Origin of the sequence: Chitinilyticum aquatile DSM 21506, from assembly GCF_000430805.1 — a bacterium.
In the GTDB taxonomy this organism is placed as follows: domain Bacteria; phylum Pseudomonadota; class Gammaproteobacteria; order Burkholderiales; family Chitinibacteraceae; genus Chitinilyticum; species Chitinilyticum aquatile.
Window position 1 is genome coordinate 171,349 of sequence record NZ_AUMS01000008.1, and the last position, 56,111, is coordinate 227,459.

The window sequence follows — 56,111 nt, forward strand, 5'->3', positions numbered from 1 at the left end:
CCGGCCTTGCCCAGGCCTTCACTCCGCCGCCACCCGATATTGCCGGCCGCGCCTGGCTGCTGATCGATGTGCAGAGCGGCCAGACCCTGACCGCCAAGGATGAAAACACCCGCATCGAACCGGCCTCGCTGACCAAGCTGATGACCGCCTACGTGACCTTCAAGGCGATCAAGGAAGGCAAGCTCAAGCTTGATACGCAACTCACCGTGTCGGAAAAGGGCTGGAAAACCGAAGGCTCGCGGATGTTCCTCGACCCCAAGGTGCCGGCCACGGTCGATGACCTGATCAAGGGCATGATCGTGCAGAGCGGCAACGACGCCTGCGTGACGCTGGCCGAAGCCATTGCCGGCAGCGAGGAAGTCTTCGCGCAGGTCATGAACAAGGAAGCCAAGCGTCTGGGCATGACCGGCTCGAACTTCGAAAACAGCACCGGCCTGCCGGGCGCGAACCACTACATGACCGTGCGTGATCTGGAAATCATCGCGCAGGCCATCATCAAGGACTTCCCCGAGTTCTACCCGATCTACGCGATCAAGGAATTCAAGTACAACAACATCAGCCAGCCCAACCGCAATCTGCTGCTGTACCGCGATCCGAATGTCGACGGCATGAAGACCGGGCACACGGAAGCCGCCGGCTACAATCTGGTCGCCTCGACGCACCGCGATGGCCGCCGCCTGGTTTCTGTCGTGGTTGGCACCGCCGGCCCGGAAATCCGCGCCACCGAGTCGGGCAAGCTGCTCAACTGGGGCACGCAATTCTTCGACACCCCCAAGCTGTATTCTGCCAAGCAGGCCATCAGCAAGGCGCAGGTCTGGAAGGGGGCGGAAAACGAAGTGGCGGTCGGCTTCCTTGAAGACCGCTACATCACCGTACCCAAGGGTGACGCCAGCAAGATCAAGCTGGAACTGGTCACGCAGGAGCCGCTGATCGCCCCGCTGAAAGCCGGCCAGCAGGTCGGTACCGTGACGGTTTCGCTGGATGGCAAGCCACTGACCGAGCTGAAAGCCGTGGCGCTGAACGATGTCCCGGAAGCCGGCTTCTTCGGCCGCGCCTGGGATGCGATCAAGCTGTGGTTCAAATCGCTGTTCAGCTAAAGCAAAAGGTATACGGCTACAGCCATTTCATACGAACAGCCGCAGATCCATACCCGATACAGTAAGCACCAGGCCAGGCTTGGATATCCTGCATCGCCCCGACACCGGCTCCGCGCCGGTGTTGTCGCATGCGGCCGTGCCGGCGACAGGCGGCGTGCGGGAGGACTACACTGGAAACATGTCTTTCGGGAGGATTGCCATGACGCTGCCTGCTTTCAACGCCTATCTGAACGGCCGCTATGCGCCGCTGGACACGCTGACGATTTCGCCGATGGATCGCGGCTTCCTGTTCGGCGACGGCGTGTATGAAATGATTCCGGTCTACAACCGCCGCGCTTTCCGGCTCGACGAACACCTTGACCGCCTCGATGCCAACCTTGCCGCCATCGGGCTTGCCAACCCGCACTCCCGCAAGGAGTGGCACAAGATCATTGCCGAACTGGTTGACGAAGAAGTGTTCGAAGACCAGCAGATCTATCTGCAGGTCACGCGCGGCCCGGCCTGGCCGCGCAACCACGCTTTCCCGGCGCAAGCAACGCCCAGCGTATTCCTGTTTGCCGACGAGTTGCCGGCACCCGCGCGCGAGCAGGTTGAAAATGGCGTTTCCGCCATCACCATTCCCGACCTGCGCTGGCAGCGCTGCAATATCAAGGCGATTTCGCTGCTGGCCAATGTGCTCGCCAAGCAGGCCGCCGTCGAAGCCGGCGTGGCGGAAGCGATTTTAATTCGTGACGGGGGCTTGTCGGAAGGCGCTGCCAGCAACATATTCATCGTGAAAGACGGTATCCTGCGCGCGCCGCCGCCGTCGACCCAGATGCTGACCGGCATCACGTACGATGTGGTGATCGAGCTGGCGCAGGCCAACGGCATTGCCGTGCAACTGGAGGCTGTCAGCGAAACCGAGCTGCGCGCCGCCGACGAAGTGTGGCTGACGTCTTCCTCCAAGGAAGTGCTCGCCATCGTCGAACTGGACGGGCAGGCCATAGGCACTGGTCGACCCGGCCCGCTCTTTGCGCGCATGTTCCAGTATTATCAGGACTTCAAAACCGGCGTAATGCGTGCCGGAAAGGATTTTGCATGACCCAGACTACTCCGCCCGCTTCTGCGCGGCTCGAAGATCTGCTCGAATTTCCGGCGCTGATTCCGGCCAAGGCCGTCAGCCACAAGGGCGTGGCGAAGGAAGAATTCCACGCCGCGCTGCTGGAGCTCACCGTGGTACACGTGCCCGGTTTCCATGCCGAGCTGATTTCGATCCGCGAATCCAGCTCGGGCAACTATTTTTCTGCCACGCTGTCGGTCACCGTCGAGACAGCCGACCAGTTCCGTACGCTGGACGCCGCGCTGCGCGCGCATCCGCTGGTGAAGCTGGTGCTGTAAATTTCAAACCAATCAACCACAGAGGCACAGAGACACAGAGAAACCCCATGATCGCGTTTCTGCCGTTCTCTGTGCCTCTGTGCCTCTGTGCCTCTGTGGTTCCTTTTGATGAATCCATTAATCAAACACCTCGGCCTCGTCGAATACCCTGCCACCCTTGCCGCCATGACCGAATTCACCATGAGCCGGCAAGCAGATACCCCCGATGAAATCTGGACCCTGGAACATCCGCCGGTATTCACGCAGGGCCAGGCGGGCCGGCCTGAGCACATCCTGATACCCAGCGACATTCCAGTGGTGCAGATCGACCGCGGCGGGCAGGTGACCTATCACGGCCCGGGCCAGCTGGTGGTCTATACCTTGCTCGACCTCAAGCGCCTGGGCCTGGGCGTGCGCGAATACGTGCGCATGCTGGAAAATGCGGTGATCGCCCTGCTGGCCGACTACGGCATCACCGCCTATGGCAAGGTCGATGCGCCCGGCGTGTACGTGCAGATGGCCCGCGATGAAGGACTGACGGAAGAAGCCAAGATCGCCTCGCTGGGCCTGCGCATCCGCAATGGCCGCTGCTATCACGGGCTGGCGCTCAATGTCGACCTCGACCTCACGCCGTTCCACTACATCAACCCCTGCGGCTACCAGGGACTGGCCGTCACCCAGATGGCGGATTTCGGAATCCAAGAGACACCGGCGTCGTTAGCCGCTAAAATGGCCGACAAAATTACTCAACAAATCAGCAGGCAAGGCTGACCCGGCCTTCGTTCTACCGGATTCCCATCATGAGCAACGACAGCAAAACCCCCTCGAATGCCGCCGGCGTCAAGCACAAGGGCGAAGCCAAGACCGCGCGTATCCCGATCAAGATCGTGCCGCTGGAAGAAAAGCTGAAAAAGCCGGACTGGATCCGCGTGCAGGCGCCGACTTCCGGCAGCCGCTTCTACGAGATCAAGGACATTTTGCGCTCCCAGAAGCTGCACACCGTGTGCGAGGAAGCCACCTGCCCGAACATCGGCGAATGCTTCGGCAAGGGCACGGCAACCTTCATGATCATGGGCGACATCTGCACGCGCCGCTGCCCCTTCTGCGACGTCGGTCACGGCCGCCCCAATCCGCTCGACCCGCAGGAGCCGCAGAATCTGGGCGAAACGGTCGCTGCGCTCAAGCTCAATTACGTCGTGGTTACCTCCGTTGATCGCGACGACCTGCGTGACGGCGGCGCCCAGCACTTTGTCGAGTGCATCTCGAAAATCCGCGAGCTGTCACCGAAAACCCAGATCGAAGTGCTGGTGCCGGACTTCCGTGGCCGTCTGGAAATCGCACTGGAGCTGTTCGGCAATGCACTGCCCGACGTGATGAACCACAATCTGGAAACCGCGCCGCGCCTGTACCTGCAGGCCCGCCCGGGTTCCGATTACCTTCATTCGCTGAAGCTCTTGAAAGACTTCAAGGCCATGTACCCGCACGTGAAGACCAAGTCCGGCATCATGGTGGGCCTGGGCGAAACCGACGAGGAAGTGCTTCAGGTCATGCGCGATATGCGCGAGCATGATATCGACATGCTCACCATCGGCCAGTACCTGCAGCCGTCCAACGGCCACCTGCCAGTGCTGCGCTACGTGCACCCGGACAAATTCAAGGAATGGGAAACCCAGGCCTATGAAATGGGATTCCTGCACGCGGCCGTGGGCGCGATGGTGCGCTCGTCGTATTTCGCCGACCAGCAGGCGCACGGCGCCGGCGTTACGGCCGAATAAGGGGTACAAGGGGCGGCAACGCCCCTTTCTTTTTGGCCATGCCCCGCAGACCGGCACCACCCCAGCACTTCTGGCGCGACCCCGCCCTGCCCTTTGCCGAAAGCCGCCGGGCCCAACAGAGCCGCGCATGCTACCGGCCGCATTCGCATCCAGCGCTTTCCATCGGCACAGTGGATGCCGGCAGCAGCCGCCTGCAGCTACCCGGGCAGCCCGCGCAACCCCTGGCAGCCGGTGATGTGGTCGTCATCCCCGCGCACTGGGTGCACTCCTGCAATCCCGCTCCAGGCTGTGCATGGAGCTACCAGATGCTGTACCTGGACGAAGCCTGGTTAATCCAGCTTTTTGCCGAAGCAGATCAGCCGGCAGGTCCGCAACAGCTCGTGCCAGCCAGATCGCTCTGGCAAAATGATCCGCTGCTCTATCGTGCCTTCTGCGAACTCAATGCCCTGCTGTTCAGCCCGGCCCCCACAGAGCTGAAAGAAGCACAGCTGATCGACTTCGCCGGACTGGTCATCCGGGGACTGCTGCCCGCCACGCAGCAGCAGCCAGACTGGGTTTCACGGCTACAGCAACAGCTGCGGGCCCATCCAGCCGAGCCCTGGCCGCTAGCCGAACTGGCCGGCCTTGCCGGGGTCAGCCGCTATCATCTGGTGCGCACCTTCAAGAGCTGGACAGGGCTGACACCCCACGCCTACCTGCTCGATTGCCGCATCAATGCCGCACGACAGCGCCTGCCGGACTGCAGCTCGCTGGCACAACTTGCCAGTGAGCTGGGCTTTGCCGACCAGAGCCATTTCGTCCACGCCTTCAAGCAGCGGGTTTCGGTGACCCCGGGTGAGTACCAGCGACTGCAGAGCTGCGCAATTTCCTGCAATACCCTCTGACTACACCTCGCGATACTGCGGCTTTCACATCCGAGGAAGCCAACATGAGCTGGCAACACTTTCTGGCCATTGCCAGTGCGCATTTCCTGGCACTCCTGAGCCCCGGACCCGATTTTTTCCTGCTGGTACAACAATCGCTCAGCAAGGGACGGACCGCCGGAATACGCCTGGCCGCCGGCATCGCCATGGCAAATCTGGTCTTCATCATCCTGGCTGTCGCGGGCATCGCGCTGATCCGTGAGGATGGCATCCTGTATGCCTTGCTGTACTGGGGGGGCTGCACCTATCTGGCCTGGCTGGGCTGGCAATTCTGGCGGGCAAGACATGCCTGCCTGACGCTGGGCGAGGCCGGAAACGCACCGGAGCAGACGAGCCCGAGCTTTCGCACCGGTTTGCTGAGCGGCCTGCTCAATCCGAAAAATGCCCTCTTCTACCTCGCGCTCTTTACCCTGCTGGTACCTGCAGGCACCTCGCTACTGGCACGCGGCGCCACCGGACTGTGGATGTTTGCACTGGTGTTCGGCTGGGATTGCCTGATCGTCAGGCTGCTCACCAGCGGCGGTCTGCCCCAGCGCTTCAGCCAGCGACTGGGCTGGCTTCACCTGAGCAGTGCATTGCTGTTATGGGGCGTCGTTGGCACGATGTGCTGGCACGCGCTTTATCCATGAGCCAGTTGCTCACGGATCAGCCGATGCAACGCTGCCCGCCACTCGCGGCCACGCGGGTCATCTTTCAGACTGGCCATCACCCGCCCGGCATCAGCCGGCTTGCTGGCACCACAAGCCGCAATGGCGGCCTTGGCGACGGCCGGCAGATCAGTCTCCCGCCAAGGCAGGATCAGCCGGGTTTCCAGCACGAAATCCGTCTCGGCGTAGTCAAGGGAACAGGGCTCGGGAGCAATGCAGCCAGTCACCTTGAGTGGCAATTCACCGGCCTCCTCGGCACCAAAGGCCAGTTGCAACACATCCACCGTATGATGCCGGGTGCGCAGGTAAACCGAGCCGTCGATAAACCCCTCCTCCGGATTGAGCGGGAACTCGAATGTCCGCCCGGCCAATTCGAACAACTCGTCAACCGGCAAGTCGATCTGGTCCAGCCGCAACGGACTATCGACCTCTTCGCCGTCGAGCTCGTAGGGAGCCAGCTCAATCGTCAGCGATGCCCGCCCGCAGGGCCCGCAGAATAACTCGCCGAGTGCACGCAAGGGCTGCCAGCGTTCCACCGGAAACGGTTTCGCGCTCATGCGGCAACTCCGGCACGCCCGAAAAAGGCGTAACGCACCTGCTCCAGCTCGTAGTCTTCCAGTTCACGGCGCGCAAGCTCGGCTTCAAGCCGCTCACGATCGCCCGGCTGCAGATACTGCGCTAGCTGCTCCGGCAGATCGCTGATGTAGCAGGCTGTCAGCGCCACATCCACCAGCATCGGCAGCGTCGCCTCGGCCAGTCCGTAGCGGCGCACCAGCGCCAGCAGGAACGGTGTCGTCGCCGGCTGATGGCCGCCATCAACCAGCGCGCAATAGCGGGCCAGCAGTCTGGCGGCAGCCGGCGATGCCAGCGCCAGCCCGAATACCGCGTAGCTCGACGGCATCAATTCCTGCCCGCCGGGCTCGCCATCGGTGTACCAGGCATATTCGAACATGGCCGTGCGGGCGTAGCGGTCAAGCAAGGGGTGCAGCTCGGCAAAGCGCAGCGCATCGGCAAAGAAATGGTGCGTGCCGCTCTCGGCCAGCCCGGCAACCGGCAGCAAGCTGCGGGCACGACTGGTGTAGACCAGTTGATAATTGCGCGGGAAGCCGCCCTCAATGATTGCAAGCAGTTGCTGCAACGCGCCAGCGAAGCCCTCGGGGTTGTCGTCATACAGCTCGATGGCAATCTCTGCGCGGATGTCATTGGCGCAGACGGTACCCCAGCCAGCCTCCAGCCGCTGCAGGTGCGGCGGCAAACCGCCAGAGCCCTGCTGCAGCAACTGCGCGGCCGCCGCGATGCCGAGCTGGGCGAGCAGTTGCAAATAGAGCTGCAGCTGCTCGCGGTCGTAGGCATCCGCTTTCTTGAGCAGGCGCTCGAACAGCAGCATCGCGCACGCGGCCTCCTGCCCCGGCACCGTCACGCTGTCCTCCCGGCGCTGATAATTGCGCAGCTCGCGCCCCATGCCCGTCACCGCAAACCAGTGCCCCAGCCAGCGCCGCAACCAGGTTTTGGCGGCGGAATTGAAGCTGCTCTGCCAGCGTTCCTCCCAGACTGGATCATCCCCCACCAGCAGATCCACAAAATACAGGCGTGAATGCAAAGCGGCGTAATCGATGGGCGCCAGCAGATCGTCGAACAGATTGCCGGCAAAGCAGCTCAGCGTGCGCAAGGGCTCGGGATCGTCCGCCAGATCGGTGCCAGCGAAGGCCTGCTGTTTTGCCAGCAGCGCCAATCGGGCAGCCTCGTCGATCAGCATGCGTCGGCCGCTAAACTGTAACTGGCCACCCAGCTGGATATCCAGCCAGACGTAGAGCGAGAAATCAAAATGGTTAATCGCACTACGATCGGCATGCAAACGGCCAATCCGGCGCATCAACTCGGCAAAAAGCTCGCGCAGCCACGCCGCTTCGCCCTCCGGTGTACCGCTGCGCAGATTGGGGCCATCCGCCAGACGCTGCAGCAGGGCATCAGCCGGCTGCGGCGGATGCGGGTTGTCAAAACGCTTGAATTCGACTTCACAGCGTGCCCCCATCCCTCCGGCCGCCGCGCGATAGCGCAACTTCAGCATGCCCTCCCTGCCCACCTGCAACCGGCCCGGCGTCCATGGCGTGCTCCACTGCCGGTCTAGATAATTGAGCAGGCTGCTTTCGATGGCATCGGCGGTACGCTGCAGATCCGGCAGCGTGGCGGATGAGGTCTCACCCGATATACGCATTAATGTATTAATCCATAACCCTTGATTTTAAATGGATTCAACCATATACCCACATCAAAATGCAGCAACGCGGAGTTGCGAATCCAGCCCTGCAATCAGGTCACGCTCGTTGAAGCGGATCGTCAGCGGCTCGCCACTGCGCAGCGTGATGGTGTAATCGTCCCGATCCGGTACAGCCGGGTAGCCCAGCTGGCGGAAGAAATGCTGCAGCATTGCGCGATGATTGATCTCGTATTCACTGATCACGCGGTTGATCGCGCCGATGAGCTGCATGGCGCCCTCATCCTGCGCGTCCAGCGGCGGCGCATCCTGCACCAGCAGATACGCCGCGCCATTGTCGTAGCCGCCGCGATAAAAACCGCCACGCTCAAGCACGCCGCACGCGATCAGTGCCAGCCGGTAACCGTCAACATGCTCATCCACATCGACCTGACCCTGTGCCAGCTCGGCAATGTTCTGATCTTCACCCAGCTGGCGCAGCGCCAGCGCATCGCTCATCGATTCGTCAGGCAAGCCCAGCTGCGTATTCGCCCAGCTCCACAGCCAGGTCTGGCTCAGCAGTGATTCGGTTCCCAGCAGCTGCACCGGCACCGTATAGCCGTTGTCGAATGACAGCGTGCCGGCATCAAGATCGGCATTCCAGCGATCCCCCTCGCCAATGTGCCGCGCAAAGGCCTGCTGCTTGAGCATCCCCATCGCGGCATGCTCCTCGAACAAACTGGCAAAGCTTGGCGTCGCCGGGATGGATTCGCCGCCAAACAGCGAAGAAAACAGGCCCATCGTTTACTCCTGAAATGAAACATGCGGATTGATTATTGCGGTGCGGCGACAGGAACACTCTGGCCATCCAGACTGATGGCACTGATGCGCTCCTTGCGGTCAAAGCTCAGCCGGAGCGTCCCGCCTTCCGGCAAGCTCGCCACCAGCGCCTCCGGCTCAGGCTGAGCAGCCAGTTCGAGCTGACTGAAAAAATGCTCGACCATGCGGCGCTGGTTCACCGGACAACACGCTGCAGCCCGGCGGATCGCCGCGACCAGATTGCCGGCATGACATTCCGCCGCAGTCAGCGGCAGCACATCGCTCAGGGTGAACCAGCTGTGGACCGTGCCATACACCAGCGTCGATGAGGTGCGCACCAGCCCATGGCGCCCGCAGATGCCGGCCGCGATGAGCGCCAGATGCTCCGCCTGCAACCTGCTTCCGAATTGCAGCTCCTTGCTGGTGAACTCGGGGATACCCTGCTCCTCGCCCAGCGCCTTGAGCTGCAACACATCCTGCTGATATTTCAACGGCGGCCCGAGCAAGCGGTTGGCCCAGGGCCATAACCAGCTGTTTTTCTCTGCGCTACCCGATCCGATCATCTGTGGTCGGGCCTTGAAACCATCTCCCAATATCAGCAGGCCGCGATCCATGTCGCAATCGCACTGCGTGATATCACCGGGAACGCGTTGCGCCAGCACGATCTGCTTGAGCATGCCAAGCCCGGCGTGCTCGACCAGCAGACGGTTGAAGCCATCAGAACCCGGGCCGCTGTTTTTGCCCAGCCAGCCGGAAAGGGATGCAAGCAGGTTCACGCCATGACCTTACGAAAAGCGAAATGGAGTGCAGCGTACCGGATTTGCCACCGCACAGCCACGCCGGCCTGCCGTACAGGTGAACAAGCTCACCCGTGCTTGCGAGCTTGAAGGCTGCCGGAAGTTGTAATAATCCGGCAGCTTGTCTACCATCAGCAAAAGCTGATGACTCTCGTCAGCCCTTTCTGTGTGCCCTCATGACCACCCTGTTTGCACCTGCCCAGCTGCAGGCGATCACCCTGTTCACCGCTGCGGTCCATCTCGGGATCGGCGCGCTGCTGTGGCTGGTCTGGCGCACGCGCCGCACCGGCCCCGGTTTTGGCAACTGGGTCGCCACCGAGTGGTGCATGGGTTTCGCCTGGCTCCTGGTTCTCGTCCAGGCGCTGGAGCCGCTGCGCTGGCTTCCCGTGCTATACACGCTGCTGCTCTTGCTGGCGCCGGCCTTTTACGAACAGGGCCTGCGGCGCTTTTTCAACCGCCCGCCAGCCTGGCACCCGCAGCAAAGCCTGCTGCTCGCGCTGCTCTTTACCCTGCTGTACGCATTGGCCGTCGCACAAGGCGCTGATCTGCACCAGCGCATCATCATCTTCACCACACTCCAGATCGTGCTGCTGGCCAGCGTCGTGCGCCAGCTCTGGCTGATCACCCGCGAGCGGCCTGTTTACCGGGTGCTGTGGTTACTGCTGGGTGCGCTCAGCCTGCAGATCGGCGCGCAAACACTGCGCATTGCCGAACATTTTGGCAACGGCCTGGCAGTCAGCAACAACCCGCTGGCGGATCATACCGTTGGTATGGTGCTGCTCTTCTCTGTGGTATTCAGCCTGCTGCGCAGCAGCGTCGACCTGATTACCGTGCAGGTCCGCACCGAGCAGGCGCTCAATGCCACGCTGCGCCAGCTGGAACAGCGCGCCAATTTCGACAGCCTTACCGGACTGGCCACCCGCCAGTTCATGGAAGCTTCGCTATCCGCACTGCAACAGCGCTGCCTGCGGCATGCCGAGCCACTGGCACTGGTGCTGTTCGATCTGGACCAGTTCAAGCTCATCAATGATGAATATGGCCATCCGGTAGGCGACGCCATTCTGGCAGCCATGGGGGCCACGGTGCGGGAACACTGCCGGGGCGACGACCTGCCGGTACGCATCGGTGGCGACGAGATCGCCCTGCTCGTGTGTGGCGGCACGCCCGACAAGCTTGCCAGCCTGCTGCAGCGCATGCGCAAAGACATCCGGCACGCCTGTGCCGAGCTGATTTCCCAGCCGGTCACCCTGAGCGCAGGAATCGCACACTTTGCCGGGCTGGAGGCCTTCAGCCAGGTTTACAAGCACGCTGACCAGGCAATGTATTGCGCCAAACGGGATGGCCGTGACTGCGCCTATCTGCACACCCCGGACGGCGAACTCAAACGCCTGCCCCTGCCTGCCACACAAGTGGCAAACTGATTCCCGCCTGCATCAAGGTACAAATCAGCGCTTGAACAGCGCCAGCGCCGCCTCGCGTTGCACCGCATGGTCAACAATGGGCAGCGGATAATCGACACCCAGCGTGATGCCCGCGGCCTGCAGTTCCAGCGGCTTCGCCAGCCAGGGCGCGTGGATGACGTTCGCCGGCAGCATGGCCAGCTCGGGGCAATAGCGCTTGATGAACTTGCCCTCGCCGTCGAATTTCTCCGACTGGCTCACCGGATTGAAAATGCGGAAATACGGTTGCGCATCGCAGCCGGTCGAGGCCGCCCACTGCCAGCCGCCATTGTTCGCCGCCAGATCGAAGTCGATCAGCTTTTCCGCAAAATAACGCTCGCCCCAGCGCCAGTCGATCAGCAGGTCTTTCACCAGAAAGCTGGCAACAATCATGCGCAGGCGGTTGTGCATGTAGCCGGTCTGGTTCAGCTGGCGCATCGCCGCGTCGACAATCGGAAACCCTGTCCTTCCCTCACACCAGGCGGCAAACCAGTCCTCGCGGTTCGGAAACGGCAGGGCGTCGTATTCGGGCTTGAAGCTATGCCCGACCACCTCCGGGCGGTGCCAGAGGATCTGCATGTAGAACTCGCGCCAGATCAGCTCGGACAGCCAGGTCTCGGCCCCCGCGCCGCCGTGGCGATAGGCGTAAGTCGCCAGCTCGCGCACGCTCACCGTGCCAAAGCGCAGGTGCACCGACAAATACGACGGCCCCTTCACCGCCGGAAAATCGCGCGCCTCGTGGTAGCGATCAATACGCTGGCAGAAGTCGGCAAACAGCTGCTCGCCGCCCTTGAGCCCCAGCGGCATTTTCAGCTCGGCCAGATTGCTGCGCACAAAGCCCAGCTCTTTCAGGCTGGGGAAATACTGCGCCGGCAGCCGCGCCAGCTGCTGCAGATAGCGCGCGACCGGATAGGGCTTGAGGTAGAAGTCGTTGAGCTGCGCCAGCCAGGCGCGCTTGTAGGGCGTGAAGACGGAATACATGCCGCCGGTTTTGGTCAGCACCTCGGCGCGCTCGAACACCACCTGATCCTTGAAGGTATGCAGCTGTAGCCCTTTTTCTGAAAGGGCTTTAGCCACACACTGGTCACGGTATATCGCGGACGGCTCGTAATCGTGATTGGTGTAGACGGCATGGGCGCCAAACTCGGCGGCCAGCTGCGGAATCAGCTCGATGGCGCGGCCGTGGCGCACCACCAGATCGCCACCGTGTTTCAGCAGCTCGGCTTTGAGCTGCTTCAGGCTTTCCCAGATGAACTCGACGCGGCGGTCATCCTTAGGCAAGCCGGCGAGGATGTCGGTATCGAACACGAACACCGGAATCACCGGCTGGCCGGATTTCAGCGCGTGGTACAGCGCCGCGTGATCGTGCAGCCGCAGATCGCGGCGCAGCCAGAGCAGAACGGTCGGGGCCATGGGCACAATGGAGCAGGAATGGAATTGCCCCATTGTGCCAGCATCGTGGCCGCTTTACTTGCCGTGTGCTGCAACCGGAATGTTGAACAGCATTCCCTGTCCGCTACCGCTCAGTACCGAGGGCATTTCACCGTTCCATTTCTCGATCGCCACCTTCTGCAGCTTGAGCTGTTCCCAGGAGAGCAGGCGCTCGTCCAGCGACGAGGCCAGTGCACGGTTGGCTGCAGCCTCGCCTTCGGCGATGGCCACGCGCTTGCGGGCCTCTGCCTGTGCCGCCCTCACCTCGTTTTCGGTGCGGATGGCATCCTGGATGGCCTTGGTCTTGGCATTGACCGCCTCAAGCAGCGATTGCGGCGGGCGCAGGGCACCAACGAGGCCAAACTGCTGGACACTGACCCCGAGTGGCTGGACGCGCGCGTTCAGCTCCTTCGAAACCCGGCCGAGGAATTCCTCCTTTTTCGCCCCGTTGATGTCGTCAAAGGTGTATTCCGAGCCCACAGCGACGACCACATTGCGGGCGGTGTCGCGCAGATAGCCGTGCGTGAAGCCACTGATGCTGTCGGCACGGAACTGGGTATAAAACTCGGGCACCCGTTGCGAATCCAGCATGTAGGACACGGCAACATCCAGATTCACGGGCACCGAATCCTTGGTATTGATGGTCAGCTCTTCATTGGTCGGCGAGCCTTCGTTGACATCGTGCGTCCATACCACGCGCTGCACAAAGGTGGGGTAGATGACGATGCTGGTCTGGATCGGATTGAAGAAAACAAAGCCGGTCACGACATTTTCCCGGGTAATGCCACGATCAACGAGCCGGTTGATCTTGATGCCGGTATAGCCCGGCGGAATGATGGTCCAGTCCAGCACAGTGGCCCGCAACAAGACAAAGACAAGCAGCAGTACACCCAGCCCGGCGGCAACCTTGACAAGCAAATGACGCATGATGATGTTCCCTTGAACAGGGGGACCTGCCCCCGACAAATTCACGCTAGCGCCAGACGTATAAAAATTCCGTAAAAAATCGTGCAGCGCACCATCTGGCGCAAACCGATGCCGGATGATCGCTGCGCGCGGGGTGAAAAGCTGGCATCAACACACCACGTTTTCTGATGCGCAGCAAAAAGGCGGCGGATGCATCGGGCATAGAATGGGGCAGCCCCCGCAACACCAGCCGCCTGGCCCGGGCGGCAACCAGAGCAAGGATGCACCTGTCATGCACGCCGGAATTCCAGTACCGGAGGAAGAAGCCGATTCTGCGACTGCAGCCGATGGCGCTTTGCCCCGCCCCTGGCAGACCGTGCGCATCAACCGTGCGATTGACTTGATCGAAGCACGGCTGGATCAGCCGCTGCACCTGCCGGCACTGGCCGCGATGGCGCACTATTCACCCTTTCATTTCCACCGGATTTTCCAGACCATCACGGGCGAAACCTGTCACGATTTCGTCAACCGTCGCAGGCTGACCCGCGTCGCAGGCCGGCTGGTCAACGAAGCGCACCTGCCCATCGGCCAGCTGGCGCTGGATGGCGGGTTTGGCACGGCAGCCAGTTTCTCCCGCAGCTTCCAGCAAAAATTCGGCATGAGCCCAAGCCAGTGGCGCAGCGGCGGTGCTCGGGAACATGAAGCACGCCTGCTGCTCCAGCAGCAGATGCGCCAGCAACAGTACACGGCACAACTGCCACCGGAGCCGCCACTGCAAACCAGCAATGGCCGGATCGAAACCGAAGTCATCCCGCCCGAGCAGGTTGCCTACCTGCGCAGCCGGGGCATCAATGGCTGGGCACTGAGCCTGGAGTGGGAAAAACTGTATCGCTGGTACAGGCAGCAGACATTTGCCAGCCCGCACCCGCAGGCCATCGGCTGCTTTTACGGTTACTCGACACTGCAGGGCATCGATGTCGAGAGTTACGACTGCTGCTTCCCATTGCCGCCGGGCGCCACGGTCAGCGGGGAAATCGGCAACCGCATCCTGCCTGGTGGCCGCTTTGCCCTGCTGCCCTTCAGCGGCAATCCCTATGCCGCCCTGCTGCACTATCTGAACGAATGGCTGCCGGATTCAGGCTGGATTGTCGAAGACCGCGAGTTCCGCGAATACTTCACCACCACTGGCGGCATTCCTGAGGGATACATTCTGGTGCCGGTGCGCCGGGCCCCCTGCAAATACTGACCCGCACAAGACCGCAAGTTCCGGACAGTACGAGAGCACGTTTCCCCCGATGATTCATCATCATCCAGTGAGGGAAGCGCCATCATGAAAACGCTGCTCGGCCTGCTGTTCTGTCTGTTTTTGGGCTCCGCCTGCGCCCAGCCTCTTGCATTAAGCCACGCACGGCTGATCGACGGCACGGGCGCGCCTCCGCGCGACGACGTCACACTGCTGCTGCGTGACGGCAGGATCGAGGCGATCCAGCCCGCCGGCCCGCTGCCCGCCGGCTATCGGGAAGTCAATCTCAAGGGGCTCACCATCCTGCCCGGCTTCATCAATGCGCATGTGCACGGCGCCTACACCAGCCAGAACCTGAAGGACTGGCTGCAGGGCGGCGTGACCAGCGTGCGAGATCTGGGCACCGAAGGCCAGCTGGAAAACGGGCTCGAGCGCAACGCCCTGAAGCAAGCAAGCGGACACGCGCGCCTGATCGCTGCGACGCCGCTGATCGGTCCGGCCGGCGGCTATGGCAGCGTATTCGTCAACAGCAAGGCCGAAGGCATCGCGCTGGTGGAACGCGCTCATCGCCTAGGCTACGACCTCATCAAACTCACCCAGGAAGACAATCTGCAGGGGCGGAACTGGCAGGTGCTGCCGCCGGACACGGCCCGCGCCATGGCAAGCCGGGCCCGGGCGCTCGGCATGCCGGTCGCCGTTCACATCAGCCATGCCCGCCTGCTGCCGCAGGCACTCGACATCGGCGCCACCGATTTCGCCCACATGGTGGTCGAGCCGCTACCCATGCCGCTGGCAGAACGCATCGCCGCGCAAGGCATCATCTGGGTGCCGACGCTGGAACTCTGGCAAGGAGTGCAGCAACGGCACGGTATCAACTGGGGCGATGTTGCCGTTGCCAACACCGGCGTGTTCTTCCGCACCGGAGGCAAGATCGCTCTGGGCACCGATTTCGGCGGCTACATCACCCCCTTTGATCGCGGTTTTCCGCGCACCGAAGTGCTGCTGCTGCAAAAAGCCGGGCTGGCGCCCATGGACATCATCGTTGCCGGCACCCGCAATGCGGCCGAAGCCAGCGGACGACTGGCCGACCTCGGCACCATTGAACCGGGCAAACGGGCCGACCTGCTCGTGGTAAGCGGCGACCCGCTCGCGGACATCCGGGCGCTGTTCACTCCGGCACAGGTCTGGCTGGGCGGCGAGCAGGTCAGGCCTGCCGGCCGCTGAGTGTCAGTACAACCACTTGCGGACCAGGGCTGGCCCGATGCGTTCGGCCAGCAGCGCTTCACCACGCACATCATCCTCGTGGATTTCCGCAAGTGTCCGGATCATCAGTGCATCAAGGTAGTCTGCCACCGCCGGAAACATGGGGGTGAGCAGCGCCCCATCGTCATGGTCGAAGTAATACACCTCGCCGCTCGTGCGATGAAAACAGAACAGATTGCCATTGCCGAGGTAATCACCAAACGCCACCAGCTCACCGGCCAACGCCAGCAACTCCGGGGCATCGTCACACAGATCGGCAATCGCGGGAAAGGCATCCAGCAGGGGCTCGATCGGCGTTGTGCCATCTGGTGCAACGCTGCAAAGCACTTCGGCCAGTGCAAGTACACCCAGCTCGCTGTGCCACTGCCGCAGATCGGCTGGAAGTCGGCAATCCAGCCGTGCTTCCAGCTCAGCCAGCGCGGTTTCCGTGACAGGCTGAACACGCGGCGCAGTGGCATGCCCGGCCCAAAGCTCGCCATAAGCGGCGATGACTGCGCGATACCAGGCAAGCCGAGCGGCCGCATCGGGCAGCTCGGGCCAGTCCAGCGGCGGACAGCCGGCGGGTGGCCAATCATCGTTCTGCAGTTGTGAATCATGCATCGCCAGCTCTCCCTTCTACGCGTCTGTTGCTGCGCATTGTGCGCTGCCCGGCCAGCCAGCCGCAAACCGGCCGAACCACGCTTCGTGATCCACAGCCGGCGCGCAGTTTCACCGCCGTCTGTGCGATAATTGCGGCCATGGAAAAAGCGCAAACCATGGACCTCACCCACCACTTCCTCATCGCGATGCCGAACCTCGCCGATCCGCTGTTTTCCGGTTCGCTGGCCTTCATCTGCGAACACACGGAAAAAGGCGCGATGGGCGTGCTGGTGAACAAGCCGCTCGAGCTGACGCTCACCCAGCTTTTCGAGCAGATCGACATCGAGCTGCACCGCCCGGATGTGGCCGGGCTGCAAGTGTGTTTCGGCGGCCCGGTGCAGACCGACCGCGGCTTCGTGCTGCACAGCCCGCTGGGCAGCTGGCAATCGTCACTGGCCGTTTCCGACGACATCGGCCTGACCACGTCGAAAGACATCCTGCAGGCCGTCGGCGATGGGCACGGGCCGGACAAGCTCATCATCACGCTGGGCTATGCGGGCTGGGAAGCCGGCCAGCTGGAAAGCGAAATCGTGCAGAACTCGTGGCTCACAGTCAAAGCCGACCCCGCCGTCATCTTCGACAGGCCGGTGGAAGAGCGCTTTGACGCCGCACTGGCGCTGCTGGGCGTCGATTACTCGATGCTCTCGCAGGAAGCCGGGCATGCCTGAGCAGACAACAAGCATGTATACGCCCACAACCATTTCGGTTGAATGGCTGCAAGCCAATACACCAATGAGTATCAAGCAATGAGCACGGTACTGGCCTTTGACTTTGGCACCAGCCGCATCGGTGTGGCCATGGGCAGCACCGAGCTGGGCATTGCGCATCCGGTCGAAACCATTGCCGCCATCGACAACGACACGAAATTCAAGCGCATCGCCGCGCTGCTGAAAGAATGGGAGCCGGCGCTGCTGGTCGTCGGCCTGTCCACCCACATGGACGGCACGGAAACCGAAATGACGCGGCAGACCACGCGCTTCGCCCGCCGGCTGGCCGGGCGCTTTGCCCTGCCGGTGAAACTGGTGGACGAGCGCCTGTCGTCCGCCGCTGCCACGGAACACCTCAACGAGATCGGCGTGCGCGGCCGCAGGCAGAAACCCGCGCTCGACCAGGTCGCCGCGATGCAGATCCTGCAAAGCTATTTTGATACCCCGGAAACCGCAATCGATCTGCCTGCACGGGCAGAGGAGAACTCCGATGATTAACCCGCAATTGAATGCGCAGGGCGAGCTGATCCACCTGCTGACAACCGAAGGTCTGTCACGCAAGATCCTCACGCAGATTCTCGACAAAGCTGCCGAATTTGTGAAAGACGGTGAGCTGGTAAACCAGAAATTTTCCGATCTGGCTGGCGCTTCGGTCTTCAACCTGTTCTTCGAGAACTCGACCCGCACCCGCACCACCTTCGAAATCGCCGCCAAGCGCCTGTCGGCCGACGTGTCGAGCCTGAACATCCAGGCCTCCAGCACCGCCAAGGGCGAAACGCTGCTCGACACCATTCACAACCTCGAAGCGATGGGCGCCAATCTGTTTGTCGTGCGCCACTCCGAGTCGGGCGCGGCCCACCTGATTGCCCGCCACGTGAAGCCGGGGGTCTCGGTGGTGAATGCCGGCGATGGCCGTCATGCACACCCGACACAGGCCATGCTCGACATGTTCACCATCCGGCATTACAAGCAGGACTTCACCAAGCTGCGCGTGGCGATTGTCGGCGACATCCTGCATTCGCGCGTTGCCCGTTCGCAGATTCACGCCCTCTCGACGCTGGGCTGCCCGGAAATCCGCGTGATTGCGCCGAAAACCCTGCTGCCGACCGCCGTCGAGCAACTGGGCGTCCACGTCTACCACGACATGGCAGAAGGCCTGAAGGACGTGGATGTCGTCGCGATGCTGCGCCTGCAGAACGAACGCATGAGCGGCGCCTACCTGCCCAGCACGCAGGAATTCTTCAAGTACTACGGTCTCACCGAGGAAAAACTGGCGCTGGCCAAACCCGATGCCATCGTGATGCATCCGGGCCCGATGAACCGCGGTGTGGAGATCGACTCGGTCGTCGCCGACGGCAAACAAGCCGTGATCCTGCCGCAGGTGACCTTTGGCATCGCCGTGCGCATGGCGGTGCTTTCCATCGTGACGGCCAACCAGCGGAGTGCGAAATAATGAAAAACATCCACATCCAGAACGGCCGCCTGGTTGACCCGCTGGCCGGCACCGAGCAACAGGCCGACCTCTTCGTCGCCAACGGCAAGATTGCGGGCATCGGTACTGCGCCGGCCGGTTTTGTGGCTGACGAAGTCATCGATGCCAGCGGCCTGATCGTCGCGCCGGGCCTCGTGGATTTTGCCGCGCGTCTGCGCGAACCGGGCAATGAATACAAGGCAACGCTGGCGTCCGAGATGGCTGCGGCGGTGGCCGGCGGCGTGACCAGCGTGGTCTGCACACCGGATACCGATCCTGCGCTCGATGAAGTCGGTCTGGTTACCATGCTGCGCCAGCGCTCCAAGACATTGGACCTTGCCCGCGTCTACCCGGTCGGCGCGCTGACCGTGGGCCTGAAGGGCAAGCAGATCACCGAGATGGCGCTGCTGAAAGACGCCGGCTGCGTGGCGTTTTCACAAGGCGATGTACCGATTGCCGATCTGCAGGTGCTGTATCGCGCCATGCAATACGCCGCCAACTACGGCTTCGAGCTGCGCCTGCGCCCGGAAGAAGCCAGCCTGGTGAACGACGGCGTCGCACACGACGGCCCCTATGCCTCCCGCCTGGGGCTCACCGGCATTCCGGTGATTGCCGAGACCATCGCCATCGCACAGATCCTGCAGCTGGTGAAGGCAACCGGTTGCAAGGTGCACCTCGCCCGCGTCTCCAGCGCGGACGGCCTGGCGCTGATCCGTGCGGCCAAGCAGGAAGGCCTGCCGCTGACCTGCGATGTGGACATCAACCACATCCATCTGGCCGACGTGGATATCGGTTTCTTCGACTCGCAATTCCGCTTCGACCCGCCGCTGCGCGCGGTCTCCGACCGTGACGCGATTGTGGCGGCGCTGAACGACGGCACCATCGATATCGTCTGCTCGGATCACGCGCCGGTCGACGACGACGGCAAGCTGCTGCCCTTTGCACAGGCCGAGCGTGGTGCGACTGGTCTGGAGCTGCTGCTGCCGCTGACGCTGGCCTGGGCGAGCCGCAACAGCATCAGCCTGCCGGCCGCACTGGCCAAGATCAGCACCGTTCCGGCGAAAGCGCTGGGTTTCGAAGCGGGCCTGTCGGTCGGCATGCGCGCCGACCTGGTGCTGTTCAATGCCGGTGAAGCCTGGCAAGTCACGCCGGCGGCACTCAAGAGCAGCGGCAAGAACACCCCTTTCCTCAATCACGAAGTGGTCGGCCGCGTACGCCACACGGTAGTCAAGGGCAAGGTCGTGTACAGCGCCTGAGCATCACCACAAGAGCCCGGCCGCGCGCCGGGCTTTTTGTTTTTCAAGGGTATATCAATGGAAGCAAATAAAAACATAGCTACTAACCACATACCCAAGCACCAATCCCGCCAGATCCCGCGTGAGGAGCTGAAAACCTATCCGGTCTATCCCGGCCTGCCGCTGGCACAGATCACGCTGGTTCACACCGCCGAACAGCTCGCCGCCGCACTCGCCGACCTGCAGGCCAGTGCGGTCGTCGGCTTTGATACCGAATCACGACCAACCTTTCACCCCGGCCAGAAAAGCGACGGCCCGCATCTGCTGCAGCTGGCCACGGCAAGGCACGCCTGGCTGTTTCCGGTGCTGAACCACAGCCTGCCCGAAGAACTGAAAATGCTGCTGGAGTCGGGGAAGATCACCCTGATCGGCTTCGAGACCGGCGAGGATCTCCGGCGGCTACGCGAGCGCCTCGGCGTGCACTGCGCCAGCGTGCTCGACGCCGGCACCTTGTTCGCCAGCGAGAAGCGCATCACGGTCGGCGCGGTGCAGGCCGTCGCTCGAGTGTTCGGGCAGTATCTGCGCAAGTCGAAAAAAGTGACGACGTCGAACTGGTCGAAGCTGCCCTACAGCGACGCGCAACTGAGTTATGCCGGCAACGATGCCTGGGTGCCGCTGCAAGTCTACCTGGCGCTGCAGGGCTAAGTGGCGGGAAGTTCGCAGGATGGGGTGAGCCCGCAGGGTGATCCCATCATGACTCTGCGGCGGGATTTAGACGGTGGGTATCGCGACTCTCAACCCATCCTACCGTGCTACGCGGATTCAAAAATCAAGGTAGGGACGATTAGCATCGCGTAATCGTCCGGATGGTTTCATGCGTACGAATACGCTGCACTATTCGTACCTACGCGGGCTGCGCGCCAACAAAGCACGCACACGAGCTGGGGCAGGCCACAAAACATTTTAAATTCAGTCAAGGGGTTGAATAAGAACCATTGCGGGCCAGCTACTGAACGCCACCCCGAACCTGTTTTTAATCACACTTTATCGCGAATATACTTTAAAACAACCTCACGATACCATTTCAGCTCGTTAGAAGTCGCCGGCCCTTCCGGGGTTTCCAATAAGGGGCAAGCCATCTCGGCATTAAAACGTTCAATGGCAACCGCTTCATCTGGCGCATGGATCATATAGCCGGCAACCTCAAAACCCTGGGCGAGCAATTGCTCCCTATCGGGAAGAAACCGCGCATGATCGGTGCACAAATAGCAGACCTCGTCCTGACCATCGCTTGATCGTTTGAAAAACTGATATTTTGGCATTTGAATATCCCATGACACCGGTAATTGCGCTTGTTCCATGATGCGAACGTGTAGCGGCGATTGCAAGATCATTCCAAAACAGCTTATTGCACGCGTCCGTAGCTGGCCGATTCCCGCCTGCGGAATTCATGCCCGGACACGGCAAGCATAATCACTGCGGCACATTACTGACAATTGCCGTGCCATCAGGCTGTGCAGTGCTCTCCTTGAAACAGGGGCGCAGTTTCAGGTGGTCGAAGCGCGGCACGGCACGAGTGGCAGACGGAGGGCGGCAGCATCGCCGGCGCAGGCCGCGCCGAATCAGCCAGGCTGCGCTCCAGCGGCTCGGGCGGCACCAGGCTGGTGAGGTCAGTGATGCCGCTCATTCAAGTTCGTCGGCAAATTCGGGCACCGTGCGGTCGCATATCGGGTAGAGGATGTTCTCTTCCTTCATGTGGTGCTGCTGCAGCAAGATCAGCAGCGTTTCGCAGCCGCCGATGAAATCATCCGCGTCGTGTGCGGCCAGTGCTTCATTCAGGCCGGCGATCAGGCTGCGCGCTTCCGTGTGCTCCATGCGCATGATCTGCGTCGGGCCGCTATCCATTCCGGTGGCGGCTTCAAACGCCGGGAAGATCGCGTTTTCCTCAAGCGCGAAATGCGCTTCGGTATCCAGGATAAAGCGTGCAGTGGCGCTCGCACACGCAGCCCAGTCCTTGCGGCGGGCGGCGGCTTCGGCGTCGGTCAGCAGCGCGTCACAATGGCGGTGCTGGGCTTGCAATGCGGTGGAGATGCTCATGTCCGGCTCCCGGGCTGCGGTATTCAAACAAAGACCTTAGTCGGGGCGACCGTACGGGCGCTTGATGCAGGTCAACGAGGCCTGCGCGGGCGGCGGCCTGACGCCGGCTGGAGGCAATGCACCAGCATACCTACCACCCTGTCAGCCCACAGCCATTCTCCAACCAAGAATCCAGAGCAATACCCCGTTTGATAGTGCCTGGCTGACAAGATAGCAAGACTGGTACAGCGCCGGGCATGCGCCTGGGTTAAGGTACACGCTCACTGCAAACCCTCATGCTTTCAGGATGTCCGGTATGGCCTTCTCGTTTCGTTCCCGCAAAATCTGGCTGGCGCTTCCGCTCGTGGTTCTTCTCGCCGGTTCCGGCTTCTGGCTGCTGAAGGGCAGCCAGCCCGGCCAGACGGCCAGCGCTCCTGCGGCAATCCGCACGCTGGAGCTCTCCGCCGCCGATCTGGCCCGCGTCAGCCAGGGGCCGTTTGCCCGCTCGGTCGAGCTGGCCGGCGAATTGCAGCCGGTACGCCAGACCATTCTCACCGCGCAGATCGAAGGCGAAGTGCAGCAAGTGAATGTGCGCGCGGGCGAGGCGGTGAAGGCCGGGCAGGAGCTGGCGCGTTTTTCCACGCGCGATCTGGCGCAGAAGGTCGCCGTGCAGGAAGCCATCGTGGCGAAAAGCCGCGAGCAGCTGCAGCAGCAGCAGAAAGTGGAGACGCGCAACCGCCAGCTGCTGGAGCAGCGCTTCATTTCGCAGAATGCCTTTGATGCCACGCGCAGCCAGTCCACCGTCTTCCAGGCCGATCTGCAGGCCAGCCTCGCCGAGCTGGCACTGGCGAGGCAGTCGATGAACTACGCCGTGGTCAGCGCGCCCTTTGCCGGCGTCGTGGCCGAGCGCAAGGTCGAGCCGGGCCAGCATGTGGGGATGAATGCCCACCTCTTCAGCGTGGTCGATCTCGACGAGCTGGAACTCAGCCTGCAGGTGCCGGTGCGCGCACTGGCCAGCATCGCGGCCGGGCAGACCGTGCATTTCCGCGTCGAAGGTTTTCCGCAGGAATTCAGCGGCACGGTCGCGCGCGTCGCGCCGCAGGCCGACGCCAGCCGCAGCGTGCCGGTGTTCGTGAAGGTCGACAACCGCAATGGCCCGCTCAAGAGCGGCATGTATGCGCAGGCGCGGCTCGATCTGGCCGCGCGCAGCGACGTGCTGAGCGTGCCACAGGCAGCGATTCGCGAGGAACAGGGGGCAACATATGTCTTCACGGTGCAGGATGGCAGGATCGTCCGCCGCAAGGTTGCGGTGCTGGAAAGCAATCCGTCGACCGGCATGGCAGCCGTGGAAGGCGCAGCACAGGGCAGCCTGCCGGCCGGCACGATCGTGCTGCGCATTGCTCCGCCGGGCACCGGCGATGGCCAGCCCGTGCGCCTGCCCAAGGGCTATCAGTAACACCTGCCCGTATCAGCCCATAGCCCTTTATTTGTAATGCCTAGCGGGATATACCCGGAGTTTTGCCATGTGGTTCACTCGTGTCAGCCTGAACAACCCGGTATTTGCGACCATGATGATGCTGTCGCTGTTCGTACTGGGTTTCTTTTCCCTGCAGCGCCTCGCCGTTGAAGAATTCCCCGATGTGAAATTTCCGGTGGTCTATGTGCAGACCGCCTACCCCGGTGCCGGGCCGGAAGTGGTGGAGTCCGAAGTCACCCGCAAGGTGGAGGAAGCCATGAACACCGTCGGCGGCCTGAAGCAGCTGTATTCGCACAGCTATGAGGGGGTGTCGGTGGTGATTGCCGAATTCGACCTCAGCGTCGACCCGGACAAGGCCGTGCAGGATGTGCGCGAAAAAATGGCCGGCGTGACGCCGCTGTTCCGCAAGGAAGTCGAAACGCCGGTCATCCGCCGCTTCGACCCGGCGGATCGCCCCATCGTGTCGCTGGCCATTACCAGCGACAAGCTGGCCCCGCGCGAGCTGACCAGCCGCAGCGAGCAGTTCATCAAGAAGCGCTTTGAAACGATCAACGGTGTCGGCCGCGTCGAGCTGATCGGCGGGCGCAGCCGTGCGGTGGAAGTGCTGCTCAAGCCGGCGGAGCTGGCCGCCCGCCAGTTGACGGTGAACGACGTAATCAGCGTGCTCAAGCAGGAAAACGCCGAATTGCCGGTGGGTACGCTGGAATACCGCCAGCAGGAGCGCCTGGTGCAGATTCGCGGTCGGCTGCATGCCCCCGGCGATTTTGCCGGCCTGGTGATCGCGCAGCGCAATGGCGCGCCGGTTTACCTGCGCGATGTTGCCTCTATTCGCGACGGCGAAGCCCCGCTCGAATCGCTGGCACTGGTGAACGGCAAGCCGGCCATGTCGCTCGACATCACCAAGATCGACGGCGCCAACACGGTGCAGGTCAGCGACGACATTCTGGCAATGATGGCCGAGCTCAATACCGAACTCTCGGGCGACGGTATCAAACTCACCGTGCTGAACGACAGCTCGACCGGCATCCGCAATTCGCTGGCCGATGTGCGCACCACCATGCTCGAAGGCGCGGCGCTGACCGTGCTGATCGTGTTCCTGTTCCTCGGCTCCTGGCGCTCGACGGTGATTACCGGCCTCACGCTGCCGGTGGCGCTGATCGGCAGCTTCTGGATCCTGAGCCTTGCCGGCTTCACCATCAACGTGATGACGATGATGGCGCTGTCGCTGTGCGTGGGCCTGCTGATCGACGATGCCATCGTCGTGCGCGAGAACATCGTGCGCCATGCGGCCATGGGCAAGGGGCATTTCCAGGCGGCCATGGACGGTACGCGCGAAATCGGCCTGGCGGTGCTCGCCACGACGTCGACCATCGTCGCGGTGTTCCTGCCGGTCGGCTTCATGGGCGGCATCATCGGGCGCTTTTTCCACCAGTTCGGCCTGACGGTGTGCGCGGCGGTGCTGATATCGATGTTCGTGTCGTTCACGCTGGACCCGATGCTCTCGTCGGTCTGGCCCGATCCGCACGTGCACGGCGGGAAACGCCCATTGGGCAAGCTGCTTGATGCCTTCGAGAATGCGCTCGAACGCCTGGGTGTGCTGTATGGCAAGGTGATCGGCTGGGGTCTGCGATACCGCAAGAGCGTGCTGGCCATTGGTCTTGGCAGCCTCGTCGCCGCCTTCATGCTGGCGCGCTTCATCGGCAGCGAATTCGTGCCGCAGTCGGATCTGTCGCGCATCGGCGTGAGCTATAGCCTGCCGGTGGGCTCGGCGCTCGACTACACCGCGGATAAAACCCGCCAGATCGACGCGGCACTGCGCGAATTTCCGGAAGTGCTGCAGACCTACGCCACGCTGAATGCCGGCGAAGGCGGCAGCAAGCACGACGGCAACCTGACGCTGATCCTGAAGCCGCGCAAGGAGCGCAGCCGCTCGCAGGCCGAGCTGATCCCGCTCCTGCGTGACCGCCTGGAGAACATCGCCGGCGTGACGATCAACAACATCAGCGGGCTGGGCGGCGGCGGGCCGGACGGCAAACCGATTGCCATTTCGCTGCAGGGCAGCGATCTGAAGGAGCTGGACCGGCTCAGCCAGGATTTCGCGGCAAAACTCGCGAAAATCCCCGGCGTGGTCGACGTCGACTCGACGCAGAAGGCCGGCAAGCCGGCGCTGAATGTGGAAGTCGACCGCCCGCTGGCAGCCGATCTGGGCTTGTCCCTCAACAGTATCGGCGCAGCGCTGCGCCCGCTGGTGGCCGGTGAGAAGGCGACCAACTGGCAGGCTCCCGACGGCGAAAACTACGACGTGATCGTGCGTCTGCCGGCGGAGGCGCGCCAGACCGGCAGCCAGCTCGAAAGCCTCTACCTGCCCAGCAGCAAGGTCGACGCCAGCGGCAATCCGGTGCTGGTGCCGCTGTCCAGCGTAGCCGAGCTGAAGGCCAGCACCAGCCCGGTTCAGGTCAACCGCCGCGCGATGATGCGGGAAGTCTGGATCACCGCCAACGTCAGCGGCCGGACTTCGGGCGAAATCCAGAATGACATCGCCGCCCTGCAGCAGAACTTCAAGCTGCCCCCCGGCTACCGTTTCGACGCGCAGGGCGATGCGAAGGACATGGCCGAATCGGCGGGTTATGCCGTTGCCGCACTCGCGCTGGGGGTGATCTTCATCTACATGATTCTCGCCTCGCAGTTCGGCAGCTTCCTGCAACCTCTGGCGATCATGACCTCGCTGCCGCTGTCGATCGTCGGCGTGCTGCTGGCACTGCTGGTCTGGCGCAGCACGCTGAACATCTTCTCGGTCATCGGCATCATCATGCTCATGGGGCTGGTGACGAAGAATGCGATTCTGCTGGTCGACTTCGTCAATCACCTGCGCCAGCAAGGCATGGAGCGGGCCGCGGCGATCGCGGAAGCCGGCCGGGTGCGACTGCGCCCGATCCTGATGACGACGGCAGCCATGGTTGTCGGCATGCTGCCGCTGGCGCTCGCCATCGGCGAAGGCGCCGAAGCACGCGCGCCGATGGCGCACGCCATCATCGGCGGGCTGATCACGTCCACCCTGCTGACGCTGGTCGTGGTGCCGGTGGTTTTCACCTATCTGGATGACCTGGGCAGCTGGTGCGTGGGCAAGCTCAAGGGCCGTCGCGCAAACACCGCAGAGATCAATCCATAACAAGGTATAGCCCTGTAACTATTTATATAAAACGGCTACAGGGCTATACCCAATCGCAACCTCTCCTCTCTGCACGCAGACTCCGTTTGCAACAAGCACCGCCGAATTCTGCAGGCGCAGAAAACCGGCCATGTGCATCCAGCAGCACACAGGCCACCGCACAGGAAACGGCCTGCGCAGCACGTTCGGTCAGGTGTGTGGGGAATCGGCCGGAAGAGCAGGTCAAACGCTTCCGCATCCGGGCGGCAGGAGCCCCCCCCCATCCAGACAAAAGCCCCGGATTGCCGGGGCTTTTGTCTGGGCAGGCTGCCTGATGCAGTTCAGCGCGCAGCGTCCTCGTCACCGCTGCCGGAGGATGCCGGCGGAGCCTGCAGCTGCGGCGTGTTCGGAATGGCATCGAAGAGCCACCCTTTCGCAATGGCGTAGCAGACGGCCAGCAGGGTTGGTCCGAGGAACACCCCCAGAATGCCCATCGAAGCGGCGCCGCCGAGCACGCCGAACATGATCAGGGCAAAGGGCAGATCGCTGTTCTTGCCGATCAGCAGGGGTTTCACGACGTTGTCCGCACTGCCGACAATACCGACCATCCAGACCGCCACAAAAATGGCCCAGCCCGGCGAACCGCCATGATAAAGCCATGCCGCGACCGGCAGGCCCAGCAGCGATGGTCCGCCAGGCAGGACAGAAAGGAAGCAGCTGGCAAAGCCGAAGGTCGCCGCATTGGGAACACCGGCAATCAGGTAGCCGACATAGGCGAGTGCGCCCTGCACCAGTGCGGTACCGACAAAGCCGTTCACCACGCCACGGATCGACGAGCCGGCAATATGCAGCAGCTCGTTGCCGCGCCGCCCGGCGAGCTTGGTCATCAGCGCCCTCAGCCAGCACAGCAGCGTTTCGCCTTCCAGATACAGCACCAGCGCAATCAGGAGACTCAGCCCCAGCTCCAGCACCCCCCGCCCCAGCGTTCCCAGCAGGCCGAGCAGGAAAGACGCGACCGGCGACACGTACTCGCGCACCTTGGCCAGCAGTTCCGGATCACCGGAGCCAAGCAACGCCCAGTATTTACTGATCTGGCTGCCGACAAAAGGCAGCTTGACCAGCCAGCCGGGCAATTCCGGCCAGCCATGCGAAAAGGCATCGCGCACCCGCACGACCGTTGCACCGGCCTGCTCGACAAACTGGCTGCCGCCCACGATCAGCGGCACCAGCAGCAGGCAGGTCATCAGCAGAAGCATCAGCAAGGCGGCGATCAGGCTGCGGCCACCACACCAGCGCCGCACATGCAGATAAGGTTGCCAGGTTACCAGCACCAGAATGGCGGCCCAGATGATGGCCCCCAGGAACGGGCGCATCACCTGCCAGGCCATGGCAAACAGCAGCAGAATGCCCAGGAGGCCAAGCGCCGGATTGATGAGTTCGGAAGTTTTGATTCGCATCACGCAGCACCATGAATACACGTGCTGCAAGCATAACGGAATCAGCAGTATGGTGCCGCATCTATCCTTGTGACAGCAACGCGGCTTCCGGGGAAAGGCAGGCCAGCGTCCGGTTCAACCAGCATGCCTGTCGCCGCAAATCAGATGGCACCGTGCCTGGATAGCCGCCGGGCACGCGCAGCCATTTCACCGAGGATGCCGGCAATCTGGCGCCGCACCGCCGGGTCGTCCACAGTGAGGAAATAACGGTTCAGCATGTCATGCACATCGCGGGCCAGCAGGAAGAGCACCTCCTTTTCCGGCAGCGTGGCCACACGCAGGTAGTCGTGAATTTCGGCGACGATGTGATCCGACAATTCGTCAGGCAAACGGGCTGGCGCGGTCAGTATGCGGTCATACAGGCGGATGCCGACCACTCCCATTGCCAGTAGCTGCAAAGCCATGATGCGCTCCTGCTCTTTGATATTTCACTCTAGAAAGCACTGCGGTGCTTGCCATCGCCGTCCGTCGAGCGGCGCCGCGCATCATTTTTCCAGCGTTCTAAGGTGTTGCAGTTATCGCACTGCAACATGAAGCAACGTATAAACAGGGCACTATAAATCCACCCTGGAGAAACCGATCATGTGCGGCATTGTTGGCGCTCTTTCCAATCGCAATGTGGTCCCGATGCTGCTGGCGGGGCTGGAACTGCTGGAGTATCGCGGCTACGATTCCAGCGGCCTTGGGCTTTTGGCCGGCGGACAGCTGCAGCGCATCCGCGTCAAGGGCCGCGTGAGCGAACTGGCCCGCGCCAGCGCAGATGCCAGCGCCCCCATCGGCATCGCGCACACCCGCTGGGCCACGCACGGTGAACCCAGCGAGGCTAATGCGCACCCGCATCTGGGCGGCGACACCATTCTGGTCGTCCATAACGGCATCATCGAAAACCATGCCCAACTGAAGGCCCGGCTGATGACGGCCGGCTACACCTTCACCTCGGAAACCGACACCGAAGTCGTCGCCCACCTGATCCACGCCGAACTGCAGCGCAGCCAGAACCTGCTGGCCGCCGTGCAGGCAAGCGTCGCGCAGCTGGAAGGCGCCTACGCACTGGGCATTGCCAGCACTACCGCACCCGACACGCTGATCTGCGTGCGCAAGGGCAGCCCGCTGGTGCTCGGCAGCGGTTTTCACGAATTTTTCTTCGCCTCCGACATCGCCGCACTACTGCCCTTTACCCAGCGCATCACGCATCTGGAAGAAGGCGATCTGGCGGTCATCACGCAGGACAGGGCACAGATCTACGACGCCGCCGGCCAGCCGGTGGAGCGGCCATGCCGCACGCTCGACATCAGCCCGGAATCCACCGACCTTGGCCATTATCGCCACTACATGCAGAAGGAAATCGCCGAGCAGCCGGCTGCGCTGGCCAGCACGCTGGAACGTGCACTGCAACTCGGCTTCCAGCCCGCGCTGTTCGGCCCGCAGGCCGAAGCCATTTTCAGCCAGCTGCGCCATGTGCGCATTCTCGCCTGCGGCTCGAGCTACCATGCCGGCCTCGTCGCGCAATACTGGATCGAAGAAATGAGCGATCTGGCGGTGAGCGTCGATATCGCCAGCGAATACCGCTACCGCCAGGCGCGCGAACCGGACCACACGCTGATCGTCGCCATTTCGCAGTCCGGTGAAACCGCCGACCTGCTCGCCGCCGTCCGTTCCGCGCGCGAGCGCGGCAATGTCAGCGTGCTGGCGATCTGCAATGTGCCGCACTCCTCGCTGACCCGCGAAGCCGACATGGTGGCACTGACCTATGCCGGCATCGAAATCGGCGTTGCCTCGACCAAGGCCTTCATCACGCAACTGGCCGTGCTCTTCACGCTGGCCGCCACCTTTGCACAACAGCAGCAGCGCATCAGCCGTGAAACGCTGCAGCACTACCAGCATGCCCTCACGCGCCTGCCGCAATGGTGCAGCGACACGCTGGCGCTGGAGAACGAAATCAGCCAGTGGGCACACGAACTCAGCCATGCCGCACACGCCCTCTTCCTCGGCCGCCACCAGTTGTTCCCGATTGCGCTGGAAGGCGCACTCAAACTCAAGGAAATCGCCTACATCCATGCCGAAGGCTACGCCGCCGGTGAACTCAAGCACGGACCACTGGCACTCGTCGACGAAACCATGCCGGTGATCGTCTGCATGCGCAACGACCGGCTGACCGAAAAGGTCCTGAGCAATCTGCGCGAAGTCGAAGCACGCGGCGGACAGATTTACCTGATCGGCGAACCCGGTGCGGCCGCACTGGCGCCTTTCGCCCACCGCGTACTGGAAATCCCCGGCAGTGGCGACCTGGCAGCCATCCTGATGACGCTGCCGCTGCAGTTGCTGGCTTATCACACCGCCTGCCGCAAGGGCACCGATGTCGACAAGCCACGGAACCTGGCCAAAAGTGTGACGGTTGAATAAATCACGATATTGTCATAAAGCAGCCAAAAATCCGTAAGAATCGAGGCGTATCGTCGGCTTCCTCTAAACAGGGAGATTTCAATGAAACGCCTCATCGTAGCAACATTGATTGCTACCGCTCTGTCCGGTTGCGGTGGCTCAAGCTCAAACAATCAGGGTCCAACGCCCACCCCCACCCCGGCACCTACCGCCAAGAAGAACGTCATCTTCTTCCTTGGCGACGGCATGGGAATGACAACACTGACCGCAGCGCGGATTTACGCAGTGGGCGAAGATGGCGAACTGACCATCGATACACTGCCGGAAACCGCGTTCGTGAAAACATTTTCCAATGACGCGCAAGTCACCGACTCTGCACCGTCAATGGCGGCCTACATGACTGGCGTGAAGATGAACAACGAAGTCATCTCGATGAGCCAGGATACTGTTGCCAAAGAGCCGACAGCCGATCTGACATCGAACTGTGGCAGCAGCAATGGCAAGCCGGTACAAACCCTGCTGGAAATCGCCAAGGCTGGCGGCTATGGTACGGGCGTTGTTACCAGCACGCGCGTGACCCATGCCACCCCGGCTGCGACTTACGCCCACATCTGTCATCGCGACGCTGAAAACGACATCGCCGCCCAGTTCGTTCCGGGTGGTGCGGGCTTCAACACGGCGCTGGGGGATGGCGTCGATGTGCTGTTTGGCGGTGGCCGCCAGTTCTTCCAGCCGAAAACCGCAGGTGGCAAGCGTGCCGACGGGCGTGACCTGATCGCAGAACTGCAAGCCAAGGGTTACAGCTACGCGGCCGACAAGGCTGCCTTCGACAAGCTTGATCCGGCCAAGCCGGGCAAGATGGTCGGTCTCTTTACTGCCAGCCACATGAGCTATGACCTTGACCGTGATGCCGCCAAGGAACCCAGCCTTGCCGACATGACAACCAAGGCCATTCAAGCCCTGCAGCAAAATCCGAAGGGCTTTTTCCTGATGGTTGAAGGCGGCCGCATCGATCATGCCCTGCACGAAACCACCGCGAAGAAAGCACTGCAGGATTCGGTGGCTTTCGACAGTGCCATCAAGGCAGCAATTGCGGAAGTCAAGAAGACCGATCCTGATCTGAAAAACACGCTGATCGTCGTTACCGCCGACCATGACCATACCCTGGTACTGAACGGCTATGCGGCGCGCACCGGCAAGTCGCAAGCCGGCAAGCCTGGCGTGCTGGGCCTGCTGCGCAATTACACCGACGGCCAGATCGCCAAGGACAGCGACGGCATGCCCTACACCATCATCGGCTTCGGCAACGGCGAAAACCGCGTTGCCGGCGACCGCAAGAGCGTAGCCGCCCTGAGCGACGATGCCGTATTTGCCAATACCTATCACCAGGAAGCAGCCATTCCGGTTGGTGTCGGCAGTGAAACCCACGGGGGTACCGATGTGTTCCTTGGCGCGATCGGCAGGAATGCCGACCTGTTCGCCGGCACCATCGACAACACCAAGGTATTTGGCCTGATTCGCCAGGCAAGCGGCTTCTGACCGGTTTAAAAGGATAAAGACAATGAAAAAGACCCTGATGGCAACTGCCTGCCTGCTGGCCCTGAGTCAAGGCGCCCAGGCAGCCGGTGAAGCCAAGAACGTGATTTTCTTCCTCGGCGATGGCATGGGCCCGACTACTGTCACCGCAGCCCGCATCTACAAGTACAAGGAAGAAGGCTTCCTGAATCTGGAAGTCCTCGACGGCAAGGCGCGCACTGCCCGCGTCAAGACCTACTCCAATGATGCCCAGACGACCGACTCGGCCCCCTCGATGGCCGCCTACATGACCGGCGTGAAGATGAACAATGAAGTCATCTCGATGTCGCCGGACACCAAGGCTGCCGATGCCAGCGGCAAGGCCTACCTGAATGGCAAGGATGCCACCTGCCCGGCCGATAATGGCAAGCCGGTCGACACCATTCTGGAAATCGCCAAGAGCAAGGGCAAGGCCGTCGGCGCGGTCACCACGACAACAGTTACACATGCCACTCCGGCTGCGACCTATGCCCATGTCTGCCATCGCGATGCCGAAAATACCATCGCGGCACAGGCTGTTCCCGGTGGCGCAGGCTACAACGCCAAACTGGGCGATGGCCTGGATGTGCTGCTGGGTGGCGGTACGCGCTACTTCAAGCCCAAGGCTGCCGGCGGTGACCGCACCGATGGCCGCGACCTGATCGCCGAAATGAAAACCAAGGGTTACGCCTTTGCCGGGACAGGCAGCGAGCTGAATGCGATCGACGCCAAGAAGACCGCCAAGCTCTTCGGTCTTTTCAACAGCAGCCACCTGAACTACGAACTGGATCGCGTGAAGAACAAGATCGATGAACCCAGCTTGAAGGACATGACGCTGAAGGCCATCGACGTACTTGGCCAGAACAAGAATGGCTTCTTCCTAATGGTCGAAGGCGGCCGTATCGACCATGCGCTGCACGGCACCAATGCCAAGCGCGTACTGGATGACACGATTGCCTTCGACGATGCCATCAAGGCCGCGCTGGATGAAATGCAGAAGCGCGACCCGGGGCTGGCCAATACGCTGATCGTTGTCACTGCCGATCACGACCACACCATGACTTTCAACGGATATGGCAAGCGCGGCAGCAACATTCTCGGTACCGTGAAGAACTACAAGGATGGCACCGAAATGAAGGACAAGGATGGCAAGAACTACACCACCCTGGTGTTTGGCAACGGCCCGAACCGCCCTGCCACACGCACCAACCTAGTCGAAGGCGCAGCCGACAAGACGCAGGTGCTGCATGACGACTATCTGCAGGAAACAGCCGTCAAGCTCTCGTCCGAAACCCATGGCGGTGGCGATGTGAAGCTGTTTGCCGCCGGTGCAGGCTCCGCAGCCAAGACCTTCAAGGGCACCATCGACAACACCAAGGTCTTTGGTCTGGTGAAGTCTGCCTTCGGTTTCTGATTGCCAGGCACGGTCATCTGCCTCAAGCAGTAATCCATTCTGGCGCAGCCTCCGGGCTGCGCCTTTTCATCATTGAGCCAGTCCATGAAAAAAACACTGTTCGTTATCCTTTCCGCATTGCCATTCCCGCTGCTTGCGGCGCCGCCGCTGTCTGCCACCCTCACCTATGAAAGCAAAACCCTGACGTCGGATGGCGTACTCAAGCAAACCCGCTTCCAGGAAAAGCTGATCCGCAGCGATCAGGCGGTCTGGACCCAGCGCCTCATACCCAAGGGCGCGCCGCAACACAACCATGCCGAGGATGATCACGGCCACAAGCACAATCTGAATTTTGCACTGGACGGGAAGTTGATCGATCGCGATGCGAAGGGCACCTTGCGCCTGCGTTATGTTCGCAGCGAGGACAAGACCATCATCGAGCCACGCCCGACCGAATACGGCATGATGGGCTTTGACGGTTCCTGGGAGCATGCCTACTACCTGCTGGATCGCAATGATCTGAAAAAGATGAAGGCACTGGACAGGGCGGCGCCGGCCAACAGCCGCTGGTATGAACTGCGCAACCCACAACGCTATACGCTGGTGCTGTGGGACAGCCGGCTCGAGTTGCCGCGCAGCATTGAAACCGGCAACAGCAATGGCACGTTCAGCAATCGCATCACGATCGAGCCGGGAACGGCACCAGGAACACTCCCCTGGCAGACCCTGCAAGGCTATCGCACCATTGCCTACGAGGACCTGCTCGACTGAAGCGCAATTCGCTGGCCAAGTATTTAATAAATCATATGTATATTGCTGCACAGCTTATTCATAAAAGGCTGCAGCAATATACCCTAGCAATTACTTCTTCCCGCATCTCAGTTCCCCTGAATCAGCAGGCCGTATTTCTGTCCGCCACGCCGCAATTGCAAGCGCGTTTGCGCCGAATTGGTCACGGACTGGATCAGCAGCGATATGTCCTGCCGCTGCCGCAGCGGCTGCTCATTGATCGTTTCAATGATGTCTCCAGGCTGCAGTCCAAGATCGCCCAGCAAGCGATTGGCCTTCTGCAACCGCAGGCCGGGATTGGCCTCGGTGAGCCAGGAACTCCAGTCGCTGAGATTGATATCCCCGATGGTTGCCAGCAAGTCACTGCGCGAAACCGTGTGAGCGGGCAGCATCGGCAGCTTCCCTGCGGCGGCCGACGCTGCCGGAGCCGGCTCCGACGCGCGCGGGGCCTCTGTTGCCGCACTCGGCACCAGGCCAGCCCGCAAGGGCAACTCCTGCCCGCCTTCGAGGATCAGACGGTCCCGTTCGATCGCCTGCACGATGATGCCCTCGTTGTCGCCCGGCCGCAGAACGATGGCCTTGCCATCGCGCAGTGCCAATGCAAACGGCTGCGGTCCTGCTACCAGCGCACGCAGCTCCAGTCCGCCGATTGCGCTCGCCACAGCTTGCGCCTCGTCCACACCGCTTGCCGCGTCAGCCTGTGCGGCACCAAACCAGCTGTGGCGGATGCTGATGCTGCGTAGCGGTTGCGGAGCACGCAACTGGCCGCCCTGGGCGGCAAGCGCCCAGAACCAGATCAGCTTCACTGCCAGCAAGAGCAGCAGGAAAGCCCCCAGGCGGTTAAGCCAGCGCCCCCAGTCAAGCGCTGGCAGGCGCGGCAGAATGCGGTGGATTCGGGGCAACAACATCATGGCAGACTACTCTCGGTCGGGAATTGGTCAAGAATGGCAGGCACCGGCCTGGCACGATCAAGCAGGTAGTTTTCGCTGAGGCGTATCTGCCCGAGCTCCACGTCGATACGGGCTACCACATAGCGCGAACTCACACCCAGAGGCCAGCGGGCTGGCTCGGCACAGGCACAGGCCAGCTGGAAATCCGCCAGCGTTTCGAAGCGGCGCAGACTGGTCAGCCAGCCCTGTGCGGTACTGGCGGACAAGCCCGGCTGCACGACCGCCAGCAACTCCGGCTGCGCGAAATTGATATTGACGGGGCTGTCTTCGGGCAGCCATGTCAGCACAGGGCGCAGGCGCTGAATGTCGGCACTGCTGATGCCGGCTTCGGCCAGGAGACCAGGCAGACGCAAGGGAGAGGGCCGCCTCCCCGGCAACAAGGGCAGCAGCACGTCAAGCCGGCAAGATACGCCAAGACGTGTGCAGATTTCGCTCAATATCTGCTTGCGCTCCAGACGTATCCCCCCCGACTCATCCAGCAGCATCGACAGATTCAAGCGCCCCTGTTCATCGCTGATCTGGCCGCGTGCCCGGGCGCTGTCGACATTGATTGCCGGCGAAGGCAGAGTCCAGATTTCGCTGCGGTCATCAATCTGGCTGCGGGCGGCATCATCGCGCAGGGTAAGACGCGCGAGGTCCAGTGCGGAGCGCGCAATACTGCGCGTCATGGCCAGATCCTGCTGGTTGCCGATCTGCCGCAGCCACAGCGATTGCCGCCACATGAGCCAGGACACGCCGGTGGCAATCAGCGCGGCAATCACCATTGCGACAACAATCGCCAGTCCACGCTGCGACCTCATCGCAGTACCACCCATCGCTCGTAACTGCGTGGCGGGCTATCCGGATAGCGGCCGGGAACGGAAACCTGATAGCGCACAGCCAGCGGAGCCGACGCCTCGTGCCACTCCCCCTGCCACTGCTGGCGGGCGTCCAGATAGGCCAGTTGCCAGTCACGCGCCGGAGCCAGCATCTCCACCTCGCTGGCATCACGCACCCGCCAGTAACCCTGCGCCACCCCATGCTCCAGTCGCTCGGGGCCGCGCTCGATCGCCACCTGGCTTGCGTCGCCACTGACCCGGTCGGCGTGGCGCAGGCCATCCGCGAACAGCTCCATCGCGGCATTGAGACGCTGCCAGTTTTCGACCTCGGCCTCGGTCGCGGCCAGATGGCTCTGGATGCGATTCAGCCCGCTAAAGGCCAGCGTCGACAACACCGCCATCACGGCCAGCCCGACCAGCAATTCCAGCAGCGTGAAGCCGGCACAAGGCAGCGCCAAGTGATGCCGGAAGTCAGCGCGGGACATTGGATACATACCCGGTCAGCCGGGCCAGCGCATAGTCGCTACCCGGAACGTGCACGCGCAAATCGACGCGGCGAAAACTGTAATTGGGCGTAGCGCTGACGTCCTGCTCCCAGACCAGTTCGATGTCCCCCTGCCGCACCGTGCCACTGCTGCTGCCCACCTCGGGCAAGACCGCAGCAACGGTCAGCTCGGCCAGGCGGTTTTCCGCCACCCACAGGGCGACGGTACGCATGCGCAAGTTTGCCGCACCGTCGATGCCTGCCAGCACCGCCTTGCTGCCGGCAGCAAAGGCAATGGCGATGATGGCGAGCGCCACCAGTACCTCCAGCAGGGTGAAGCCGCGTTCAGCCTTCACGCACATCAACACCTCCCAGCCGGGTGCCACAGAGCTGGCGACGGCTGCCTGCCTCATGCCGCAGGCTGATGCAAAAACGTGGCGTAATGCCCTGCGGGCGGTAAATGATCTTCTCGCCCTCCAGCCCCGCGCGACCTTCCAGCAGCAGACCTTCCAGACGCATGCCTTCGGGGAGGCGGCGCGGACGCAGGGTCTCTCCTTCAATCAGCGCCCAGTCCGGCCCCTGCCAGCGCCAGAATCGGTATTGCTGGCCGGCAAAGCTGACAGCAATCACCTGCGCGCTCTGGATCGATTCAATGCGCGCCTGCCGCAGCAGCAGTTCCAGTCGCCGGCTTTCCTCAGCCAGCTGTTGCGCCGGCGAAGGCAGCAGGCGGGGAGCAAGCAGACTGCCAAGAATGGCAATGATGGCCATGACCACCAAGACTTCCAGCAGTGTCATGCCGCAGACATGCTTGCGCATGCCATCCCGTCGCGTACTCGTGCGCATGCTCACTCCTCCCAGCTGCCCAGATCAGCCGCATGCCCCTCGCCGCCACGCCGGCCGTCACTGCCCAGAGTCATGATGTCGATTTCGCCCATGAGGCCGGGATTCAGATAGACATAGGGCTGCCCCCAGGGATCACGCGGCATGCGCTCGAGATAGCCACCGGGCTTCCAGTTGGGCGGCTGCGGCGCGGCTTCCGGTTTTTTCACCAGTGCTTCCAGCCCCTGCGCGGCACTGGGATAGGCGCCATTGTCGAGTTTGTAAAGCCGCAAGGCCTGCACGATGGTCTGCATGTCGGCGCGAGCGGCCTGCACGCGTGCCTGGTCGGGCTTGTCAATCAGGCGTGGCGCAACAATCGACACCAGCAGCGCGAGGATCAGCAGCACCACCAGCAATTCCAGCAGGGTGAAACCGCGACTGCCCACACCACCCTTGCAGGCTTCGGATTGCGCTGCGGCGAGTTTGCGCGTGCAACCCTGTTGATCGCGAGCAGGCTTGCTCCTGCGGCTTGAAACATCACCTGGCCGACTTAATCGCATCAGCGCACCATTTCGTTGATCTCGAACACCGGCATCAGGATGGCCAGCACGATGAACAGCACCAGCAATCCCATCACCAGCACCAGTGCAGGTCCCAGCAGACTGGTCAGCACGTTCACACGCTCTTCCAGTTCGCGGTTCATCTGCTGGCTGGAACGCTCCAGCATCGCCGGCAGCTCGCCGGTTGCCTCGCCACTGCGCACCATGTGGATCAGCACTGCAGGGAAGAGGCAGCTGGCAGCCAGTGCGCGCGACAGCAGCACGCCCCCCTGCACGTCCTGCGTCACCTTGCGGATGCCGGCCTGCAGATAGCGGTTGGCAATCACGTCACCGGCAGCCTCCAGTGCGGTAAGAATACCCACGCCGCTGCGAGTGAGAATGGCGAGCGTGCTGGCAAAACGTGCGGTATCGGAAAGGCGCAGCAGACGCCCGAACAGCGGCAGGCGCAGGAGCGCGCCCGACCAGCGCAGCGCCAGCTCGCGCGAGCGGCGCACGCTGGTACCAGCCAGTATGCCGGCCAGCAGGCTGCCCGCCAGCAGCGGTACGCCCCAGTCACGCAGCCCGCCACTGACCGCCATCAGAATGCGCGTTGGCAGCGGCAGCACGCCACGCTGGGCAAACACCCCCACCATCTGCGGCACCACCCAGAGCATGAGGCCGGAAACGATCAGCAAGGACACGACCGCCACGACGGCCGGGTAGACCAGCGCGGCCAGCACCTTGCTTTCCGTTGCGCCACGCGCCTCGAAATGCTCGGCCAGCTTGTCCATCACCTGCGGCAGCCGGCCGGACAGCTCGCCGGCGTGGATCACCGCGCGGCACAGCGCGGGAAAGCGCGCGCCGCCGGGCTGGCCGTGGGCATGCCCCGCAAAGGCCTGCGCCAACGTGGCACCGCCACGAATGGCCTCGCGCATCGCAGCCGCCTGCTGCCGGGTCTGCGCATCCTCGTCGTCATCGGCCAGCACCACCAGCGCCTGCTCGACGGTGAGGCCCGATTGCAGGAGCGAGGCCAGCTGGCGCACATAGCGCGTCACCTGCCGCTGGCCAAGCCGCGCCGGACTGCGTGCAATGAGCGTGCCATCACCGCGTGCGGGGGTCAGCCGCGTCACCCACAGCCCCTGGCGCACGGCAGCCGCGCGCGCCTGTTCTGCATCGCTGGCAACCAGCTTCAGCCGGACTTCCTGCCCCTGGGCATCCAGCGCGTCCACGCGCCACCAGCCGCTGCTGCGAGCGACCGGCAACATACCCCTTAACCCATCCAGCATCGAACCCAATTTCTTCAAAGGCTCCACGTCATTACCCCCGAGGCGTAGCCCATACCCTGCAGGAGGGCCGTGCCGGCCGGCGACGCGGCCTGCAGGCTGAGACTCCCCTTGCGGCCCTGTCCCGTACCGCTCAGCGCCAGCGGCGAGCCGGGTACGGCGCTGACCGTCCAGCGGTCGCCCTGCAACTGCACCGTGCAGGCACCCAGCGACAACGGCGCGCCATTGCGCACGATCTGCAAGCCCTGCAAACGCAGGCCCAGTGGCTGGCCGGGCCGCCAGTCGTCAACCCCTGCCAGCAGCTCGCCGTCAAGACGCAGATCGTTCAGCAATTGCTGCTGGCTGGCCAGCGGGGCCAGCGGCAGTTGCAGGCGGGCATCACGTACGCGCACTCCACTGTGATCCAGTACCAGCAGAGCACGATTTCCACCCGCCGCTTCCAGCTGCCAGCGCAGTTCGCCCCGCAGCAGGCCGGCGGCATCCCAGCGCCAGTGCACATCCTGCAGCAGGCGCACGCCGCCGACACCCAGCGCGCTGGCACGCCCCTGCCAGTGCGAACCGCTCAGGCCATCGGCCTGAACCTCGGGCAGCGCGTACAACCACAGTGGCGGGATCAGCAGCAAGAGGCTCGACACGCCTGCCAGACTCCAGAACAGCAGGCGTTTCATCGTGCCGCCCGCCATTCCCAGCGCAAGGGGCTGGACTGGTAAGGTTCACCCAGCGTTTGTCGCAGCGTCTGCTCATCGGCCGGCGCCAGCGGCGCGGCAAGCTGCAGAATCAGGCGATCCGTACCTGCCTCCAGCTTTTCAATCTGGGTATTGGCTGGCAGCCCTTGATTCAGTTTGGCCAGCAGCGCCATACCTTCAGGCAACCAGCCCTGCTTCGCGCGCAGTTGCAGCACCGGATCGCTGACCGTTACTCCCGGCTGGCGTGCCTGCACCAGCGCCATCGCCGTTGCTCGCGCCTCACGGGCAGCAAGACTGGCGCGCAGCCAGGCACAGCCCTCCAGCACGGCGAGCGCAGCGCACAGCAGCAGGCACCACAGCGCCAGCACGCGCCAGGGAAAGGGCTGGCGTGGCGTACGGTGCGAGGCCGCTGAGCTGGCAGGCAAGAGCCAGTCATGCCAGTGCGGGCGGGCCAGTGTGGCGGCCCAATCCTGCGACTGATAGGCCGGCGGCAATGGCAAGTCGTCCGCAGCCTGCACGACACCCCACTCGCCCGGCGCGCGGCACAGGATGAGCTGCGCACCGACCCGGCATGCCTCGCCGGCCAGCAGGGTCGCTCCCAGCGGCACGCGTGGCAGATCGGCAGGTGGGACATCGGTAGATGGCAGGGCGGCGGGCGCGTCGATGCCAAAACCCGGCGCGGGCAGGCAGACACAATGCCTGCCCGCCGCTTCGACCACGCCCAGCGGCACGGCCGTGATGCCCTGCGCCAGCAGGGCGTTATTCAGTAGCGTCGCGCGCTGGGCCGGCTTGTGCGGTGGCAGCGCCAGCGGCAGTACAAGCATGGGCTGGTGCAGCACGCGCTCGCTGTCGGGTGGCAGCGCGGCCCAGTCGCTGGCGATGCCATCGGCGACCACGATTTCATCCAGCAGGCGCGCCCAGCGCAAGACGCCATCATGGGCAAGGATGTGCAGCATCAGTCCTCCTGCATGCCGGTCACGCGCAGCACTTCCTCGCGCGCGGTCACGCCCTGGGCGACCAGTACGGCCGCCTGCTCGGCCAGCGTGCGCATCTGCAACTGCTGGCGGGCATGGGCCAGCATGTCATCGTCGCTGCGGCCGTCATGGATCATGCGGCGCAAACCCGCATCCAGCCCCAGCCACTCATACACGCCGACGCGGCCGCGATAGCCGGTCTGGCGGCATTCCGGGCAACCGCGCCCGCGCTGACCGCCGGCAAACAGCGGATCGGGCGCGGCGCAGGCCGGACAGTTGCGGCGCACGAGGCGCTGCGCCAGCACGCCGGTGAGCGAGGACGCCAGCAGGAAGGGCTCGACGCCCATGTCGAGCAGGCGCGAGATCGCGCCCACGGCGGTATTGGTGTGCAGCGTGGCCAGCACCAGATGGCCGGTCAGCGAGGCCTGCACGGCGATTTGTGCCGTTTCGCGGTCGCGGATTTCGCCGATCATCACCACGTCGGGGTCCTGGCGCAGGATGGCGCGCAGGGCGCGGGCAAAGCTCATGTCGATGCGCGGCATGACGGCGGTCTGCGCAATGCCGGGCAGGTCGTATTCGACCGGATCTTCGACGGTCATGATGTTCCGTGCCCCCACATCCAGCCCCGCCAGTGCGGCGTACAGTGTGGTGGTCTTGCCCGATCCGGTCGGGCCGGTAACCAGCAGGAGGCCATGCGGGCGATCCAGCGCCTGCGCCAGTGCCGTCAGAATGTCGGCGGGGATGCCTACGGCATCGAGCCCGCGCCGCTCCTGCGCAGGGTCAAGCAGGCGCATCACCGCACGCTCGCCATGCGCCGTCGGCAGCGTGGAGAGACGGATATCCAGATTCAGGCGGCTTTCGCGCAGCAGGATGCGGCCATCCTGCGGCAGGCGGCGTTCGGCGATGTCAAGCTCGGCCATGATCTTCAGCCTTGAGAGCAAGCCCGCATGCGCACTGCGCCGCAAAGTGGCCAGCTCGCGCAGCTGGCCATCCACGCGCAGGCGGATGACGGTGCCGCTTTCATAGGGCTCGACGTGCACATCCGAGGCGCGCTCGGCGCTGGCGCGTGCCAGCAGGTCGGCCACATAGCGCGCCATCGGCGAATTATCGTCCAGCGCGGCCTGGCCTTCCTCGTCCGGATTGTCGGGCAGACCGGCCAGTTCCGGCAGCGCCGCGTCCACGCTATGCGCGAGCGCGGCAAACTCGGCGGCCGGCAGCACAGCCTGCAGCCGCACCGGCAAACCGTGGCGCGCCGCCAGCACATCGAGTTCGCGCGGATCAAACCCTTCGCAGGCCGTGACCAGGAGGTAATCGCCGGCCGGCTGCCAGCGCAGTTGCGCCCCATCCAGGACCACACTCATCGCAGCAGCTCCATGTCCACATCGACCAGCCCCGGCCCGCTGCGCGTCAGCGTCACGCGCGCCGGGCGCGTCCGGGCCAGCACGGCGCTAACGGTGCTGGCGGCAGCGCTGGACGCCTGCAGGCGCCAGCGGCCATTGACTTCCGTCAACGTTGCGCCGGACAGATTGCCGGGCAACTCACCAACCGGCAGCGTTGCCGGCGCAGGAGGAGCGGCCAGCCACATGCGCACCTCGGCCAGCTCGCCGGCTGCAAGCCGGGCATCGCGCTCGACAGCTTCGCGCTGCTCGCGCAGCGCCAGCACCAGCATGAGCGCCGCCAGCAGCAGCAGAATCAGCATACGCGGGCTGGCCGCACTGAACCACTTCATTGCGGCACGCCCGGCGTGACAGGCAATTGCACAGCGGGTACATCCGGCAGCGCCGAACGACCGCGAATCTTGTCGGAATACTCGCCCTGCTGCGTGCGCAGCTGCTGGTAGCGCTGATTGGTGATGGTGCTGGCCGTCAGGCTGTCACGCACCACCATGGGCCGCAGGAATACCACCAGATTGGTGCGACTGTAGCCGCGCTGCTCGTTGCGGAACAGAAAGCCACCACCGGGAATGTCGCCCAGAAAGGGCACCTTGGATTGCGTATTGACGATTTTTTCTTCCAGCAGGCCACCCAGCGTCACCATCTGCCCATCCTGCACCAGCACGCGGGTTCTCACCTCGCGCTTGCGCGTGGCGATGCCGGCATTGCCGGTCTGCACGGTAGGATCGATGGCCGAGACTTCCTGCTCGATGTTCAGCGTGATCGTGCCGCCTTCAGACACCTGCGGGCGCACCTTGAGCATCACGCCGACATCCTTGCGCTCGACGGTGATAAAGGGGTTGGGATTCGAGCCGGTTGAAGGCTGCGAACCGGTAATGATGGGGATGTTCTGGCCGACCTGGATCTTGGCTTCTTCGTTGTCCAGCATCATCAGCGTCGGCGCTGACAGCACATTGCCGAGGCCATCCTGCTCCAGCGCGCTGGCGATCAGTCCGATCGAGGGGAGATTGTTCTTGTTGTTCGGGTCGCCGTTGAACAGGCCCAGTGTCATGCCGTTGGGAATGCCGGACGGATCCTTGTTGGCGGCAGCAGTCAGCAGATTGCCAAGATTGCTCTTCCCCGTACCCATGGCAATCGCACCCAGTGCGGACACATCGCCCAGTCCGCCGAACAGCCACTGGAAGCCCAGTTCGCCGGCGCGATCGGTATTGATTTCGGCAATCATGGCCTCGACAAAGACCTGCGCCCGACGCACGTCCAGCGCCTCGATCGCGAGTTTCAGGGACTGGAATACCGCTTCCGGCGCAGAAATCAGCAGTGCGTTATTGCTGGTATCGGCCTGGATCGACACCGGCAGGCCGTCGAGCTGGCCCGAGATGGCCACGCCGGCAGAGCCGGACTGTGCACCTTCCTTGCCGGGTGTGCTACCACTGCTGCTGAGATTGGTCACGCGAGCACCAATCACGCCGCGCAGCGTTTCCACGAGACGGGAAGCATCGGCATTTTTCAGGTAGATAACTCGGAAGTTATTGCTGGCCTCTGGCTGATCCAGGGCATCTACCAGACGGCGGATTTCCTTGCCATGTGCCAGCGAAATCGCCCTGATGACCAGGGTATTGCTTGCCGCATCCGGAACGATCACCGAACGACGAGCCCCATCATTGGGCGGCAGCGTGCTGCTGGCGCCCTGTACAGCCACTTCCGGCATTACCTTGGCAATCAATCCGGCCAGAGTCACCGCAGAAGCATGCCGCGCTTTCAGCATGAAGATTTCGTTGCTTTCCGGGGCTTCCAGCGCATCGACCATTTTCGAAAGCCGGGCCACATTGTCGGCATAGTCGGTGATGATCAATGAATTGTCGCCGGGTGATGCAGCAAGTGCCCCGCTCGTACTCACAAACGGACGCAAGGCCTCGACAAGACGAGGCGCAGAATTGTTATTGATACGCACCAGCTGGGTAATGACCCGGTTGCCCTTGCCCGCTCTGCCATCACGCAGCACCGGCCCTGCCTGCTGCTTGGCATCGGCATCCGGCACGATGCGCAGGACAACGCCGTCATCCAGAGCGGTCAGCCCCTGACTGCGCAGGGCGGACAGAAACAGCTGGTAGGCCTCGGCCGAGTCAAGCGGGCGGGAAGAGATGACATTCAGCGTACCCTTGGCTTTCGGGTCGATCACCACGTTGCGGTGAGTCAGTTCGGCCAGCACTTTTGCTGCCTGCTCAAGATCGAGATTGACGAAATTGAGCAGCATGCCGTCACTGGCGGCCTGCGCCAGCGAGGCACAAAGCATCAAGCTGAGCAGGAGATTATTGATTTTCATGAAGTCAGGCTATACGGCAGGTACTTTGCACCTTGCCGCCGATTTGTAACAAGCCTTTGACTATAACAAGCGAATATTACAGTTTGGTGCCAAGTCCCGGGGAGGTTCATTACTCGAACCTTCATCTATGGATACGGGCCGGCAGCAGGGGACAGCAATGGACAGCCTCACGCACGGCGCTTAGCCCCCCTTCCGGACACAACAAAAAGGACGCCTGCGGCGTCCTTTTTGTTGTTGGCAAGACTGGCTTACTGCTTTTCGAGCAGAATGCGCAGCATGCGGCGCAGCGGTTCGGCCGCGCCCCACAGCAGCTGGTCGCCGATCACGAAGGCGGAGAGGTAGTCGCCGCCCATGTTCAGCTTGCGTACACGGCCGACACCGATCTGCAGGCCACCGGTGATGGACGCCGGGGTCAGTTCCTTCACGGTGATTTCGCGGTCGTTCGGTACCCACTTCACCCAGTCGTTGCCCGACTTGATGATGGCTTCGATTTCCGCCAGCGGCAGGTCTTTCTTCAGCTTGATGGTCAGTGCCAGCGAATGGCAGCGCATTGCGCCGATGCGCACGCACAGGCCATCAACCGGAATGGTGGCATCCGTGCCGAGGATCTTGTTCACTTCGGCCTGGCCCTTCCATTCTTCCTTGGACTGGCCGTTGTCGAGCTGCTTGTCGATCCACGGGATCAGGCCGCCGGCGAGCGGTGCGCCGAAGAATTCGGTCGGCACGTCTTCGCGGATGGTTTTCGCCACCTTGCGGTCGATGTCCAGAATGGCGGAAGCGGGGGTTGCCAGCTCGTCGGCGACCGCGCCATGCACCACGCCCATGCCCTTCAGCAGTTCGCGCATGTGGTTGGCACCGCCGCCGGATGCGGCCTGGTAGGTCATCGAGGAAACCCACTCGACCAGCCCTTCGCGGAACAGCCCGCCCATGCCCATCAGCATGATGGAGTTGGTACAGTTGCCGCCGATGTAATTCTTGATGCCCTTGGCAAGCGCCGCATCGATTACGTTGCGGTTGACCGGATCAAGGATGATCACGGCGTCGTCGTCCATGCGCATGGTGGAAGCCGCATCGATCCAGTAGCCAGCCCAGCCGGCTGCGCGCAGTTGCGGGTAGATCTCCGACGTGTAGTCACCGCCCTGGCAGGAAATGATGACGTCCATTTCTTTCAGGTCGGCAATCGACTTGGCATCCTTCAGCGTACCGGCATCCTTGCCGAAATTCGGCGCGGCCTGACCGGCTTGCGAGGTGGTGAAAAACACCGGGTCGATGACATCGAAATCCTTTTCTTCCTGCATGCGCTGCATGAGCACCGAGCCCACCATGCCGCGCCAGCCGACGAGACCTACACGTTTCATTGCCGCATTCCTCATTTCAGTACAATTTTCAAAAGCAAATACTTTTTCTGACCCCCCGATAGTAGAGAAAACCCGCAGGCAATGCCAGTGCCGGAAAAATCGGTTACAGCCACGCGGGAACACGAGGGATTTGCAGGCAGGCAAAACCCGGCAAGGCAATGAGTATATTGCTACAGCCATTCATTTTAAAAGGCTACAAGGCAATAGATAGTCATGTATATATGAATGGCGCCAGCCTGCGTCGCCCCGCTTGCTGACCTGCAGCTTTCTTTCCGCTAGGATGCCGGACTGGACTGAAAGCAGGGAAGAACCGGGATGCGAGTACTGTTACAACGCGTCAGCGCGGCGCGCGTCGAGGTCGCTGGCGAAACCAGCGGCGAAATCGGCGCCGGCCTGCTGGTGCTGGCCGGCATTGAAGAAGCCGATACCGCGGCCGATCTGGCGTGGATGGCCGGCAAGGTCTGCAATTTGCGCGTGTTCGAAGACGAGGCCGGCGTAATGAACCGCTCGGTGCTGGATACCGGCGGCCAGATTCTGGCCGTGTCGCAATTCACCCTCTTTGGCAGCTACAAAAAGGGCAACCGCCCGAGCTGGGGTCGAGCCGCTCCCGGCCAAATCTCGCAGCCAATGTTCGAAGCCTTTGTTGCGGAGCTCGCAGCCAAACTGGGCAAACCGGTGCCGACCGGCGTGTTTGGCGCGGAAATGCATGTTCACCTGGTCAACGATGGACCGGTAACGCTGATGCTGGATTCGAAGGATCCGCAATAGATGAGCGACTTTCTGGCACTGGTCTGTCCGCAGTGTGGTGGTGCGCTGCCGCAGCAGGCGGCCTGGCGCCGCGTGGCCTGCCCGTATTGCCATGTACTGGTCACGCGCAATCCGTCGCTGGTCGAGCGCAGCCATTTTCAGGCAGCGCTGCGCAGGCAAGCAGCCGAGCATGCGCGGCTGAATCCCGAATTCGTGCTCGAGGGCGCGCCGTGCCGGCTGATTGCGCCGCTGGGATCGGGCGAAACGGCCAGCATCTGGCAGGCCGAGCGCCTGACGGCCTACCCGGAGCGCATCACGCTGAAGATTGCGCACGATGCCAGCGGCGCGGCACAACTGGACGCCGAAGCACAGCACCTGCAGAACCTGCTCGCACGCGATGGCCCCGGCAGCGCGTATTACAGCCGGCGCATCCCGCAACTGGTGGCACAAGGGCAGTATCAGGGCCGGCGCGTGCTGGCCTGGCGTGTACCACCGGGTTACTGGGGCAGCATGGCGGCGGTGCTGCGTCATCAGCCCGCCGGCATCCGGTCTGAGCATGCGGTGTGGATCTGGCGACGCGTGCTCGACATTCTGGGCTATCTGCACAACAACGGGCTGGCGCACGGCGCCTTGAGCGCTGATCACTGGCTGGTGCAGCCGCGCGACCACGGCGTGATGCTGATCGGCTGGCGCCATCTGCACTCGGCCGAGCCTTCGGATGCAGCGCGCGATCTGCAGCAAAGCGCGTGGACCATTCGCCAGCTGCTCAATCCGTCTGACACAGAGCCCCCCGCCTTGCGCGCCGACCTGCCCGCACCGCTGGCGGATTTGCTGGCCAGCGCCAGCGACTACGCATGGTGCCGCAGCACCACGGCCCCCGCGCTGGATGCCTTGCTGAAAGACCGGGCGCGACAGGCATTTGGTCCGCCGCGCTTCATTCCCTTTTCCCCAACCCGCTTCTGACAAGGACTTGCCATGGGTTACGGTAATTACTCGCACGCTGCGCACTCCGCGCTGATCGCCGACCGCGCACACCAGTCGCGTGATGAAGTCTTCGCCCAGACACAGTGCCACGCACTGATGAATCCGCAGGGGCTGAAAGTGCGCGAAGCGCGTGACAGTGCCGACCATCCAGATTCGGTGCCAATTGCCTTTGCACTCGATGTCACCGGCTCGATGGGTCACATCCCCGATCTGCTTGCACGGCAGGAACTGCCGGGGTTCATGAAACTGCTGCAGGATTTCGGCATCGCGCACCCGCAACTGCTGTTCATGGCGATTGGTGATGCCACCAGCGACGATGCGCCACTGCAGGTCGGCCAGTTCGAATCGACCGCCGAGCTGATGGATCAGTGGCTGACCTGGAGCTACCTCGAAGGCGGCGGCGGCGGCCAGAACCACGAGAGCTACGAGCTGGCTTTCTATATTGCCGCCCAGCACACCGACCACGATCACTGGAATCAGCGCGGCAAGAAGGGCTATCTGTTTCTGACCGGCGACGAGCTGCCCTACCCCTATGTGTCGAAGCATCAGGTCGGCAGCCTGATCGGCGACCAGCTCGACGAAGACCTGCCGATTGCCGAGGTGATTGCCGCCGCCGCCGAGCGCTACCACCTGTACTTCCTGATTCCGGCGCTCAACCGGCGCGAAAATTGCGAAAAACCGTGGCGGCAGTTGCTGGGCGACCATGTGATCTGCCTGGAAGACCCGCAGGACACCTGCGCCGTCGCCGCCGCGCTGATCGCGCAGAACGAAGGCGTACTCAGCGGTGCCGACCGCATTGCTCAGGCGCTTTCCGCCAGCGGCATGCCCGGCGAGCGCATTGGCGCAGTCATCCGTGCTGTCGAAGGCAGCACTTCGCTGTTCGCCGCCGGCGACCAGGATGCCGCACAGGCGCACGACAGCCCCGGCGCACCGGCCAAGCCCACTTCGTGGTGGAAAAAACTGTTTGGCTGAGACGGTAACGCCCCGGCTGCTGACGGTATTCGGGCTGGGCTTTGGCGATTGCGGCAAGGGGCGCTTTGTCGACGCGCTCGCAGCCCGGCTCGACGCGCACACCGTCGTGCGCTACAACGGTGGCGGTCAGGCCGGTCATACCGTGGTGCTGGATGACGGCCGCAGCCACATCTTTGCGCAGTTTGCTGCGGCCAGCTTCCTTCCCGGCGTGCATACCGTGCTCGCCGCCCCCTTTGTCCTGCATCCCGGCGGCATGCTGCACGAAGCCGCGCTGCTGGCCGGAAAAGGCTGCCCGCCACTGTGGCCACGCCTGCTCATCGACGCGGCCTGCCGCGTCACTACCCCCTGGCTGCAGGCCGCCGGGCGCTGGCGCGAACTCCGCCGCGGCACCGCGGCGCATGGCAGCTGCGGCATCGGCTTTGGTGCCACGGTTGAATTGTCGCTCACCCAGCCGGACGCCAGCCTGAGCTATGGCGAGCTGCTCGACTCAACCGTAACGCTGGCCAAACTGCAGCGCCAGCGCGAGCTGCTGCAAGACGAATTTGCCGGCGACGAACGCTTCGCCACGGAACTCGCCGCACTGCTGGATATCGCCCTGCCCCGGCGCTGGCTGCGGCAGGTGCGCGAACTCCTCGCGATCAGCCCGCCCGCCAGCCCTGCGCAGATCAGCCGGCAACTGCAGCGGCCCGGCCACGTCATTTTCGAGGGAGCGCAGGGCATGCTGCTGGATGAGCACTACGGCTTCCATCCGCACACTACCTGGAGCAGCACCGGCCCGCAGGCCGCCGCCCAAGTCGCGCGGCACTACGGACTCGACGAACCGCATGCGCATTACGGTGCGCTGCGCAGCTACTTCACCCGTCACGGCGCGGGGCCGCTGCCCAGCGAAGACCCGGCGCTGGACGTACTGGCCGAGCCACACAATGCCGACACCGGCTGGCAGGGCCGCTTTCGCCGCGGCCATTTCGACGCAGTACTGCTGCACTACGCCCTGGCCTGCGCCGGCACAGTCGACGGCCTGCTGCTCAGCCATGCCGATGCACTGGATCGCGCTACGATCAACTGGTGCGACGCCTACGAGATCGACGGGCAGCGCCAGCAGACACTCCCCGTTCCAGCGACACTCAACGAGCAGGCCGCACTTACCAATCTGCTGCAACATGCACGCCTGGCAGCCTGTGAACGGATTGCGGATTGCAAGGCGCTGATTGAGCGTCTGGAATCCAGCTTCAGCCTGCAGCTTATTGCCAGCAGCGACGGTGCGGAGCGCAGCGCTTTGCACTGGTGGTGAAACTCCGCCGGCATCAGGACGAACTGTGCAAATCCGGAAATTTGCAGTGAATGTTGCAGCAGGATGAGGAATTCACACGGCGTTGCAATCAGGTCCCGCAGCACCGCTATGATGGATGCCTGTGCAGATTGCAGGGGTGGATGATGAAAAAGATGCTGATACTGGCCGGCCTGTTTGGCGCCGGCGCGCACGCGGCGGATCTGGCGACTTGCCAGCGCATTCGCGACAATGGCGAGCGGCTCGCCTGCTATGACGCACTGGCACGCGAGGACAGCACGGCGAAGCTCGCGAAAAACGAGCCTGATACAACCGCCATCCTGCCGCAGCCAGCGACTACGGAAACACCGCTTGCCGCGATCACCCCGGAAGAACAGGCGCCCATCCTCGCCGGGGCTGGCCTAGGCAAACAGGGGGATGCGTTTTCGCAGCGCTGGGAGCTTGATGCCTCTGATCAGAAAGGCATTTTCAACATCAGGCCACACATGCCGGTGTATCTGCTGCCCGTCTCGTGGCGGCAGAATGTGAATCGCCAGCCCTGCTCGAGCAATCCGCGCAATTGCGCCAGCGCCCCGGAAGACAGCTACAAGAATATCGAAGCCAAATTCCAGCTCTCTTTCAAAACCAAACTGTGGGAAGACGCCCTGGGGTCGGATATCGACCTGTGGGCCGCCTATACCCAGCAGAGCTACTGGCAGGTGTACGACACAGAAAACTCGTCGCCTTTCCGCGAAACGGATTACCAGCCGGAAGTCTGGGCCACCATTCCCGTGCAGTGGGGACCGCAATGGCTGCAGCTGCGAATGATCAATCTTGGCCTCGTGCATCAGTCCAATGGCCAGACGCTGCCGCTGTCGCGTTCATGGAACCGGGCCTATGCCAGTTTCGGGCTGACGTCGGGCGATCTCTCGGTCATCGTCAAACCCTGGTGGCGCCTGCCCGAAGACGCAGCCGACGACGACAACCCCGACATCAGTGATTACAGCGGGCGGCTGGAAACGCTCTGGGTCTACCCCTGGCGCGACCATCTCTTCTCGCTGACCTGGCGCAACAATCTGAAGTTTGCGTCCGCCACGCCGAACCGCTCGTACTGGCAATTCGAATGGGCATTCCCGCTGGCGGGCAGCCTGCACGGCTATGTCCAGGCCTTTGATGGCTGGGGCGATTCGCTGCAGAACTACAACTTCAGAAATCGCGGCATCAGCGCCGGCATTTCACTGGTGAACTGGCAGTGAGCTCCCGGCAATACAATGTCGCCTTTTATCCTAATCAAGTCCATAACCGTTATTTTTAAAAGGCCATGACACAAATAGACTGGTCGTACTTTAACCCAACAAGGAAACCGTCATGGCCAGTGCATTGCTTGTAATCGACGTCCAGCAATCGTTCGAACATCTGCCCTTCTGGTCAGAAGATGACCTGCCGGCCTATCAGGCCGCCCAAACGGCGCTGATCCAGGGCTGCCGCGCCCGTCGCGTGCCGGTGGTGCAGGTGTTCCACCACAACCTCGCAAGCGATTCGCTCTTCAACCCGGCCAACGGGCGGTGCGTCGCACAGGACTGGCTGCCCAAGGAACACGACCATCGCGTGGTCAAGCACGTGCATAACGCGCTCACCGACAGCGGGCTGGACGTGTGGCTGCGCCGGCAGGGGGTTGATCACCTGATCATCAGCGGCATGCGCACCGAGCAGTGCTGTGAAACGACCGCACGAGTGGCCAGCGACCTGGGTTACCGCGTCGATTTCGTCAGCGAAGCCACCCTGACCTTTGCCATGCGCCATCCCGACGGCCGCGAGTTCAGTGCGGCCGAGATCAGGGCACGCACCGAACTGGTACTCGACGGCCGCTTCGCCCGGGTGTGCACCGTGGCCGAGTGTCTTGAATCACTGGAGCACTGATGCCGCGCGACGTGTGGTTCGTCTTGCCCGCCGGCACCTTGCTGCTCGATCTGGCCGGGCCGGCGGAAGTGTTCCGGCTGGCTGGTGGCGGGCATTACCGGCTGCACTTTGCCGCAGCGCAGACGGAGCTCGCCAGCAGCGTCGGACTGCAGTTCACGCAGCTCGCGCCGCTGCCGGTCTCACCGGCAGAGGGTTCACTGCTGCTGATTCCCGGCTGCCAGAGCCAGGCAGACCGGGTGGATGACGTCGCGCTGGTCCACTGGCTGGCCGGGCTGCGCGATGCACCTGTCGAATTTGCCAGCGTCTGCGCCGGCGCGTTTTTCCTGGGCGCAGCCGGCCTGCTCGATGGGCGGCGCTGCACGACGCATTTCTCGCTGACCGACGCGCTGGCGCGCCGCTTTCCGCGGGCGCAGGTCGAAGCCGAACGGCTGTTTGTGCATGATGCGCCGGTGCTGAGCAGCGCCGGCATCAGCTCGGGCATCGATCTGGCACTGGACATCGTTGCGCGCGATTGCGGGCCGGTCATCGCCTGCGAGGTCGCCCGGCAGGCCGTGCTCTATTTCAGGCGCGGCAGCAATGACCCGCAACTCTCTCCCTGGCTGGCACACCGCAACCACCTCCATCCCGGGGTTCATCGCACCCAGCAGGCCATGGCAGAACGGCCCGAGGAGCGCTGGAGCAGCGCGGAGCTGGCGGCACTGGCCCACGTCGGCCCGCGCCAGCTGCAGCGCCTGTTCGCCGAACACGCCGGCATCTCGCCGAAAAGCTACCTGACTCGTCTGCGCATGGCGCGGGCGCGCCAGTTGCTGGCTGACACGCAGCTCCCGATCGAGCGGATTGCCGAACAGTGCGGCTACGCCAGCGCCCGCGAGTTCCGTCATGCCTGGGCACAGCAGTGCGAGCACAGCCCGGCCGAGTGGCGGGCGATGCCTGTGCCACCGGGCTTCTGAACGGCATCTGTACCGGTTTTTTTCACATCTCACTGTGCTTGACGCAGGGCAGCAAGCGGAGAAGAATCAATCACAGTTTCACAGCGCCGATTTGAAAGCCCAGCTTGCAGGGCGCTGCCAATAAATGCTGCTAAAGCGTGCGCGACCTGCGCGACGCAGGTTTTTTTGTTTCCGGTTTTGTATCACGCGCCGTTTAAGCGACAACTTCCAGGGCGCGCAATAAATGCTGCTAAAGCGACGGTTGGGCCCGACCTGACCGACTTTCACCGAAAGCTGTTCAGGAGACGACCATGTACGATTGCCATATTGCCGACGATATTGTGCCCACCCTCCGCACGCCCCAGAGCATCCGCATCAGCCAGCGGGCCTTGCCGCAACGCAGCTTCCGCCGTGCCTGCCTGACACTGGCCGCCCCGGCCGGCTTGGCCGCGCTGCAACTGAACAAGGCCTTTGCCGCCGCCAGCAGTCTGGGGCTGGCACTGGTGCAGCACGATAACGGCCACATCGATGTGCTGGACCTGGGGCTGGAAGAAGCGCTGCTGTTTGCCCGCCGCTTTCCGGAACTGCTGGTCCGCTACGAACCCGCGCGCCCCTGGGTGCGCTAACCCGCTCTCATGCCGAGGGCGACGATGGAGCCCTCATGCCCTTGCAGAAACGCCTTGCCGATTCGCGGCTGACTTGGACACTGGCCTGGCCACTGATCATCAGCCAGCTGGCCGGCACCGGCCTCGCCTTTATCGACGCGACCATGGCTGGCCATGCCTCGGCGGCCGATCTGGCGGTGGTTTCCGTCGGCTCATCGCTGTGGATTACCGGGCTGGTGTCGATGATGGGCCTGCTGCTGGCGATCAGCCCGCTGGTTGCACACAAGGTTGGCGAAGGCAAGATCGATGCGATCGCACATCTGGTGCAGCAGGCACTCTGGCAGGGTATTGCCGTGGGGCTCTTTTTCTTCATGGCTTTCCTGATCATCGGTCCATGGGTATACCCGTACCTGGGGCTGGAACCCGCAGTTGCCGAGAAAGCCAGCCACTTCCTTGCCGCCGTCGGTTTCGGCATGCCCGCGCTCGCCATCCAGCGCGTGCTGGGCAATTACAGCACGGCCATCCACCAGCCGCGACCGGTAATGGTGATTGCACTCCTGACGCTGCTCCTGAACATTCCGCTGAACTGGATCTTCGTCTACGGCCATTTTGGCGCGCCGACCATGGGCGGCGTGGGCTGCGGCGTGGCGTCCGCCATCTGTGCCTGGCTTGGAGCCATCATGGCCATGCTGTGGGTGTGGCGTGCGCCGGCTTACCGGGCGACGCAGCCGTTCCGGAACTGGATCGCCCCGCACTGGAGCACGCAGAAACAGCTGCTGAAACTTGGCCTGCCGATCGGGCTGGCGTTTCTGGTAGAAGTCAGCGCGTTTTCCGGCGTGGCGCTGCTGCTGGCGCGGCTGGGCAATACGACGGTCGCCGCGCACCAGATCGCGCTGAACCTCACGGCGATGATGTTCATGATCCCGATGGGGCTGGGCTCGGCGCTGACTGTCCGCGTGGGACAGGCGCTGGGTGCGGGTGATACCGCGCAGGCACGCTATATCGGCCACACGGGTCTCCTGATGGGGCTGGCGATTGCAGCCAGCGGCGGCCTGCTGCTGTCCCTCGGCGGCCATGCGTTGTCGGGCCTATACACCAGCGACATGCCGGTGCGCGAACTGGCTGCGTCGCTGATGGTGTTTGCGGCGGTGTTCCAGCTGTTCGACGCCAGCCAGGCCATCCTCTCGGGCATCCTGCGTGGCTACAAGCTCACGCGCGGGCCGATGGTCGCCTACATCCTTGCCTTCTGGCTGGTCGGCCTGCCGCTGGGCTATCTGCTCACCTATGGCTTTGGTAGCTGGCCGGGCTGGGGTGCTCAGGGCTACTGGCTGGCCCTGGTGGTCGCGCTGGCACTGATTGCGTTGTCATTGCTGTGGCTGTTCCGCCGCGTCAGCCGCAGGGGCTGATGCCGCTTCGCCTTCTTTGATCGCTGCGGCCAGCGCCTCGGGTCGCATGATCAGCGGCAGGCGCTTTTCAAGCAGCGCCAGCACGATCTCGGGTTGCGGGCTGGCTTTGTTGCAAGCGCACGGCTCCGCCTCCCACACTGGCGCACACTGCGCGTTGCGTTCATTGCGATTGACCAGGCGCAAGCGGGAGTAATCCGGATAGAGCAATAGCTCCCAGAAATAGTCAGATCCCGTTTCCTGCAATTGTTTCGCCAGACTGCCGCTGATCGCCGGCACGGCGAGTGTCGTGCGGAACAGCTGATCGGGGTCTCCCGACTCGCGCCAGCTCACCGGCAGACTCGCCGGCAAAGCGCCGGGCAGGCTAATGTACTGGCTGCTGTCCCTGTCCTCGCCGCACAGCCCGCCCTGCGCCGGGGTAAGACCAATCACCTCGTTCGAGCTCGATACATAATCACCCAGCATCACCCGGGTGATCAGCTTGCCGGTGAAATTGCGCACCTGCACCATGGTCGAGGCGCCGCCGGGCGACTTGATACGTCGCACCACTTCGGCGCGGCCGTTAAGGAAAAAGAGCAGATAGTCGCTGTCGGATGCCTCGGCTGTTTTACCGGCCAGTTGCCGGTCAAGCTCGGGCGTCGCGATGCGGCTAACGGGCCAGCGGCGATAATGGCAGCCCCCCGAGGTATCGAGTTCACAAACGTCGATGGTTTTCGCCTCGTCATTCCACACGCCGTTTTTCAGCAGCGGAACACCATCGGAACGGAAATGAAAGGATGGTCGATACTTGCCATCCGTCCCCCAGACTGCCTCCTCCGAATAAATAACAAAGCGGCCCAGTTCTGCAATCGGCGCCACCGGCTGAGTGCCGCCATCCCGATACCCCAGCGGCTGCCCACCAAGATTGAGGAACTGGATGTTGACAACGGGATTGAGCACGTACGCGTCATGCGAGGCATCCGCCTCAGCGTGGGCCCTGATATCCGCCTGCAGCACGAACACCATCCCCACCGCGTAAATCACGCCCGGTGGCAGTAGGTGATAGAGCACCCGATGCCGCCGGAAAACACCGATCAGCAGCAGCACGGCATGCACTATCGCGGCAAAAATCAGTACAACTGGCCCCAGATAGAGCACACCCAGGCCACCTTTTTGCACAAGATCAGTGATGACCAGGGTAATGCCAAATGCCACTACCCCCTGCAGCAGGGCGCCGATAATCGAACGCTGCGTGATGACTTCCGGGCCAACTGACATGCCTACCTACGCCTTTCCAGGACAAAGGCGCATTGTAATCATATTGACAGTCGGCGCGATGGCCGGGGTCACAATCTGCCGGTCAGATTCGATGGAACAGGTGACACACACGAACAAAGATCAGGGCATGCCCGCACTTACC

55 protein-coding genes (1 of these 55 running past the window's edge) are annotated in these 56,111 nt (G+C 62.9%); 30 read left to right on the forward strand and 25 right to left on the reverse strand.

Annotated elements, in window-relative coordinates; all coding sequences use genetic code 11:
• The 7 genes from H559_RS0107490 to H559_RS0107520 form a co-directional block, all read left to right on the forward strand.
• A protein-coding gene (locus H559_RS0107490) for a D-alanyl-D-alanine carboxypeptidase family protein (RefSeq protein WP_028452195.1) crosses the window boundary here: on the forward strand, window positions 1-1,097 show its 3' portion. Its footprint begins 40 nt before the window's first position; only the last 1,097 of its 1,137 coding nucleotides appear in the window; the start codon falls outside the window, past its left edge; the stop codon is at window positions 1,095-1,097.
• Between the two features lie 199 nt (window positions 1,098-1,296).
• Complete coding sequence (locus H559_RS0107495; RefSeq protein ID WP_028452196.1) at window positions 1,297-2,178, forward strand: D-amino acid aminotransferase; 882 nt, start codon at window positions 1,297-1,299, stop codon at window positions 2,176-2,178.
• The gene (locus tag H559_RS0107500; RefSeq protein WP_051279068.1) at window positions 2,175-2,474 is read left to right on the forward strand and encodes a YbeD family protein; all 300 of its coding nucleotides are present in this window, start codon (window positions 2,175-2,177) and stop codon (window positions 2,472-2,474) included. The genes H559_RS0107495 and H559_RS0107500 overlap by 4 nt, the downstream gene beginning before the upstream one ends.
• 108 nt (window positions 2,475-2,582) lie before the next feature.
• Window positions 2,583-3,224, forward strand: coding sequence for a lipoyl(octanoyl) transferase LipB (gene lipB, locus H559_RS0107505; protein WP_028452198.1), 642 nt, complete (start codon window positions 2,583-2,585; stop codon window positions 3,222-3,224).
• 29 nt (window positions 3,225-3,253) lie between these two features.
• Window positions 3,254-4,228: a lipoyl synthase gene (lipA, locus tag H559_RS0107510; RefSeq protein ID WP_028452199.1), complete on the forward strand. Its 975-nt coding sequence runs from the start codon at window positions 3,254-3,256 to the stop codon at window positions 4,226-4,228.
• Window positions 4,229-4,266: 38 nt separating this feature from the next.
• A complete protein-coding gene (locus H559_RS19385; protein WP_034640158.1) occupies window positions 4,267-5,112 on the forward strand; it encodes a helix-turn-helix transcriptional regulator in 846 nt (281 codons plus the stop codon).
• Window positions 5,113-5,156: 44 nt separating this feature from the next.
• Window positions 5,157-5,780, forward strand: coding sequence for a LysE family translocator (locus H559_RS0107520; protein ID WP_028452200.1), 624 nt, complete (start codon window positions 5,157-5,159; stop codon window positions 5,778-5,780).
• Here the strand turns inward: H559_RS0107520 and H559_RS21570 are convergent.
• From H559_RS21570 to H559_RS0107540, 4 genes are read right to left on the reverse strand one after another with little or no spacing between them, the layout of a single operon-like run.
• Window positions 5,771-6,355, reverse strand: a complete 585-nt coding sequence (locus H559_RS21570) for a hypothetical protein (protein ID WP_051279070.1) — start codon at window positions 6,353-6,355, stop codon at window positions 5,771-5,773. The genes H559_RS0107520 and H559_RS21570 overlap by 10 nt on opposite strands.
• A complete protein-coding gene (locus H559_RS21575) occupies window positions 6,352-8,013 on the reverse strand; it encodes a DUF6138 family protein (protein WP_051279072.1) in 1,662 nt (553 codons plus the stop codon). The genes H559_RS21570 and H559_RS21575 overlap by 4 nt, the downstream gene beginning before the upstream one ends.
• A 54-nt stretch (window positions 8,014-8,067) precedes the next feature.
• Window positions 8,068-8,793, reverse strand: a complete 726-nt coding sequence (locus H559_RS21580) for a DUF6882 domain-containing protein (RefSeq protein WP_051279074.1) — start codon at window positions 8,791-8,793, stop codon at window positions 8,068-8,070.
• Between the two features lie 32 nt (window positions 8,794-8,825).
• Window positions 8,826-9,587, reverse strand: coding sequence for a DUF6882 domain-containing protein (locus H559_RS0107540; protein WP_028452201.1), 762 nt, complete (start codon window positions 9,585-9,587; stop codon window positions 8,826-8,828).
• 197 nt (window positions 9,588-9,784) lie between these two features.
• Between H559_RS0107540 and H559_RS0107545 the strand changes: the two genes are divergently transcribed.
• On the forward strand, window positions 9,785-11,029 hold the full coding sequence (locus H559_RS0107545) for a GGDEF domain-containing protein (protein WP_028452202.1): 1,245 nt from the start codon (window positions 9,785-9,787) through the stop codon (window positions 11,027-11,029).
• 24 nt (window positions 11,030-11,053) lie between these two features.
• Here the strand turns inward: H559_RS0107545 and H559_RS0107550 are convergent, their stop codons facing one another.
• Window positions 11,054-12,460, reverse strand: coding sequence for a cryptochrome/photolyase family protein (locus H559_RS0107550; RefSeq protein ID WP_034640293.1), 1,407 nt, complete (start codon window positions 12,458-12,460; stop codon window positions 11,054-11,056).
• 54 nt (window positions 12,461-12,514) lie between these two features.
• Window positions 12,515-13,405: a prohibitin family protein gene (locus H559_RS0107555; RefSeq protein WP_028452204.1), complete on the reverse strand. Its 891-nt coding sequence runs from the start codon at window positions 13,403-13,405 to the stop codon at window positions 12,515-12,517.
• A gap of 271 nt (window positions 13,406-13,676) precedes the next feature.
• On the opposite strand from H559_RS0107555, the gene H559_RS21585 reads away from it, so the two are divergent.
• A complete protein-coding gene (locus tag H559_RS21585) occupies window positions 13,677-14,630 on the forward strand; it encodes an AraC family transcriptional regulator (protein WP_162143305.1) in 954 nt (317 codons plus the stop codon).
• A gap of 84 nt (window positions 14,631-14,714) precedes the next feature.
• On the forward strand, window positions 14,715-15,851 hold the full coding sequence (locus H559_RS0107565) for an amidohydrolase family protein (RefSeq protein ID WP_028452206.1): 1,137 nt from the start codon (window positions 14,715-14,717) through the stop codon (window positions 15,849-15,851).
• A gap of 3 nt (window positions 15,852-15,854) precedes the next feature.
• On the opposite strand, the gene H559_RS0107570 is transcribed toward H559_RS0107565, so the two are convergent.
• The gene (locus H559_RS0107570; protein WP_034640162.1) at window positions 15,855-16,490 is read right to left on the reverse strand and encodes an SMI1/KNR4 family protein; all 636 of its coding nucleotides are present in this window, start codon (window positions 16,488-16,490) and stop codon (window positions 15,855-15,857) included.
• A 155-nt stretch (window positions 16,491-16,645) separates the two neighbouring features.
• On the opposite strand from H559_RS0107570, the gene H559_RS0107575 reads away from it, so the two are divergent.
• The 5 genes from H559_RS0107575 (at window position 16,646) to H559_RS0107595 (ending at window position 20,647) form a co-directional block, all read left to right on the forward strand.
• The gene (locus H559_RS0107575) at window positions 16,646-17,197 is read left to right on the forward strand and encodes a YqgE/AlgH family protein (protein WP_211230906.1); all 552 of its coding nucleotides are present in this window, start codon (window positions 16,646-16,648) and stop codon (window positions 17,195-17,197) included.
• Between the two features lie 78 nt (window positions 17,198-17,275).
• Window positions 17,276-17,734 carry a Holliday junction resolvase RuvX gene (gene ruvX, locus H559_RS0107580; protein WP_028452209.1) on the forward strand — a complete coding sequence of 153 codons (459 nt, stop codon included), beginning with the start codon at window positions 17,276-17,278 and terminating at the stop codon, window positions 17,732-17,734.
• Window positions 17,727-18,689, forward strand: coding sequence for an aspartate carbamoyltransferase catalytic subunit (locus H559_RS0107585; protein ID WP_028452210.1), 963 nt, complete (start codon window positions 17,727-17,729; stop codon window positions 18,687-18,689). The genes ruvX and H559_RS0107585 overlap by 8 nt, the downstream gene beginning before the upstream one ends.
• Window positions 18,689-19,963 carry a dihydroorotase gene (locus H559_RS0107590; protein ID WP_034640165.1) on the forward strand — a complete coding sequence of 425 codons (1,275 nt, stop codon included), beginning with the start codon at window positions 18,689-18,691 and terminating at the stop codon, window positions 19,961-19,963. Before H559_RS0107585 ends, H559_RS0107590 begins: the two co-directional genes overlap by 1 nt.
• Window positions 19,964-20,020: 57 nt before the next feature.
• On the forward strand, window positions 20,021-20,647 hold the full coding sequence (locus H559_RS0107595) for a 3'-5' exonuclease (RefSeq protein ID WP_081412926.1): 627 nt from the start codon (window positions 20,021-20,023) through the stop codon (window positions 20,645-20,647).
• A gap of 332 nt (window positions 20,648-20,979) precedes the next feature.
• On the opposite strand, the gene H559_RS21590 is transcribed toward H559_RS0107595, so the two are convergent.
• Entirely contained in the window at window positions 20,980-21,303 is a 324-nt protein-coding gene (locus tag H559_RS21590; RefSeq protein WP_155845332.1) for a hypothetical protein, read from the reverse strand.
• Between the two features lie 322 nt (window positions 21,304-21,625).
• Window positions 21,626-22,039: a hemerythrin domain-containing protein gene (locus H559_RS0107605; protein ID WP_028452213.1), complete on the reverse strand. Its 414-nt coding sequence runs from the start codon at window positions 22,037-22,039 to the stop codon at window positions 21,626-21,628.
• Between the two features lie 295 nt (window positions 22,040-22,334).
• Here H559_RS0107605 and H559_RS0107610 point away from each other — a divergent pair, with 295 nt between their 5' ends.
• A complete protein-coding gene (locus tag H559_RS0107610; protein WP_028452214.1) occupies window positions 22,335-23,474 on the forward strand; it encodes an efflux RND transporter periplasmic adaptor subunit in 1,140 nt (379 codons plus the stop codon).
• A 67-nt stretch (window positions 23,475-23,541) separates the two neighbouring features.
• A complete protein-coding gene (locus H559_RS19415; protein ID WP_034640167.1) occupies window positions 23,542-26,664 on the forward strand; it encodes an efflux RND transporter permease subunit in 3,123 nt (1,040 codons plus the stop codon).
• 320 nt (window positions 26,665-26,984) lie between these two features.
• Here H559_RS19415 and H559_RS19420 read toward each other — a convergent pair whose 3' ends face one another.
• Window positions 26,985-28,100, reverse strand: a complete 1,116-nt coding sequence (locus H559_RS19420) for an AI-2E family transporter (RefSeq protein ID WP_051279078.1) — start codon at window positions 28,098-28,100, stop codon at window positions 26,985-26,987.
• Between the two features lie 140 nt (window positions 28,101-28,240).
• The gene (locus tag H559_RS0107625; RefSeq protein WP_028452215.1) at window positions 28,241-28,543 is read right to left on the reverse strand and encodes a hypothetical protein; all 303 of its coding nucleotides are present in this window, start codon (window positions 28,541-28,543) and stop codon (window positions 28,241-28,243) included.
• A 178-nt stretch (window positions 28,544-28,721) separates the two neighbouring features.
• On the opposite strand from H559_RS0107625, the gene glmS reads away from it, so the two are divergent.
• The 4 genes from glmS to H559_RS0107645 all read left to right on the forward strand — a co-directional run bounded on the left by glmS (window position 28,722) and on the right by H559_RS0107645 (window position 34,239).
• Window positions 28,722-30,542, forward strand: a complete 1,821-nt coding sequence (gene glmS / locus H559_RS0107630) for a glutamine--fructose-6-phosphate transaminase (isomerizing) (protein WP_028452216.1) — start codon at window positions 28,722-28,724, stop codon at window positions 30,540-30,542.
• An 81-nt stretch (window positions 30,543-30,623) separates the two neighbouring features.
• Window positions 30,624-32,060: an alkaline phosphatase gene (locus H559_RS0107635; protein ID WP_028452217.1), complete on the forward strand. Its 1,437-nt coding sequence runs from the start codon at window positions 30,624-30,626 to the stop codon at window positions 32,058-32,060.
• 22 nt (window positions 32,061-32,082) lie between these two features.
• Window positions 32,083-33,489 (forward strand): alkaline phosphatase, encoded by a 1,407-nt coding sequence (locus tag H559_RS0107640; protein ID WP_028452218.1) that lies wholly within the window; start codon window positions 32,083-32,085, stop codon window positions 33,487-33,489.
• A gap of 84 nt (window positions 33,490-33,573) precedes the next feature.
• Window positions 33,574-34,239, forward strand: coding sequence for a hypothetical protein (locus H559_RS0107645; RefSeq protein ID WP_028452219.1), 666 nt, complete (start codon window positions 33,574-33,576; stop codon window positions 34,237-34,239).
• 107 nt (window positions 34,240-34,346) lie between these two features.
• Here H559_RS0107645 and H559_RS0107650 read toward each other — a convergent pair whose 3' ends face one another.
• The 13 genes from H559_RS0107650 to asd form a co-directional block, all read right to left on the reverse strand.
• Complete coding sequence (locus H559_RS0107650) at window positions 34,347-35,168, reverse strand: hypothetical protein (RefSeq protein ID WP_028452220.1); 822 nt, start codon at window positions 35,166-35,168, stop codon at window positions 34,347-34,349.
• Complete coding sequence (locus tag H559_RS0107655; RefSeq protein ID WP_028452221.1) at window positions 35,165-36,007, reverse strand: type II secretion system minor pseudopilin; 843 nt, start codon at window positions 36,005-36,007, stop codon at window positions 35,165-35,167. The genes H559_RS0107650 and H559_RS0107655 overlap by 4 nt, the downstream gene beginning before the upstream one ends.
• On the reverse strand, window positions 36,004-36,510 hold the full coding sequence (locus tag H559_RS0107660) for a PulJ/GspJ family protein (protein ID WP_028452222.1): 507 nt from the start codon (window positions 36,508-36,510) through the stop codon (window positions 36,004-36,006). The genes H559_RS0107655 and H559_RS0107660 overlap by 4 nt, the downstream gene beginning before the upstream one ends.
• Window positions 36,497-36,871, reverse strand: coding sequence for a type II secretion system minor pseudopilin GspI (gene gspI / locus H559_RS0107665; RefSeq protein ID WP_028452223.1), 375 nt, complete (start codon window positions 36,869-36,871; stop codon window positions 36,497-36,499). Before gspI ends, H559_RS0107660 begins: the two co-directional genes overlap by 14 nt.
• The gene (locus H559_RS21595; RefSeq protein WP_051279080.1) at window positions 36,855-37,352 is read right to left on the reverse strand and encodes a GspH/FimT family pseudopilin; all 498 of its coding nucleotides are present in this window, start codon (window positions 37,350-37,352) and stop codon (window positions 36,855-36,857) included. Before H559_RS21595 ends, gspI begins: the two co-directional genes overlap by 17 nt.
• A 2-nt stretch (window positions 37,353-37,354) precedes the next feature.
• The gene (gene gspG / locus H559_RS0107675) at window positions 37,355-37,888 is read right to left on the reverse strand and encodes a type II secretion system major pseudopilin GspG (protein ID WP_081412931.1); all 534 of its coding nucleotides are present in this window, start codon (window positions 37,886-37,888) and stop codon (window positions 37,355-37,357) included.
• Window positions 37,888-39,132: a type II secretion system F family protein gene (locus H559_RS0107680; protein WP_028452225.1), complete on the reverse strand. Its 1,245-nt coding sequence runs from the start codon at window positions 39,130-39,132 to the stop codon at window positions 37,888-37,890. Before H559_RS0107680 ends, gspG begins: the two co-directional genes overlap by 1 nt.
• Before the next feature lie 35 nt (window positions 39,133-39,167).
• Entirely contained in the window at window positions 39,168-39,818 is a 651-nt protein-coding gene (gspN, locus tag H559_RS0107685) for a type II secretion system protein N (protein ID WP_162143306.1), read from the reverse strand.
• Window positions 39,815-40,792 (reverse strand): hypothetical protein, encoded by a 978-nt coding sequence (locus tag H559_RS0107690; protein WP_028452227.1) that lies wholly within the window; start codon window positions 40,790-40,792, stop codon window positions 39,815-39,817. The genes gspN and H559_RS0107690 overlap by 4 nt, the downstream gene beginning before the upstream one ends.
• Window positions 40,792-42,171 (reverse strand): GspE/PulE family protein, encoded by a 1,380-nt coding sequence (locus H559_RS0107695; RefSeq protein WP_155845333.1) that lies wholly within the window; start codon window positions 42,169-42,171, stop codon window positions 40,792-40,794. Before H559_RS0107695 ends, H559_RS0107690 begins: the two co-directional genes overlap by 1 nt.
• Window positions 42,168-42,539, reverse strand: a complete 372-nt coding sequence (locus tag H559_RS0107700; protein ID WP_028452229.1) for a hypothetical protein — start codon at window positions 42,537-42,539, stop codon at window positions 42,168-42,170. Before H559_RS0107700 ends, H559_RS0107695 begins: the two co-directional genes overlap by 4 nt.
• Entirely contained in the window at window positions 42,536-44,527 is a 1,992-nt protein-coding gene (gene gspD / locus H559_RS19430; RefSeq protein WP_051279082.1) for a type II secretion system secretin GspD, read from the reverse strand. The genes H559_RS0107700 and gspD overlap by 4 nt, the downstream gene beginning before the upstream one ends.
• Window positions 44,528-44,775: 248 nt before the next feature.
• Window positions 44,776-45,885, reverse strand: coding sequence for an aspartate-semialdehyde dehydrogenase (gene asd / locus H559_RS0107710; protein WP_028452230.1), 1,110 nt, complete (start codon window positions 45,883-45,885; stop codon window positions 44,776-44,778).
• Window positions 45,886-46,200: 315 nt separating this feature from the next.
• On the opposite strand from asd, the gene dtd reads away from it, so the two are divergent.
• From dtd to H559_RS0107755, 9 genes are all read left to right on the forward strand, one after another.
• Window positions 46,201-46,653 (forward strand): D-aminoacyl-tRNA deacylase, encoded by a 453-nt coding sequence (gene dtd, locus H559_RS0107715; RefSeq protein WP_028452231.1) that lies wholly within the window; start codon window positions 46,201-46,203, stop codon window positions 46,651-46,653.
• A complete protein-coding gene (locus H559_RS0107720; RefSeq protein WP_028452232.1) occupies window positions 46,654-47,595 on the forward strand; it encodes a serine/threonine-protein kinase in 942 nt (313 codons plus the stop codon).
• A gap of 12 nt (window positions 47,596-47,607) precedes the next feature.
• Window positions 47,608-48,588: a hypothetical protein gene (locus H559_RS0107725; RefSeq protein ID WP_028452233.1), complete on the forward strand. Its 981-nt coding sequence runs from the start codon at window positions 47,608-47,610 to the stop codon at window positions 48,586-48,588.
• Window positions 48,581-49,879 carry an adenylosuccinate synthetase gene (locus tag H559_RS19435; protein ID WP_051279084.1) on the forward strand — a complete coding sequence of 433 codons (1,299 nt, stop codon included), beginning with the start codon at window positions 48,581-48,583 and terminating at the stop codon, window positions 49,877-49,879. Before H559_RS0107725 ends, H559_RS19435 begins: the two co-directional genes overlap by 8 nt.
• 143 nt (window positions 49,880-50,022) lie before the next feature.
• A complete protein-coding gene (locus H559_RS19440; RefSeq protein WP_162143307.1) occupies window positions 50,023-51,111 on the forward strand; it encodes a phospholipase A in 1,089 nt (362 codons plus the stop codon).
• 112 nt (window positions 51,112-51,223) lie between these two features.
• Window positions 51,224-51,775, forward strand: a complete 552-nt coding sequence (locus tag H559_RS0107740; protein WP_028452234.1) for an isochorismatase family protein — start codon at window positions 51,224-51,226, stop codon at window positions 51,773-51,775.
• Entirely contained in the window at window positions 51,775-52,725 is a 951-nt protein-coding gene (locus H559_RS19445) for a GlxA family transcriptional regulator (RefSeq protein ID WP_034640171.1), read from the forward strand. The genes H559_RS0107740 and H559_RS19445 overlap by 1 nt, the downstream gene beginning before the upstream one ends.
• A 290-nt stretch (window positions 52,726-53,015) precedes the next feature.
• Entirely contained in the window at window positions 53,016-53,330 is a 315-nt protein-coding gene (locus H559_RS0107750) for a hypothetical protein (RefSeq protein WP_028452235.1), read from the forward strand.
• Between the two features lie 35 nt (window positions 53,331-53,365).
• Window positions 53,366-54,715 carry an MATE family efflux transporter gene (locus tag H559_RS0107755; protein ID WP_051279088.1) on the forward strand — a complete coding sequence of 450 codons (1,350 nt, stop codon included), beginning with the start codon at window positions 53,366-53,368 and terminating at the stop codon, window positions 54,713-54,715.
• Here the strand turns inward: H559_RS0107755 and H559_RS0107760 are convergent.
• Entirely contained in the window at window positions 54,674-55,969 is a 1,296-nt protein-coding gene (locus tag H559_RS0107760; protein ID WP_028452237.1) for a hypothetical protein, read from the reverse strand. The two genes, H559_RS0107755 and H559_RS0107760, sit on opposite strands and share 42 nt — an antisense overlap.
• Window positions 55,970-56,111: the final 142 nt, after the last annotated feature.

Coding starts and splice junctions, on each gene's coding strand:
- H559_RS0107645 (WP_028452219.1), top strand. CDS start 33,574: ATGAAAAAAACACTGTTCGTTATCCTTTCCGCATTGCCATTCCCGCTG.
- H559_RS0107660 (WP_028452222.1), bottom strand. CDS start 36,510: ATGTCCCGCGCTGACTTCCGGCATCACTTGGCGCTGCCTTGTGCCGGC.
- H559_RS0107595 (WP_081412926.1), top strand. CDS start 20,021: ATGGAAGCAAATAAAAACATAGCTACTAACCACATACCCAAGCACCAA.
- glmS (WP_028452216.1), top strand. CDS start 28,722: ATGTGCGGCATTGTTGGCGCTCTTTCCAATCGCAATGTGGTCCCGATG.
- H559_RS0107635 (WP_028452217.1), top strand. CDS start 30,624: ATGAAACGCCTCATCGTAGCAACATTGATTGCTACCGCTCTGTCCGGT.
- H559_RS0107650 (WP_028452220.1), bottom strand. CDS start 35,168: ATGATGTTGTTGCCCCGAATCCACCGCATTCTGCCGCGCCTGCCAGCG.
- H559_RS0107610 (WP_028452214.1), top strand. CDS start 22,335: ATGGCCTTCTCGTTTCGTTCCCGCAAAATCTGGCTGGCGCTTCCGCTC.
- H559_RS0107655 (WP_028452221.1), bottom strand. CDS start 36,007: ATGAGGTCGCAGCGTGGACTGGCGATTGTTGTCGCAATGGTGATTGCC.
- H559_RS0107500 (WP_051279068.1), top strand. CDS start 2,175: ATGACCCAGACTACTCCGCCCGCTTCTGCGCGGCTCGAAGATCTGCTC.
- H559_RS0107695 (WP_155845333.1), bottom strand. CDS start 42,171: ATGAGTGTGGTCCTGGATGGGGCGCAACTGCGCTGGCAGCCGGCCGGC.
- H559_RS19420 (WP_051279078.1), bottom strand. CDS start 28,100: ATGCGAATCAAAACTTCCGAACTCATCAATCCGGCGCTTGGCCTCCTG.
- H559_RS21570 (WP_051279070.1), bottom strand. CDS start 6,355: ATGAGCGCGAAACCGTTTCCGGTGGAACGCTGGCAGCCCTTGCGTGCA.
- H559_RS19385 (WP_034640158.1), top strand. CDS start 4,267: ATGCCCCGCAGACCGGCACCACCCCAGCACTTCTGGCGCGACCCCGCC.
- H559_RS19445 (WP_034640171.1), top strand. CDS start 51,775: ATGCCGCGCGACGTGTGGTTCGTCTTGCCCGCCGGCACCTTGCTGCTC.
- gspN (WP_162143306.1), bottom strand. CDS start 39,818: ATGAAACGCCTGCTGTTCTGGAGTCTGGCAGGCGTGTCGAGCCTCTTG.
- gspI (WP_028452223.1), bottom strand. CDS start 36,871: ATGTGCGTGAAGGCTGAACGCGGCTTCACCCTGCTGGAGGTACTGGTG.
- H559_RS21580 (WP_051279074.1), bottom strand. CDS start 8,793: ATGGGCCTGTTTTCTTCGCTGTTTGGCGGCGAATCCATCCCGGCGACG.
- H559_RS0107720 (WP_028452232.1), top strand. CDS start 46,654: ATGAGCGACTTTCTGGCACTGGTCTGTCCGCAGTGTGGTGGTGCGCTG.
- H559_RS0107570 (WP_034640162.1), bottom strand. CDS start 16,490: ATGCATGATTCACAACTGCAGAACGATGATTGGCCACCCGCCGGCTGT.
- ruvX (WP_028452209.1), top strand. CDS start 17,276: ATGAGCACGGTACTGGCCTTTGACTTTGGCACCAGCCGCATCGGTGTG.
- H559_RS19440 (WP_162143307.1), top strand. CDS start 50,023: ATGAAAAAGATGCTGATACTGGCCGGCCTGTTTGGCGCCGGCGCGCAC.
- gspD (WP_051279082.1), bottom strand. CDS start 44,527: ATGAAAATCAATAATCTCCTGCTCAGCTTGATGCTTTGTGCCTCGCTG.
- H559_RS19415 (WP_034640167.1), top strand. CDS start 23,542: ATGTGGTTCACTCGTGTCAGCCTGAACAACCCGGTATTTGCGACCATG.
- H559_RS0107565 (WP_028452206.1), top strand. CDS start 14,715: ATGAAAACGCTGCTCGGCCTGCTGTTCTGTCTGTTTTTGGGCTCCGCC.
- H559_RS0107605 (WP_028452213.1), bottom strand. CDS start 22,039: ATGAGCATCTCCACCGCATTGCAAGCCCAGCACCGCCATTGTGACGCG.
- H559_RS0107520 (WP_028452200.1), top strand. CDS start 5,157: ATGAGCTGGCAACACTTTCTGGCCATTGCCAGTGCGCATTTCCTGGCA.
- H559_RS0107575 (WP_211230906.1), top strand. CDS start 16,646: ATGGACCTCACCCACCACTTCCTCATCGCGATGCCGAACCTCGCCGAT.
- H559_RS0107755 (WP_051279088.1), top strand. CDS start 53,366: ATGCCCTTGCAGAAACGCCTTGCCGATTCGCGGCTGACTTGGACACTG.
- H559_RS0107700 (WP_028452229.1), bottom strand. CDS start 42,539: ATGAAGTGGTTCAGTGCGGCCAGCCCGCGTATGCTGATTCTGCTGCTG.
- H559_RS0107740 (WP_028452234.1), top strand. CDS start 51,224: ATGGCCAGTGCATTGCTTGTAATCGACGTCCAGCAATCGTTCGAACAT.
- H559_RS0107590 (WP_034640165.1), top strand. CDS start 18,689: ATGAAAAACATCCACATCCAGAACGGCCGCCTGGTTGACCCGCTGGCC.
- lipB (WP_028452198.1), top strand. CDS start 2,583: ATGAATCCATTAATCAAACACCTCGGCCTCGTCGAATACCCTGCCACC.
- H559_RS0107555 (WP_028452204.1), bottom strand. CDS start 13,405: ATGCGTCATTTGCTTGTCAAGGTTGCCGCCGGGCTGGGTGTACTGCTG.
- H559_RS0107550 (WP_034640293.1), bottom strand. CDS start 12,460: ATGGCCCCGACCGTTCTGCTCTGGCTGCGCCGCGATCTGCGGCTGCAC.
- H559_RS21585 (WP_162143305.1), top strand. CDS start 13,677: ATGCACGCCGGAATTCCAGTACCGGAGGAAGAAGCCGATTCTGCGACT.
- H559_RS21575 (WP_051279072.1), bottom strand. CDS start 8,013: ATGCGTATATCGGGTGAGACCTCATCCGCCACGCTGCCGGATCTGCAG.
- H559_RS21595 (WP_051279080.1), bottom strand. CDS start 37,352: ATGCGCACGAGTACGCGACGGGATGGCATGCGCAAGCATGTCTGCGGC.
- H559_RS0107585 (WP_028452210.1), top strand. CDS start 17,727: ATGATTAACCCGCAATTGAATGCGCAGGGCGAGCTGATCCACCTGCTG.
- H559_RS0107725 (WP_028452233.1), top strand. CDS start 47,608: ATGGGTTACGGTAATTACTCGCACGCTGCGCACTCCGCGCTGATCGCC.
- H559_RS0107640 (WP_028452218.1), top strand. CDS start 32,083: ATGAAAAAGACCCTGATGGCAACTGCCTGCCTGCTGGCCCTGAGTCAA.
- H559_RS0107680 (WP_028452225.1), bottom strand. CDS start 39,132: ATGTTGCCGGTCGCTCGCAGCAGCGGCTGGTGGCGCGTGGACGCGCTG.
- H559_RS21590 (WP_155845332.1), bottom strand. CDS start 21,303: ATGGAACAAGCGCAATTACCGGTGTCATGGGATATTCAAATGCCAAAA.
- H559_RS0107495 (WP_028452196.1), top strand. CDS start 1,297: ATGACGCTGCCTGCTTTCAACGCCTATCTGAACGGCCGCTATGCGCCG.
- lipA (WP_028452199.1), top strand. CDS start 3,254: ATGAGCAACGACAGCAAAACCCCCTCGAATGCCGCCGGCGTCAAGCAC.
- dtd (WP_028452231.1), top strand. CDS start 46,201: ATGCGAGTACTGTTACAACGCGTCAGCGCGGCGCGCGTCGAGGTCGCT.
- H559_RS0107545 (WP_028452202.1), top strand. CDS start 9,785: ATGACCACCCTGTTTGCACCTGCCCAGCTGCAGGCGATCACCCTGTTC.
- gspG (WP_081412931.1), bottom strand. CDS start 37,888: ATGCGATTAAGTCGGCCAGGTGATGTTTCAAGCCGCAGGAGCAAGCCT.
- H559_RS0107690 (WP_028452227.1), bottom strand. CDS start 40,792: ATGCTGCACATCCTTGCCCATGATGGCGTCTTGCGCTGGGCGCGCCTG.
- H559_RS0107625 (WP_028452215.1), bottom strand. CDS start 28,543: ATGGCTTTGCAGCTACTGGCAATGGGAGTGGTCGGCATCCGCCTGTAT.
- H559_RS0107750 (WP_028452235.1), top strand. CDS start 53,016: ATGTACGATTGCCATATTGCCGACGATATTGTGCCCACCCTCCGCACG.
- asd (WP_028452230.1), bottom strand. CDS start 45,885: ATGAAACGTGTAGGTCTCGTCGGCTGGCGCGGCATGGTGGGCTCGGTG.
- H559_RS0107760 (WP_028452237.1), bottom strand. CDS start 55,969: ATGTCAGTTGGCCCGGAAGTCATCACGCAGCGTTCGATTATCGGCGCC.